The organism is Macrococcus sp. DPC7161 (assembly GCF_004117835.1).
Taxonomy (GTDB): Bacteria; Bacillota; Bacilli; order Staphylococcales; family Staphylococcaceae; genus SDSC01.
The window spans coordinates 1-57,671 of record NZ_SDSC01000003.1 but is presented as its reverse complement, the minus strand read 5'-3'; the positions used below and the strand labels follow the sequence as shown (position 1 = coordinate 57,671).

Sequence of the window (57,671 nt, the reverse complement as noted above, 5' to 3'; positions counted from 1 at the left end):
GGGCCATGTGTGAAGCAAGTAGAACAATCCGAATACAATCATTATATAAAGATTGTTACGGACTTTTTGAGCGGGAACGATCATGCAATTATTGAAGATTTAAAACAAAAAATGATGGAGCGAAGTGAAGCACTTAAATTTGAAGAAGCGAAAGAATATCGGGATTTAATTCAACATGTTGAAGCGGTAATGTTTAAACAAAAAATGATATCAAGTGATATGACAACTAAAGATATCTTTGGTTATGCTGTTGAAAAAGGTTGGATGTGTATACAAGTATTCTTTATTCGACAAGGCAATCTTATTGAACGTAAAGCAACAATGATTCCATTAATTGATGATGCTGAAAGTCATTTTTATAACTTTATTGGCCAATTTTATGACTTAAATCAAAATATCTTACCTAAAGAAGTACATATTCCGAGCCATTTAGATATTAAGATGGTGGAATCTGTAGTTGCAACCAAAGTTATTCAGCCAAAACGTGGTCAAAAAAGAGAAATGCTAGATTTAGCTGAAAAAAATGCACGCATTGCATTAAATAATAAGTTTGAATTGATTACTAAAGATGAAGCAAGAACGATTAAAGCCATTGAAGAAATAGGGAATGCGATGCAAATTCAAACACCTGTAAGAATAGAAGCATTTGATAATTCTAATATTCAAGGTGTGGATCCAGTATCTGCAATGGTTGTATTTATAGATGGTAAACCGAGTAAAAAAGACTATAGAAAATTTAAAATTAAAACAGTAAAAGGGCCAGATGATTATAAATCAATGCAAGAAGTCGTTAGAAGACGATACACAAGGGTTTTAAGAGAAGGATTACCATTACCCGATTTAATTATTGTCGATGGTGGTAAAGGTCATATGAATGTCGTAATGGATGTGCTTTATAATGAACTTGGATTAGATATACCTGTTGCTGGGTTAAAGAAAAATGATAAACACCAGACGGCTGAATTAATGTATGGAGAAGAATTTGAAATCGTACCATTAGATAAAAAGAGCCAGGCATTTTATTTACTTCAACGAATACAAGATGAAGTACATCGATTTGCAATCACATTTCATCGACAAACGCGTTCAAAAACATCTTTTAGTTCTCAATTAGATGGAATTGAAGGTGTTGGTCCAAAAAGAAAAACACAACTAATGAAACATTTTGGTTCGATTAAGCGTATTAAAGAAGCAAGCGAAAATGATTTAATCGAAGCTGGTATTCCTAAAAAACTAGCAAAAACCATTAAAGAAAACTTATCATCATAAATAAGAAAAAGTTTGTGAAAAAATCGATTTGAGAATCATTATCATATCCATTTGTTGAATAAACAATGGTACAATAGTATTGAAATCGTCATTCACAAACTTTCTTTTTTATGTTGTAAAAATTTTTAAAATAAAATGTAATCGGTTTCTTGATTTCAAACGATAAGAAGCGTAAAATTGTTGTTGTTGTTTGACGTATAAGAATTATAGGGGGGACTTACATGTCTAGTTCAGAAAAATCTTTCGCATTGCGTAGGTTACATTCATTACTTGGTGTGATTCCATTAGGTGTGTTTTTAATTCAACATTTAGTGATCAACCATTTTGCAGTGGATTCACCTGAAGCATTCGATAAAGCCAGTGATTTTATGTTTCACTTACCTTTTAAAATCGCATTAGAAACAGTAGTAATTTATTTACCAATTTTATTCCATGCGATTTATGGTATTTATATTGCATTTACAGCGAAGAATAACGTAAAAAATTACTCTACATTTAGAAACTGGATGTTCTTAATCCAACGTTTCACTGGTGTTGTAGCATTTATTTTCTTAGCAGTTCACGTTTGGCAAACACGTATTCAAGCTGCAAGAGGTATTCATATGGATTATGCTTATATGCATGATTTATTATCAAACCCATTTGTTTTTGCACTTTATATCGTAGGTATTTTAAGTGTGATTTTCCATTTTGCGAATGGATTATGGTCTTTTGCTGTAAGTTGGGGTATTACGCAATCTGAAAAATCACAAAACATCATGGCTTATGTATCTTTATTTGCATTTGTTGTAATTTCTTATATTGGAATTACTGCATTATTTGCATTTATTTAATGGAATTTAGGGGAGTGTTTATATATGGCAAACAGTAAAGTTATTGTTGTCGGCGGTGGATTAGCCGGATTAATGGCAACAATTAAAGCAGCGGAAGCCGGTACACATGTAGAATTATTTTCTTTAGTACCAGTTAAACGATCTCACTCAGTATGTGCCCAAGGGGGTATTAACGGTGCGGTTAATACAAAAGGTGAAGGCGATTCACCTTGGATTCATTTTGATGATACTGTTTACGGTGGTGACTTCTTAGCAAACCAACCACCAGTAAAAGCAATGACTGAAGCAGCACCTGGTATTATTCACTTATTAGACCGTATGGGTGTAATGTTCAACAGAACACCTGAAGGATTATTAGATTTCCGTCGTTTCGGTGGTACATTACACCACAGAACGGCATTTGCGGGTGCTACAACAGGGCAACAATTATTATATGCGTTAGATGAGCAAGTACGTAAATTTGAAGTTGAAGGTTTAGTTACAAAGTATGAAGGCTATGAATTTTTAGGTGCAGTGATTGACCATGAAGGTCGTGCACGTGGTATTGTAGCTCAAAACTTAACGACAGCTGAAATCAGTTCGTTTGCATCTGATGCAGTTATTATGGCAACAGGTGGACCTGGTATTATCTTTGGTAAATCTACAAACTCTATGATCAATACGGGTTCAGCAGCATCGATTGTTTACCAACAAGGTGCTACATATGCGAATGGTGAATTCATTCAAATTCACCCAACTGCAATTCCAGGTGATGATAAGTTACGTTTAATGAGTGAATCGGCGCGTGGTGAAGGTGGACGTGTTTGGACTTATAAAGACGGTAAACCATGGTACTTCTTAGAAGAGAAATATCCAGATTACGGTAACTTAGTACCACGTGATATTGCAACGCGTGAAATTTTCGATGTATGTGTGAATCAAAAATTAGGTATCAATGGTGAGAACATGGTATACCTTGATTTAAGTCATAAAGATGCACATGAATTAGACGTAAAATTAGGTGGTATCATCGAAATCTACGAAAAATTCACTGGTGATGATCCACGTAAAGTGCCAATGAAAATTTTCCCTGCAGTACATTATTCTATGGGTGGTATTTGGGTTGATTATGATCAAATGACAAATATCCCTGGTTTGTTTGCAGCTGGTGAATGTGATTACTCTCAACACGGTGGTAACCGTTTAGGTGCGAACTCATTATTATCTGCGATTTATGGTGGTATGGTTGCAGGACCAAATGCAATTAAATATATTAAAGAACTAGATACACACTATGAAGATATCGATCCTTCTATTTTTGAAGCGAAAGTTAAAGAAGAACAAGAAAAATTTGATGCACTACTTACGATGAAAGGTACAGAAAATGCATACAAATTACATAAAGAACTTGGCGAAATTATGACTGCAAACGTTACGGTTGTTCGTCATAATGATAAATTATTAGAAACAGATAAGAAAATTGTAGAATTAATGGAACGATACAAAAACATTGATATGGAAGATACTGCTACTTGGAGTAACCAAGCCGTATTCTTTACGCGTCAATTATGGAACATGTTAGTATTAGCGCGTGTTATGACAATCGGTGCATACAACCGAAATGAATCACGTGGTGCTCACTACAAACCAGAATTCCCAAATCGTAATGACGAAGAATGGTTAAAAACAACAATGGCACATTATGAAGGGCCAAATGCAGCTCCAAGATTTACTTATGAGCCTGTTGATGTTAGTTTAATTCCACCACGTGTTCGTGATTACTCTAAGAAATCAAAAGGGGGTAAACATTGATGGCTGAAAAAACAATCAAATTGATCATTACACGTCAAAAGGATCAAAATTCTGCGCCGTATGAAGAAACGTTTGTTATTCCATATCGTCCGAATATGAACGTGATTGCAGCATTAATGGAAATTCAACGTAACCCTATTAATGAGCGTGGAGAAAAGACGACACCAGTCACTTGGGATATGAACTGTTTAGAAGAAGTATGTGGTGCATGTTCTATGGTTGTTAATGGTAAAGCGCGTCAATCTTGTTCTACAATCATTGATAAATTAGAACAACCAATTCGTTTAGCACCAATGGCAACTTTCCCGGTTATTCGTGACTTACAAGTCGATCGTTCTCGTATGTTTGATAACTTAAAACGTGTAAAAGCATGGGTTCCTATTGATGGTACTTATGATTTAGGACCTGGGCCACGTATGCCTGAGAAAAAACGCCAAACAGCATATGAATTATCTAAATGTATGACATGTGGTGTATGTTTAGAAGTATGTCCAAACGTGAATAAAAATTCTAAATTTATGGGTGCTCAACCAATTTCTCAAGTTCGTTTATTCAACTTACATCCAACAGGAAGTATGAACAAGGATGAAAGATTACACGCATTAATGGAAGAGGGCGGTTTAGCTGAGTGTGGTAACTCACAAAACTGCGTGAGAAGTTGTCCAAAAGGGATTCCTTTAACGACTTCAATCGCGGCGATGAACCGTGCAGCAACTTTCCAAATGTTTAAATCATTTTTTGGTTCAGACTATCAAGTGGATTAATAGTTTTAAGAAAGTAAGCTTTGTCTTACTTTCTTTTTTTGTTGTTTTTTTGATAAAATATAATTTAAATAAATGAATGTTGGGAGTCTTGATTTTGGATAAAGATATAAAAATGATAGAATTTGAACTCCGTCGTTTGGCAGATATCACTAAAAATATTGGGAGACAAGTGCTCAAAGAATATGATATTTCAGAAACGCAATTTATTGCCATACAATGGATTAATGAGACGGAAAAAATGACAATTGGTGATTTGGCTTTAAAAATGAATTTAGCAAATTCTTCAACATCTGAACTCATCGATCAGCTTACTCAAAAAGGGTATTGTCAACGTGAAAAAGATGATAAAGACAAAAGAAAAGTAATCCTTAAGTTAACAAATAAAAGTATTGAACTGATTGAAGCAGTTATACAAAAAAGACAAATATTTTTACAAAATTTATTGCAAAAAAGTGATATAGACATGCAAATTTTGAAGTCGCAAATTCATAATTTGTATATAAACACAGACGAAGGTGAAGATATTGAGTAGACCAATAGGTGTAATTGATTCAGGTGTGGGCGGTTTAACAGTTGCTAAAGAGATTATGAGACAATTGCCAAATGAATCGATTTGTTATTTAGGTGACGTGGCGAGATGTCCATATGGTCCACGTGATGGTGAAGAAGTAAAGCGATTTACCATACAACTCGCTAAATTTTTAGTACAAAAAAATATTAAAATGCTTGTCATTGCTTGTAACACAGCAACAGCGGTGGCATTAAAGCCATTACAATCGATGTTACAAATTCCTGTAATTGGTGTCATTGAACCAGGAGCTAGAACTGCAATTATGACAACAAAAAATCAAGAAGTAATGATTTTAGGTACTGAAGGTACAATAAAGTCAGAAGCTTATCGAAAAATGATTAAATCCATCAATCCAAAAATTGATGTAACAGGTATCAGTTGTCCAGGATTTGTTCCATTAGTTGAACAAATAAGATATAAAGATCCAACCATTTCAAATATTATTATTCATCAAACTTTAAAAAATTGGAGACATCATCCAGCAGATACTGTCATATTAGGATGTACACATTATCCATTGTTACAAGATTATATTGAAAAATATTTTAACGGCGAAAAGAAAGTGATCTCTTCAGGTTTAGAAACTGCAAGGGAAGTCAGTGCATTATTAACTTTTTCGCAAGGACATGCAGCAGCTAATGATGCAGTTCATCATGAATTTTATGTTAATGGGCCAAGTGATCGATTTAAACGTATCGCTTCTGAATGGCTGAATCAAGACATAGAAGTACATTCAATTCAATTGGAGGAAATATAATGGAAATCGTTATTGCTACAGGAAATCAAGGAAAGATTAATGATTTTAAACATATTTTTAAAAATCATGAAGTTGTAGGGATCAAATCGTTGTTAGATGATTTTGATGTAGATGAAACAGGGACTACTTTTGAAGAAAATGCTAAATTAAAGTCAGAAACAGCGATGAAGCTATTAAATAAAGTGGTCATCAGTGATGACTCTGGATTAGAAGTAGATGCGTTAAATAATGCGCCAGGTGTTTATTCAGCCAGATATTCAGGTGAAAATGCCACGGACTTATCGAATTTAAATAAAGTATTAGATGAAATGAAAAATGAAACAAACAGGAAAGCACGATTTGTATGCGTCATTTCAGTAAGTAGACCTGGCTTTGAACCTGTTACTTTTCGAGGTGAAGTTGAAGGAGAGTTGTTACATGAGCCACGAGGTGAAAATGGATTTGGTTATGATCCGATATTCTATGTACCTGAATTAAATAAAACAACGGCTGAACTTTCTGGAAGTGAAAAAGCAGCCATCAGTCATCGTGGTGCGGCCATTCAAAAAATGTTAGATTCACAAATATTAAAGTAGGTGAAATCATGAAGATTGTTGTAGTGAGTGATAACCATGGGAATAAAAATCATTTGATAGACATCATTTCAATGCATCCTGATGCAGATCAATGTATCCATCTAGGAGATTCAGAATTTCAGTTTCATGATTCTGTTTTAAAGCCATTTATAAAAGTGGGTGGCAACTGTGATTTTGATATGAATTATCCGAAAGAGGCAGTTATTGAAACGCCTTTTGGCCAATGTTTTTTTACTCATGGCCATTTCTATTCAGTCAATCGAAATCGCGATAATTTAGCGCAAAAAGCAATCGAAAAAAATTGTAATATTGCGTTATATGGTCATACACATATTATGAATGTGGAATTGATTGATGGTGTTTGGTGTATAAACCCTGGCTCTATTAGTCAATCGAGAGATCACAATGAAGAAACGTATGCAATTTTGACACTTGAACAAAATGCTAAAGTAACTTATTACAATCAAAATCATATAAAAGTTGAAGAAATTTCTTTAGAAATTTAATCTTTATTTACCTTTTTAGTGTAATAACTCAATAAAACGTTGTATTTTCAATAATATTATTGAATAACAGGTTGACGAATTGCCTAAGACTTGATTATAATTAATCTTGTCTTTAATTGAGTCCTGGTAGCTCAGCTGGATAGAGCAACGGCCTTCTAAGCCGTCGGTCGGGGGTTCGAATCCCTCCCAGGACGTCATTTAAGCGTTATCCAATTGGATAACGCTTTTTTTATTTTAATGATTCAAATACTTTTGTCATATCTTCTTCAAATATGATAGCATTACGATGATTTGAATTTAATTTAGATTTATTGATGATTACAAAATGTTGTCCTCTAAAATATTGAATGAAACTTGCAGCGGGATAAACAGAAAGGCTTGTCCCTGCGACAATGAGTAGTTCGGCTTCAGAGATTGCTTTTACGGCATTTTCAATGGTTTCTTGGTTAAGAGGCTCTTCATACATTACAATATCAGGTCTTACAATGCCATTGTCTACTGGACATCTTGGAATACCATCATGATCTTTATTTAAATCCTTTAAATCATAATACTTGCCGCATGTCATACAGTAATTGTTTTGAACATTCCCATGAAGTTCAAAAACTTGAGTCGACCCTGCTTTTTGATGTAATCCATCGATGTTTTGTGTGACTATTTTGACGTCTTTACCCATATTTTCTAATTGTTTTAGGTAATGATGAGTAATGTTAGGTGTTGCATTCTCGTATACTAATTTATCAAAATGAAACTCAAAATAATCTTTTGGGTAATTGATAAAAAATGAATGAGAAATGATTGTCTCAGGTGATACATTGCAATTGGATGGTTGGTGAAAGATGCCATTTGCAGAACGGAAATCTGGAATGCCTGAAGCTGTGGATACACCTGCACCACCGAAAAATACGATTTTATGGCTAGATTGAATTGCTTTTTTGAGTTGATCTAGATTTTGCATAATGTCACTCCTTTTTATCAGTTTATCATGTGCAATGATGATTTCAATATCGTGATAAAATATTGGATAAGCTATTATTAATACTATCGTTTGAAGAAATGAACATAATCATATAAAATTTAATCAAACATCAAAGGAGATATAATTATGAATAAATATGACGAACAAATTATCGTTGTCGATCGAGAAACAATTTTTAGTACAGAAAAAAATGCATTTAATGGGTTTATTAGTATAGAAGATCAACGTGCATTAGAAATCTATGAAACATTGTCAAAATATACAGTAAAGCGTCGCGGTGACATGGAAGAGGATCCAAGTTATAAACAACTTATCTCATATTGTATATTAGAAAACGAGCATGATGAAATTTTAGTTTATGAACGTTTATCTGGTGGCGGAGAAGCAAGATTACATGGATTGAGTTCAATAGGTATTGGTGGACACATGAATGAATTAGGTGAAGCAACCATCGAAAATGTATTATTAGAAAATGCTAAACGAGAACTAGAAGAAGAAGTAGGTTTGGAAAATATTAATTTAAATCAATTAAGCTTAATTGGATTTATCAATGATGATGGTAATGAAGTGGGACGTGTACATATTGGTTTAGTATTTAAATTAAAAGTGCAATCAAAGGATGTGGAAGTTAAAGAAACAGACACATTAAAAATAGATTGGCACCAGAGCAGTACTTTACTTCAAAATGCTACTTACGAATCATGGTCACAATTAATCATTGAGCAATTATTTGCTGTAGGTCACTAATGTCTGAAATTATTATTTTTCCGAAGCTTCAAAATAAGTTGCACAAAGAAATTATTGATTCAATGCAACGAGGTGACTATGAATCGGCGTATGATTTATTCAATACATATGAAAAGCATTTTGAAATGGATGAAGGTTTGTCTTTATTAAGGCTAGAATGTTTATTGCAAACCAATAGCTATTTAGAATTAAGAGAAGAATCTAGCATCCTATTGAATCAAGGTCATCAAGCTTATAACGAAATTATTGTATATTTGATTAAAAGTTTGATAAAGCTTAAACAATTCCAAACGGTAATGGAATTAGTAGATAGTTTACGTGGAGAACAAGTACCACATCAGTTGATTATGCAATTAAATGTTTTATACGACGAAGCTAAATCTAAACTTATTGAGAAAAAAGCAATCAATCAACAATTCGTTATTGACTTTATGTCTTATCCAATTGATAAACAAAAAAATATATTGATGACTTTGATACAAGAAGAAGATTTTAAATATCAAATGAGTTTTATTCATATCATTTCTTTGGAGGTTCATCCTGAAGTTCAAACATTGATTTTGATGTATTTAAAGTTAAGTGGTTATCAACATTCGTTAATGTTGAATAAGCTTAAAATTAAACAAAAAATAGAGGTTTCATCTGTTGAATTTGTTCAACATCATCCTTTTAATCAAGTGATAAATGGTGTGATTGATGTGATTGAAAATCAACAACCTTCAATTGTGGAAACGATTGTTGCGCTTTTAACAATGCATCACTTTATTTTGTATCCATTCCATGAATTATATTTCCAAAAGCACCTTAATGATTTGAATGATATTGAACAATTGAAGTACCATTACTTATATTTTATACAAGAAATAACAGGAGTAAGTGGTCTTTTTGAACAAAACACTTTTCTTATGGATGAAGATATGTTACAAAAGATAAGACAACTCAGTGAAGTAACTGTTTGATTTTATCTGAATTATGTTATAATTAAAGAGTTGAAAATTTATAGAATTATTGTGGAGGGTATCACATGTCAGCAAAATGGGAAAAACAAGAAGGTAATATTGGAGTATTAACAATCACTGTTCCAGAAGAAGAAGTTAAAGCTGGATTAGATAAAGCTTTCAAAAAAGTAGTTAAACAAGTAAACGTACCAGGTTTCCGTAAAGGTAAAATGCCTCGTCCATTATTTGAACAACGTTTTGGTGTTGAAGCATTATACCAAGATGCATTAGATTTCATCTTACCAGATGCTTATGCTAATGCAGTTGAAGAAACAGGTATTAAACCAGTGGATCGTCCAGAAATCGATATCGAGCAAATGGAAAAAGGTAAAGAATTAATCTTTACTGCTAAAGTTGTTGTTGAACCTGAAGTAGCTTTAGGTGACTACAAAGGTTTAGAAGTTGAAGCTCAAGATACAGAATTAAAAGAAGAAGAATTACAAGCTGCAATCGATGCTGATTTAGCACGTAAAGCTGAATTAGTAATCAAAGAAGACGGCGAAGTTGTTGAAGGCGACGTTGTTAACTTAGACTTCGATGGTTATGTAAATGACGAGCAATTTGAAGGTGGAAAAGCTGAAGGATACGATTTAGAAATCGGTTCAGGTCAATTTATTCCAGGCTTCGAAGAGCAATTAGTTGGTACTAAAGTTGGAGAAGAAAAAGACGTTAACGTTAAATTCCCAGAAGAATACCACGCTGAAGAATTAGCAGGTAAAGATGCTGTATTCAAAGTGAAAATCAACGAAATCAAAACTAAAGAAGTACCTGAGTTAAACGACGAATTAGTAAAAGAATTAGATGAGTCAGTTTCAACTGTTGATGAGTATAAAGAAAAATACCGTAAAGATTTAGCTGAACAAAAGAAATTACAAGCTGAAAATGAAATGAAAGAAACTTTAATCAACTTAGCAACTGAAAATGCGACTGTTGAAATTCCTGAAGCGATGATCAACACTGAATTAGATCGCATGATGCAAGAATTCGAACAACGTATTGCGCAACAAGGATTAAACTTAGAGTTGTATTACCAATTCTCTGGTCAGTCTGAAGAGCAATTAAAAGCATCAATGAAAGAAGATGCTGAAAAACGTGTTAAAACAAACTTAACGTTAGCTGCTATTGCAACTGCAGAAAACATTGAAATTTCAGATGAAGATGTTGAAGCTGAATTAACTAAAATGAGTGAACAATTTGGTTTATCTGTAGATGATATTCGTCAAGCTTTAGGAAATGCTGAAGTATTAAAAGATGACTTACGTATTCAAAAAGCAATTGATGTATTAGTTGATAACGCTAAAACGAAATAATCTATTGTAACGATAAGTAACATAATACAACAAAGAATCTGTAGTGATTGCTGCAGATTCTTTATTTTATTTCAATCAGTTGCAATCACCAGTAAACTTTAGTATATTTTTTTAAGAATAGGGGTGTAACCATGTATAACTATAATGATCAAGATGAGAATTTAAAATGTTCTTTCTGTGGGAAAGATCAAGACCAAGTGAAAAAATTAGTCGCTGGTAGTGGCGTATATATATGTAATGAATGTATTGAATTATGTTCTGAAATTGTACAAGAAGAACTTAAAACAGAAACGGCAGAAATTACTGAAGTACCAAAACCACAAGAAATGTTGGATTTATTGAATGCTTATGTTATTGGCCAAACGAAAGCAAAAAAGGCTTTAGCTGTAGCAGTGTATAATCACTACAAACGTATTATGAATCCAGCTGTTAGTAATGAAGATGATGTAGAACTTCAAAAGAGTAACATTGCTTTAATTGGTCCAACTGGTTCAGGTAAAACTTTACTTGCTCAAACATTAGCACGCTCTTTAAACGTACCATTTGCTATTGCAGATGCAACAAGCTTAACTGAAGCGGGTTATGTTGGTGAAGATGTTGAAAATATTCTATTACGTTTAATACAAGCCGCTGACTTTGACATTGATAAAGCTGAAAAAGGCATTATATATGTTGATGAAATCGATAAAATTGCACGTAAGTCAGAAAATACTTCAATTACACGTGATGTAAGTGGTGAAGGTGTACAACAAGCCTTATTAAAAATTCTTGAAGGTACTGTCGCAAGTGTGCCACCACAAGGCGGAAGAAAACATCCAAACCAAGAATTCATTCAAATTGATACAACAAACATATTATTCATTTTAGGCGGTGCCTTTGATGGTATTGATGAAGTCATCAAACGTCGTTTAGGTGAAAAAGTCATTGGCTTCAGTGGTACATCTGATAAAAATGTTGATGATGCTTCATTACTTTCACAAATTAAACCAGAAGATTTACAAAGTTACGGCTTAATCCCTGAGTTTATCGGTCGTATTCCGGTTGTAGCTAATTTAGAACAACTTGACGTAGAAGCTTTAAAGAATATTTTAGTTAAACCTAAAAATGCACTTGTTAAGCAATTCAAGAAAATTCTTGAAATTGATGGCGTCCAATTAGACTTTACAGATGAAGCATTAACTGCTATTAGTGAATTAGCAATCGAAAGAAAGACTGGTGCACGTGGTCTACGTTCTATCATTGAAGAAAGCATGATGGATGTTATGTTTGATATCCCATCAGAAGATCGTGTAAAACGTGTTGTCATTACGGAAAATACAATTCGTAACCAAACAGCACCAGAACTTTATGATGAAAATGAACAATTGATTAATGAAGATAAAACGTCTGCATAATATAATAATTTGATAATTAGAACAATTAAACGTACAAACGAATTCGTTTGTACGTTTTTATATTTCGTGTATAATTATATGATGTATAAAATTAAGGAGGCCACCATGAATATTAATCCAAATAACGTAGAAATTTTAATCAGTGCGGTGAGGCCAGAACAATATCCTGAAACAGGATTAAAAGAAGTAGCGCTTGCAGGACGTTCAAATGTAGGTAAATCATCATTTATTAATACGATGATTGGTAGAAAAAGTATGGCAAGAATTTCATCAAAGCCAGGAAAGACTCAAACACTTAATTTCTTTAATATTGATAATCAGCTTGTATTTGTAGATGTTCCTGGCTATGGTTATGCAAAAGTTTCTAAATCAGAGCGTGAGCGTTGGGGGAAGATGATTGAAACTTATATTACGACACGTGAGACGTTGGCATGTGTTATACACCTTGTGGACATTAGACATAATCCAACTGAAGACGATAGATTAATGTATGATTTTTTAAAGCATTATGATATTCCGACGATAGTCATTGCTACAAAAGAAGATAAAATACCTAAAGGTAAAGTACAAAAGCACTTAAAAATTATTCGACAAGACTTAGATATGGATAAAAATGATACATTGATCAGTTATTCAAGTTTATCGAAAGATAAAAATGATATGATTTTTAATGCAATCGAAAAGTATTTATAGCATGTGATTAAAACGCTTTGATCTTTTGAAATGATATAAGCGCTTTGTATTTAAATGATTAGTAATGTTTGATATAATTAAGGGAATGTAAATTATGGGGGCGAAATCATGCATATTGTTGTTGTGAGTGTGAATCACAAAACAGCTGACGTTAGTTTAAGAGAGCAATTAACATTTGCAGAAGATACTTTAACTAATGCATATAATGCGCTGATTAATCAAAAATCAGTATTAGAATGTGTTATTTTATCAACATGTAACCGTACAGAAATATACGCTGTTGTTGATCAAGTACATACTGGTCGATATTATGTGAAATCATTTATGGCTGAATGGTTTAATGTAGATATTGAAACCGTGAAATCAGTGACTGACGTAGAAGTAGGAAATGATGCGATATTGCATTTATTTAATGTTGTAACTGGCCTTGATTCTATTGTATTAGGTGAAACACAAATTTTAGGACAAGTTCGAGACAATTTCTTACTTGCGCAATCTGAAGGCACTACAGGTACAGTGTTTAACAAATTATTTAAAATGGCCGTTAGTTTAGCTAAAAATGCACATACACAGACAGATATTTCATCAAATGCAGTTTCAGTTTCGTATGCTGCTGTTGAACTATCAAAGAAAGTGTTAGGAACTTTAGAACAAAAGAATATTTTAATTGTCGGTGCAGGTGAAATGGCTGAACTTGCTTTAGAAAATTTAGCAGGTACTGGTGCAAAAAGCATTACTGTGATTAACCGAACTTTAGAAAAAGCACAATCCCTTGCTGATAAATATAAAGGTACTTATCAAGATATGTCATTATTACAAGAAGCTTTAGTAACAAGTGATATTGTAATTACTTCTACATCAGCGAGAGATTTCATTATTACTGAACCAATGATGCAAGAAGTTATGAAATCAAGACAAAATGCACCTATCGTATTAATTGATATTGCTGTGCCAAGAGATATTGATCCAGCTGTAAATGATATTGATATGGTCTTTAATTATGATGTCGATGACTTAAAAGGATTAGTAGATGCTAATTTAGCAGAACGAGAGAAAGCAGCTAATGTGATTCGCAATATGATTGATAGTGAATTAGTGAGTTTCTTAGAATGGGTAAATATGTTAGGCGTTGTACCAGTGATTAGTGCTTTACGTGAAAAAGCGCTTCGCATTCAAGAAACAACAATGGAAAGTATCGATCGTAAAATGCCAGATTTATCAGAAAGAGATCGTAAAGTGATTTCTAAACATATGAAGAGTGTGATCAATCAATTATTAAAAGATCCAATAGCTGGGGCAAAAGAAATTAGTGGCCATCCAGATCGAGAAGCTTCATTACAATTCTTCCAAGAGATATTTAATATTACAAATGAAGTTGAAAGTATTAAACAAAAGGAACCAATTATACATCGTTCAGAAAGTAGTTTCAATTTTGACCTCAAAAGGTGATTGAATGAATGAATTACTATTAATGCGATTACATGAAGCAATACTTATGATTTATATGATAAGTATTGCTTGTTATTTCTTTGACTTTGTTTTGAAATCTAAGCAAGTTAAAAAATTTGGGACATACTTATTGTTGTGTGTATTTGGATTACAAACACTATCTATCATCTTATTTATTGTTGTTACAAAAAGATTCCCAATAGAGACGCTATCAGAAGGATTTTTCTTTTTTACTTGGCTGATTGTTTTAATTTCATTACTATCAATTAAATATATTCAAACTGAGTTTTTAGTATTTTTAATGAATATCATCGGATTTGTATTTATGACGATACATACTTTTCAACCTGTTCAAATGACAAGTGGCACAAAAATTACACATATGATGAATGAATTGTTAATGATTCATGTCACTTTAGCAATCAGTGCATACGTGCTATTTTTAGTGAGCGCGATTCATAGTGTGTTGTATTTGTTACAAATGCATTATTTAAAAAAGAAACAATTTAATCATAAGTTTTTTAGGTTATCAGATTTAAATGCAATCGAAACAAGAGTGCAATGGTTTATGATGGTTGGATTTTTATTGTTACTTATTTCTTTGATTCTTGGTATCTATTGGGGACATATCATTGTAGGTCGTCAAATCTGGTATGATTATAAAGTACTTGGTTCAATATTATTATTAGGACTTTATGGTAGTTTAATCTATATACATCGCCAATCAAAAGTGAAAAGAAATATTTATATGGAATTTAATATTACCATCTTTTTATTATTATTAATTAATTATTTGTTGGTCTCTAAAGTTTCTGGTTTCCATCAATTATTTTATTAGGAGGCAATTATGCGTAAAGTTATTGTCGGTTCAAGAAGAAGCCAATTAGCATTAACACAAAGTGGTCAATTTATTGATTTATTAAAAGAAAAAAATCCTGGTTTAGAAGTTGAAATTAAAGAAATTGTCACTAAAGGTGATCAAATAGTAAATGTTCAATTATCTAAAGTGGGTGGAAAAGGTCTTTTTGTTAAAGAAATTGAACAAGCTTTATATGATCAAACCATTGATTTTGCGATTCATTCGTTAAAGGATGTTCCGAGTGTATTACCTGAAGGGTTAACTGTAGGGTGCATCCCAAGACGTGAAGATCCAAGAGATGCTTTTATCTCAAAAAATAATGTTCCAATTGACCAATTAAAGCCAGGTGCGATTGTTGGTACAAGTTCATTAAGAAGAGGCGCTCAAATTTTAAGTGCATATCCCCATTTAGAAATTAAATGGATTCGTGGAAATATTGATACACGATTAGAAAAATTAAAAAACGAAGATTATGATGCAATTATTTTAGCCGCAGCTGGCTTAAATCGTATGGGTTGGGACAAATCAATCGTCACTGAATATTTAAATCCTGAATTAATGTTACCAGCGATTGGTCAAGGTGCATTAGGGATAGAATGTAGAAGTGATGATGAAGAAATCAAAACATTGTTAAGCACTGTACATGATGAAGAAACAGCCTTATGCGTTGAAGCTGAACGTACTTTCTTGAACTTAATGGATGGTTCTTGCCAAGTACCTATCGGTGGCTATGCGACGATGAACAACGGTGAAATCACATTTACTGGATTGATAATGTCACCTGATGGAAAAGAAAAATATCATTATACCGTCGTTGGTAATGATCCAGTAGCATTAGGTAAACAAGTTGCAGAAAAAATGCAAAATAGTGGTGCAAAATCAATTATAGAAGCATTAAATAATTCAAACGAATAAAATACATCAAAAAGGGTGTTAAAAATGAAGCCAGTTGTATTGATGACAGACAGTAGACCATATCAACATGAATGTTTAGAAATTAAACATTTACCTTTGATAAAGATTCACTATTTGAATCCGCGTATACCTCAGTCACATTATGACTGGCTTATTTTTACAAGTAAAAATGCTGTGCAGTTGTTTTTTGAACATTTTCAAGATAAGGTAACCTTTGATCATATAGCGGTTATTGGAGAGAAGACTGCAGAAGTGATAAAGAAATTGGGGTATAGAGTGGATTATATGCCAAGTAAATATCAACAAGAATGTTTCATTGATGAAATGGGGACAAGATTTCATAATAAAACGGTTTTACTTCCAGTTTCTAAACTTGCTAGACCAAAGTTATACGATGCACTGAATGCAAGTGCGCATCTCACTAAAATTGATTTATATACGTCAGTGCCAGATGACGTAAATGTGGATGCTTTATATCATCTTTTATCAAATAATAAAGCTGATGCTGTAACTTTTATGAGTCCTTCAGCAGTTGATGCATATTTCCAAAAATATCGTGCAATACGAAGTGCAAAAGTAGTGGCAATTGGTCAAATTACATCCAAAGCTTTACAAAAATATGAACAATCGCATACTGTTGCCAAGAAGGAAACAAAAAATGATATGATAAATATGATTTTAAATTTTTACAAAGGGTGATTATTTTGAATTTTGACAGACATAGAAGATTAAGAAGTTCAGTAAATATGCGTAATATGGTGAGGGAAACAAGTTTGCATAAACGTGATTTAATCTACCCAATCTTTGTGGTAGAACGTGATGATGTAAAAAAAGAAATTCCTTCAATGCCTGGTATTTACCAATTAAGTTTAAATATTATGGATGAAGAAGTTCATGAAGCATACCGATTAGGTATTCGTGCAGTCATTTTATTTGGAATCCCAAATCATAAAGATGCATGTGGAACAGGTGCATATGATGATGAAGGCATCATTCAAAAAGCAACAAGAAAAGTAAAAGCATTATATCCAGATATGTTAGTACTTGCGGATACATGTTTATGTGAATATACAGATCATGGCCATTGTGGTGTATTAGATGATCACACACATGATGTAATTAATGATGAAACGTTACCATTATTAGTACAAACGGCAGTTTCTCAAGCGAAAGCAGGTGCAGATATCATTGCACCAAGTAATATGATGGATGGGTTTGTAGCAGAAATTCGTAAAGGTTTAGATGAAGCTGGGTTTGTGAACATTCCAATTATGAGTTACGGTATTAAATATGCGTCAGCCTTTTATGGACCATTTAGAGATGCGGCAGAATCAGCGCCAAGTCATGGAGATAGAAAGACTTATCAAATGGATCCTGCTAACCGTCTAGAAGCAATGCTAGAGTTAGAAAGTGATTTAAAAGAAGGCTGTGACATGATGATTGTTAAGCCGGCATTATCATATTTAGATATTATTCGTGATGTACGAAACAATTCAAATGTACCAATCGTTGCATACAATGTAAGTGGTGAATACTCAATGACAAAAGCTGCTGCATTAAATGGTTGGGTTGATGAAGAAAGAATTGTAATGGAACAAATGTTATCGATGAAACGTGCTGGAGCAGATATGATCATTACTTATTTTGCAAAAGATATTTGTAAATATTTAGATGAAGGAGATTATTAATGACTTACAATCAATCAAAACAAGCATTCAGTGAAGCGGTTAATTTAATGCCTGGTGGTGTTAATAGCCCTGTACGTGCTTTTAAAAGCGTAGATATGGATCCTATCTTTATGGATCACGGTAAAGGCTCTAAAATTTATGACATTGATGGTAATGAATATATTGATTACGTATTAAGTTGGGGACCATTAATTTTAGGTCATGCTGATGAGAAAGTTACAGATGAACTTCAAAAAGCAATCATGAAAGGTTCAAGCTTTGGGGCACCTACAACATTAGAAAATGAAATGGCGAAATTAGTAATTGAACGCGTACCATCAGTAGAAATGGTTCGTATGGTTTCAAGTGGTACAGAAGCTACTTTGGCTGCGCTACGATTAGCACGTGGTTATACAGGAAAAAATAAAATATTAAAATTTATTGGTTGTTACCATGGTCATAGTGATTCATTATTAATTAAGGCAGGTTCTGGTGTTGCAACATTAGGTTTACCAGATTCACCTGGTGTTCCTAAAGGCACAGCAGAAAATACAATTACTGTACATTACAACGATTTAGATGCAGTGCAACTTGCTTTTGAAAAATATGGCGATGACATCGCATGTGTTATTTGTGAGCCAGTTGCAGGAAATATGGGTGTAGTTCCACCGGTAGAAGGTTTCTTACAAGGATTAAGAGACATTACGACACAATACGGTGCATTATTAATCTTTGATGAAGTAATGACTGGATTTAGGGTAGATTATCACTGTGCGCAAGGTTATTTCGGTGTAACACCCGATTTAACTTGTTTAGGTAAAGTAATCGGTGGTGGATTACCAGTTGGTGCTTTTGGTGGTAAACGTGAAATTATGGAACAAATCGCACCTGCAGGTAGCATTTATCAAGCAGGTACGTTAAGTGGGAATCCATTAGCGATGACAGGTGGCTACTATACTTTGAGTCAGTTAACACCAGAAAGTTATCAATATTTCAATCAATTAGGCGATCAATTAGAAGCAGGTTTATTAGAAGTATTTAATCGTCATCAAGTACCAATTTCAATTAACCGTGCGGGTAGTATGATCGGATATTTCTTAAATGATAATAAAGTAACGAACTTTGAAATCGCATCAAAATCTGATTTAAAATTATTTGCTAAAATGTATAAAGAAATGGCCAATAACGGCGTATTTTTACCTCCATCGCAATTTGAAGGTATGTTCTTATCAACTAAGCATACGAAGGAAGACATTGATGCTACTTTAAATGCATTTGATATGGCACTCAAAAAAGTAAAATAAAATAATCAAGCATACATCGTGAAAAAATGTATGCTTTTTATTATGCTTAAAGTAACAAGTTTTGGAGTTGTTAATATGGCGTTTATATTATTATTTGGATTAAGTTTGGTATTTAGTCTTTTATTAAGTAGTTTACATTTGTTGTTACCATGGCTATTTGGTCCGATGATTGCAGCTGTTGTTTTAAAGAAATATACATCGTTAAATTACAAATGGCCTAAATGGTTAAGTGATATCGGTTTATATATATTAGGTGCCCAAATTGGTGTTTCATTTACAAAAACGATATTAAATGATATTAAAAATGATTGGTTCAATATTATCATTTTAAGTTTAATGGTTATTGGTTGTGCGGTGGGCATTGCGTTTATTTTTAAAAGAATTGTTAAATGTTCGACTGAAACAGCATTACTTGCTTCTATTCCTGGTGCATTAAACCAAATGATCGTGATGGCAGAAGAAAATAAATCAGCAAACGTATTAGTAGTCACATTAGCTCAAACGAGCCGTTTAGTATTTGTGATTTTATTTGTGCCGCTTATTTCGTCGTTTGTGCATCAAACAAGTAGTAATAATATAAAATATATCAATCATGTGCAAGATGTATTTCATGTATTGAATATTTGGCAAATGCTTTTCATTGTATTGTGTATGTTTATTGCGATTTTTATTTTTAAGAAATTGCATTTTCCAGTGCCTGATATGCTAGGTCCTATTTTTGTAATGTTGGTTTGGAATTTAATGACCGGACTTAATTTTACTGTACCGATGCCTTTAATTAATATGGCGCAATTATTATTTGGTGTTCGTATAGGATTACAAATGTATGACTTATCTAATCAAATCAATAAGCAATTATTTATCGGTATTTTTATTCAAAATATGTTATTGATTATTGCGACATATTTAATTTGTATGTTGATGAATATATGGACAGATCATGCATTTAACGATTTATTTTTAAGTGCTGCACCAGGTGGTATGGCACAAATCATCATCGTTGGTCTTGAAACACATGCAAATGTTGCAATGATTTCAAGTTATCATATCTTTAGAATATTTTTTATTTTGCTTGTCATTTCCCCATTGATTTCTTGGTACCTAGTATATCGAGCAAAGGGAACTCATTGACAGTTAAATCATAATCTTATACAATATATCTAACTTCATATTCCTACAGGAGGAGTAGTTTAACACTTATTTTTAGAGAGTGCATGTTGGTGAGAATTGCACAATAATGTTGAATGAAGGTAGCCTGATTTAACGTATGCTGAGTTGAGTAAGCATACACGTGTAAGAGCGTTAATCTTTTAAGTGCAGTACATCGTACTGAATTTAGGTGGTACCACGGTCATCCCGTCCTATGCATTAGGACGGGATTTTTTTGTAGGGATAAATGAACATTATACTGGAGGTAATTCGATGGAAACAAAATACAATCCACAGCAAGTTGAACAAGGACGCTATCAAGAATGGGTAGATAAAGAAATCTTTAAAGCAGAAAGTAATAGTGATAAAAAGCCATTTACAATTGTAATTCCACCTCCGAATGTCACAGGTAAATTGCATATTGGTCATGCTTGGGATACAACTTTACAAGATATTATTACACGTATGAAACGTATGCAAGGATATAATACGTTATATTTACCAGGAATGGACCATGCGGGCATTGCAACACAAGCAAAAGTAGAAGCAAAATTACGTGAAGAAGGTATTAGCCGTCATGATATTGGTCGTAAAAAGTTTTTAGAACACACGATGGAATGGAAAGAAGAATATGCTGGATTCATTCGTGAACAATGGGCAAAATTAGGTCTAGGGTTAGACTATTCACGTGAACGTTTCACTTTAGACGAAGGTTTAAGTGATGCGGTTAAAGAAGTTTTCGTAAAAATGTACGAAAAAGGCTTAATTTATCGTGGTGAACGTATTATTAACTGGGACCCTGCCGCACGTACAGCATTAAGTGATATTGAAGTTATTCACGAAGAGGTTGAAGGGGCATTTTATCATATCAATTATCCATTAGTAGATGGTTCAGGTTTTATTGAAATTGCGACGACAAGACCTGAAACAATGCTTGGTGATACGGCTGTTGTTGTGCATCCGGAAGATGAGCGATATAAAGATATGATTGGTAAAAATGTTATTTTACCGATTATGAACCGTGAAATTCCTGTTTTAGCAGATGAATATGTTGAAATGGACTTTGGAACTGGTGCAATGAAAGTAACACCTGCACATGATCCAAATGACTTTGAAATCGGAAATCGACACCAATTAGAACGTATTAATGTAATGAATACAGATGGTTCAATTAATGCACTTGGTGGCAAATATGAGGGTATGGACCGCTTTGAATGTCGTAAACAATTAATTGAAGACTTAAAACAAAGTGGAGACCTCGTCAAAATTGAAAAACACGTTCACCAAGTAGGTCATTCAGAACGTAGTGGCGCTGTAGTTGAGCCTTATTTATCAACACAATGGTTCGTTAAAATGGCACCACTTGCTGAACAAGCGTTAAACAACCAAAAAACGGATGGACGTATTGAATTTGTACCTAACCGTTTTGAAGGCACATTTAATCGTTGGATGGAAGGCATTCATGACTGGTGTATTTCTCGACAATTATGGTGGGGACACCAAATTCCAGCTTGGTACCATAATACGACTGGTGAAGTATATGTGGGTAAAGAAGCACCTGCAGATATTGAAAATTGGACACAAGATGAAGATGTATTAGATACATGGTTCTCAAGTGCATTATGGCCATTTTCAACTTTAGGTTGGCCAGATGTAGAATCAATTGATTATAAATCGTTCTATCCAACAAATGTTTTAGTAACGGGCTATGATATTATTTTCTTCTGGGTTGCACGTATGATTTTCCAAGGTTTAGAATTCACAGGTAAACGCCCATTTGATGATGTATTGATTCATGGATTAGTTCGTGCAGAAGATGGTCGAAAAATGAGTAAATCATTAGGTAATGGTGTTGATCCAATGGATGTCATTGATCAATATGGTGCGGACAGCTTACGTTATTTCTTAGCAACAGGTTCTTCACCTGGACAAGATTTACGTTACTCAACAGAAAAAGTTGAAGCGGCATGGAACTTTATTAATAAAATTTGGAATGCTTCACGATTTAGTTTAATGAATATTGGTGATGATTTTAAAGCGAGTGACATAGATTTAACTGGTAAAAAATCTTTAGCTGATGAATGGATCTTAACGCGCTTAAATGAAACGATTGAAGATGTGACGCGTTTAGCAGATAAATATGAATTCGGTGAAGTCGGTCGTGTATTATATAACTTTATTTGGGATGAATTCTGTGATTGGTATATCGAGATGAGTAAGATTCCAATGAACGGTGACGATGAAGCTGCTAAAAATATGACACGTTCTATCTTAGCTTATACTTTAGATTCAATCATGCGTATGTTACATCCATTTATGCCGTTCGTTACTGAAAGTATTTGGCAAAACTTACCGGTTGAAGGAGACTCAATTGTTACAGCAAGTTGGCCAGTTGTTCGACCAGAATTATCAAACGCGCAATCGAAACGCGATATGGAACAATTGATGGAAATTATTCGTGCGGTACGTAATACACGTAATGAAGTCAACACACCGATGAGTAAACAAATTCCAATGATGATTCAAACGAATGATGAAGCAACATCAAACCGTTTAGAAACTGAACGTGTATTTATTGAGAAATTCTGTAATCCAAGTGAATTACAAATTGCAACCAATGTAGAAATTCCTGATAAAGTAATGACAACAGCCGTTACAGGTGGATTAGTTGTATTACCATTAGAAGGTTTAATTGATATGGAAAAAGAAAAAGCAAGATTAGAAAAAGAACTTGCAAAATGGCAATCAGAATTAGATCGTGTAAATAAAAAATTAAGCAATGAAAAGTTTGTTGCGAAAGCACCTGAAAAGGTAATAAATGAAGAAAAAGAAAAACAAAAATTATACACTGAAAAATATAACAGTGTAAAATCAAGAATTGAATCGATGTAAGGTGATTTATGGACTATTTAGAGAGTTTATATTGGATACACGAACGCTATAAATTTGGGATTAAACCTGGTATTAAAAGAATGGAATGGATGTTGGAGCGACTAGGTAATCCTGAAAAGAATATTAAAGGCATCCATGTTGTTGGTACAAATGGCAAAGGCTCTACAGTGAGTTATTTAAAAAATGCCTTAATTAAAAATGGTTATGAAGTAGGAACTTTCACATCACCATACATAGAAACGTTTAACGAACGTATTAGTTTAAACGGATTTCCTATTACGGATGATGAAATCGTAAAATTGGTCGAAATTGTGAAACCAGTAAGTGAAGCTTTAGATGAAGAAACAGATTTAGGTGTTGCAACTGAATTTGAAATCATTACAATGATGATGTTTGTTTATTTTGGCCAAATAAGATCTGTCGATTTTGTAATAATTGAAGCAGGATTAGGTGCAGAAAATGATTCAACAAATGTTTTTCAGCCAATCATGACAATATTAACAAGTATTGGATTAGATCATACGAACATTTTAGGCGATACTTACACAGATATTGCAAAAGAGAAATCAGGTGTCATTAAACCGGCAGTACCACTTGTTTATGCAGTAAAAAATGAAGAAGCAAAAGCATATATTAATGCAGTTGTTGAAGAAAAACATGCGAAAGGTATTAAACTTGGCCGAGATTTTTATGTTGTTTCGAATGGCAAAGATTTTACATTACGATATAAAAACTACGAGCTTGAAAATATTGAATTAAAAATGATTGGTAAACATCAACAAGAGAATGCATCAATTGCTATTGTTACATTACTAGAAATGTTTGATCGTGGCATGATTACAATAGATTTTAATAAAATGATTCAAGCAATCGAAGATACAACTTGGACTGGACGTATAGAAAAAGTTCAAGATGAACCATTAATTATTTTAGATGGGGCACATAACCAAGAATCTATAGATGTTTTGGTAGACACAATGAAAATGTATTACCCAGATAGAAAAATCGATGTGCTATTCTCAGCAATAGATGGTAAACCAATAGGAAAAATGTTGAATCGATTAGAAAGTATTGCAAATACATTTTATGTAACGACATTTGATTTTCCTAAGGCATTACCGATGGATACCATTTATGAATCGGTAGAGCACGCGAATAAAGTGAAAGTTAAGGATTACGATACATTTATTAAATCTTTTGACGGTGATTTATTATTAATCACAGGTAGCTTATATTTTATTAGTGCAGTCAAAGAAAAAATGAGGAAATAATAATATCAATGGCAAAGATTCATAATATGTGCACATTATGAATCAATAAATGATAAAAAGGAGCGAAATTTTTAAATTTCGCTTCTTTTTTATGATTTTTTATCAAATTTTGCATTTTTACAAAGTGCATTTGTTTATTTAAGATATGCAAAAGGAGGTGAAATGATATGATTTATTGATTTTTATCATAGGAGCCAGTTTAGGTTCTTTTATGCAATGTATCACTGAGAACAAATTATATTTATTAAGAAGAAGTCAATGTGAACATTGTGGGCATCAATTAAATTGGTATGAGCTGATTCCTATATTTTCGTATTTATTTTTACGAGGGAAATGCAGTTTGTGTAAAAAGCAAATCCCGCTTAAGCATTTTATTGTTGAATGCATATTTGGTGGTGTGTTTGTCCTCGTCATTCACAATACTACCAATCATCTTTTGGTGATTCATTTATTAATGATTTCTTTTATCCTACCTTTAAGTATTTATGATATAGAACATTATCAAATTCCAAATAAAATATTGATAATTATGATGGTGTGTCTATGTATTGTTATATATAGTCAGTATTTTTATGTATTCCCATTTTATAATCAAGAACCATTTTTTCAATTTTCAAGTACAATTGCATTTATGAAAATTAGTATTATTTTATTACTGCACCTTTTTTATTTTCTTACTAAAAGTATTGGTTATGGTGACATAAAACTTTTAAGTATTTTAAGCGTTGGTCTAGATCCAGCCTTCTTTATTGCAATGTTTTTAATGATGTATATCGTTGGTGGTTTATGTGCCATTATATTTTTATGTTACAAATCAGAAATCAAAAAAATCCCTTTTGTCCCTTTTATTTTTGCAGGCTATATTTTGGTTGTTTTATTATATGACGAAATTCATATTATCTTTTTAGGAGGATTTTATTAATGTTAGAGCTAGAACTCGCAATTGATCAACCAAGAGAAAAGTTACTTCATTTAGGCAGTCATGTACTAACTAATCAAGAGTTAATTTCGATTCTTTTAAATACAGGTACTAAAACGATGAATGTAATGCATTTAAGTAATCATTTATTATCAAAAGTCAATTCAATTCATGAGCTGAGAGATCTTACGTTAGAAGAGTTGATGAGTATCAATGGTATTGGTGAAAAGAAAGCAGCTACGATTCTTGCGGTGATGGAATTGGCTAAACGTATGCATACTCATACTGTTCATGAACAAATAAAAGTCACTTCACCTGAATGCGTCGCAAAATATTTAATGGAAAAAATGCGATATTATCCTCAAGAACATTTTGTTGTATTATTATTAAATACTAAAAATATCATATTTCATGAACATACTGCTTTTATAGGTTCATTAAATGCATCGATTATTCATCCTAGAGAAATATTTCGTGAAGCAGTTAAAAGAAGTGCTGCAAGTTTAATTTGTGTACATAATCATCCTTCAGGTTCTCCGGAGCCTAGCTATGAAGATATTGAAGCCACTAAAAGACTGGTTGAATGTGGTCAATTATTTGGTATTGATGTATTAGATCATATTATTATCGGTGATGGTACATTCGTAAGTTTGAAAGAATCGGGTGTATTGTAATGGGATTAGATATGTATTTTTATGTTGAAGATAAAATGACTAAAACTGAAATCATGTTTGCATATTATCGTAAATTTAACGCTTTGTATGGCTATTTTTGTAATAAATATACGATGGATAACCCAGGCAGAGCAATTGTTAATTTTGAAGATTTAGAAGAGCTTTATCGATTATGTCAAATGATATTAAAGCAAGAAAAACATCCAAGTGAATGTTTACCAATTATGTTTGGGCCATTTTTTGGTTCATATGATTATGGTGATATTTATCAAAGTTATATCCTACAGTTACATTATGATTTAATTCGTTTAATGGAAATTGACTTACTCAAATATAATATATATTTTTACGCAGATTATTAGAATAATAATGGGATTAAAAATAGGCTATTTTTGTACCATTGATTTAGAGTGTGACATAGATAATGTCCACTCTTTTTTTAATTTTCTAAAAATTTAACATATTATTAATTAAATAGGGTAAACGGTATGAAAGGGGGAAAGTAGATGTTAAAAAAATTAAAAATGCCACATACGTATTTATTATTATTAATGATTGTATGTATTGCGATGCTGATGAGTTATGTAATACCTGCAGGAAAATTTGATAGAGAAAAAGTTGATGGTAGAGAACAAGTAATTAATGGTACTTATCATGCTGTTAGCCAACACCCTGTGTTGCCACAAGAAGTATTTAGGGCAGTCCCACAAGGCCTTGTTGAAGGTGCTGATATCATCTTCTATATTTTTATTGTAGGTGGTGCTTTTGGCATTATTCATAGAACCGATGCAATTACAACAGGTGTCAATTCTTTAATGAAACGAGTAGGAAATAACGGTAGATGGTTGATTCCAATTTCAATGACTATTTTTAGTATTTTAGGATTTTCTATTGGTTTAAGTGAAGAAACGATTATTTTTGTACCTATAGGCATTGCACTTGCGACAGCATTAGGTTACGACCGAATCGTTGGTGCGAGTATGATAGCACTTGGTGCAGGTATCGGATTTTTAGGTGGGATGATTAATCCGTTTACTGTCGGAATCGGTCAAAAAATTGCTGAAGTACCTCTATTTTCGGGATGGGGATTTAGAACGATTATATATCTACTTGTTTTATTAGCTGGTATTTTGTATGTGATGAGATATGCAAAAATGGTTAAAAAACATCCTGAAAAAAGCTTGGTTTATGATGTAGATGTAGAAGCAAATAGCACGATGGATGATGATGTATTAAATACAAAATATGATTCGTTTAGAAAAAGACATGCATTTATTTTAATTTTACTTACTTTAACGATCTTAATAAATGTTTACGGTATTTTTAAGTATCAATGGTTTTTAAGTGAAATGAGTGCGAACTTTTTAGTGATGGGCATCATAGCCGGATTAATAGGTGGATTAGGCATTAACGGTACGTTTGATGCCATGTTAGAAGGGATGAAAGATATTTTATTTGGAGCAATGATTGTAGGTTTTGCAAAAGCAATCGTTGTCGTATTGTCTCAAGGTATGATTATCGATACCATTGTGTATTGGATGACTGATATGATTGATCACTTACCAAAAGGATTTGCTGTTGCTGCAATGTTTATCAGCCAGTTATTATTAAATTTCTTTATTCCATCTGGTAGTGGACAAGCGATGACAACTATGCCAATTATGGTACCGATTAGTGATTTACTAGATGTAAATCGACAAATCACCGTACTTGCATTTCAATATGGTGATGCGATTAGTAATAATATGATTCCTACAAGTGCTTCATTAATGGGATTATTAGCTGTCGCAGGTATCCCGTATCATAAGTGGTTAAAATTCGTTTGGAAGATTTCTTTCATTTGGGCAGTTATATGTTTTTCGGGAATGCTAATTTATTTATACATGCATTAAATAAAAATTTAAGTTTGTAAAATTGATGTAAATTTATATCGATTTCCGAATTATTTTGCTGAAAAGTATTGCAATATTCTAAATATTTTATTATGATGAGATGGACTATTAAAGAAAAGGAGGGAAATAATATGAAAACATTACAGTATATTTCAATGTTAGAAATGAATATTTCTCCTCCTGCGAATTCAATGATTTGATTTCAATGATTTAAAATGAATTTTTTAAATTTGATTTGAGTTTATTTGAATTGTGGGAGTATTCTCCCTTTATTTAAAGCACATGCCTTAGATATAGGTGTGTGCTTTTTATTTTGGGATTTTTTAAGGAGGATTGTATGTTAGATGTTTTATTTAAACTGAAGTGGTTCTTTAAGACCGAGAAAAAAAGATATGCTATAGCCATTTTATTGTTATTAGTTGCAAATATTGTTGAAATTGTTCCACCTTGGTTAATAGGACATACGATTGATTTAATCAATGAAAAACAATTATCTGTTGCGTTATTCTACAAAATATTAATTGGTTTTGCAGTCGTTGTTTTATTAGGTTATTGGATTAATTTTTATTGGCGTTATTTATTATTTAATGGCTCTCAAATTTTAGAAAGTTTAATGCGTAAAAAATTAATGCGCAAATTTTTAACGATGAGCCCTAGTTTTTATGAGAAAAATAGAACTGGTGATTTAATGGCAAAAGCAACAAATGATTTAAGTGCGATTAGACAGACTGTTGGATTTGGTATTTTAACATTAGTTGATAGTACAACGTATATGATTACCATCATTTTTACAATGTGTGTATTAGTCAGTTGGAAGTTAACATTTTTTGCACTTTTACCATTACCTTTATTAGCAATCATTGAACAGCGTTTAGGGAAGAAAATTCATGAACGATATACGATTAGTCAAGATGCTTTTGGGGATATGAATGATCGTGTTTTAGAATCCATTGAAGGTATTCGTGTAACGCGTGCTTTTAGTCAAGAGGAAAATATCAATCGTAACTTTGTTGATATGACGACAGATGTTGTAAACAAATTTATTCATGTAGAAAAATTAGACGCTTTATTTAAGCCTTTGACAATTATTGTTACAGCGCTAAGTTTTGTCATTGGTTTAGGTTATGGGAGTGTGCTCGTTAACCGTGGTGAGATTTCTATTGGTGGATTAATTTCATTTAATGTTTATTTGAATATGCTCGTTTGGCCGATGTTTGCAATAGGACTTTTATTTAATATCATGCAGCGTGGTAACGCATCATTAGATCGTGTAATGCAAACATTAGATGAACAAGATGTTATGGCGGATCCAATTGATCATTATGTACCGAATGACCATAATGTATCTTTTAAACAAGTAACATTTCAATATCCGATGAGTGAAACAACAAATCTTACAAATATTAATATCGAAATTCGTACTGGAGAAACATTAGGGATTGTTGGACCAACGGGTTCAGGAAAAACAACATTAATCAAACAAATATTAAAAGAATACCCAATGGGTGAAGGTCGAATTGCTATTGGTGATTTAGATGTGACGTCACTTTCAAAAGAGAAAGTGAGAAATAAAATAGGTTACGTCTCACAAGATAACATTTTATTTTCAAGAACTGTAAAAGAAAATATTAAATTCGGCTTACCGAATGCAACGGATACCGATTTGAATGAAGCATTGCGATTAGCACATTTTACTGAAGATGTAAAACGTTTACCAAATGGCTTAGAAACGCTTGTGGGTGAAAAAGGCATCGCCATTTCTGGTGGTCAAAAACAACGTATTTCTATTGCCAGAGCGATGATAAAAAATCCTGATATTCTTATATTGGATGATGCTTTATCAGCTGTCGATGCAAAGACTGAAACGAATATTATCGAAAATATTAGACAATCTAGAAGCGAGAAAACGACAATTATTACAACGCATCGCTTATCTTCTGTAATTCATGCGAATCATATCATTGTATTAAATAATGGGCATATCATAGAAGAAGGTACACATAATGAATTATTAAAATTAAAAGGTTGGTATTATGAACAATTCAATCGTCAACAATTAGGAGAGGAGGCGATATAATGTCAACGACAAAAAGGTTATATTTAGAAGCTTTAAGAGAGAAAAAATTATTTTTAATTGGGCTTTTAATGTTATTCGTAGCAGTAGTTACTGAACTTATTGGGCCGATGATTGCGATGCATATACTAGATAAATATGTAAAAAAGAGTGCCATTTTAGAAGTGAACGCGATTTTGCAATTACTTGGACTGTATATGATAGTTGCAGTCGTTTATGCAATTTTTAGTTATTATCAAACGATTTACTTTCAAACTGCAGGATCGAATGTTATTAAGAACTTAAGAATCAGTTTATTCAAACATGTTCAAAAATTACCCATTCATTACTTTGATAACTTACCTGCTGGAAAAGTAGTTGCTCGTATAACAAATGACACGCAGACAATTCTTGAGTTATTTACAGTCATGTTACCATCGTACATATCAGGGATTGTGAATATTACAGGTATTATTATTGTTATCTTTATTTTTAACTATAAAGTTGGATTATTAGCTTTAATTGTTGTACCATTATTGTTCTTTTGGTTAATGTATTATAGAAAAGTTTCTGATCAATACAACCGTATTGTTCGTGAACGAAATAGTGACATGAATGCTATGCTAAATGAAAGTATAAATGGGATGACGATTATTCAAGCATTCAATCAAGAAGAAAAAATTTATAGAGAATTTACAGACTTAAATGATGAGTATTTAAAAAATTATGAGAAAATCATCAAATTAGATTCCTACACAAGTCATAATTTAATGGGCACAATTCGATCTGTTGTATTTTTAATCATGATTTATATATTTGGGGTTAGTTATTTAGGTAAAGAGATGACGTTAACTGTAGGAATGATGTATATTCTTGTAGATTATTTAACGCGACTTTTCAATCCATTATTTAATATGGTGAATCAATTAAGCTTATTAGAACAAGCTCGTGTAAGTGCAAATCGTGTATTTGAAATGATGGATGAAACTAAAGAACCGACAGAATCAGATGCTTTTAAATCGATAAAAGGTCATGTCACTTTTAATCATGTCAATTTCGAATATAAACCGAATGAGCCAGTTTTAAAAGATATTAATATTGATGCGAACATAGGGGATACAATTGCACTAGTTGGACATACCGGTTCTGGAAAAAGCTCAATTATGAATTTATTATTTCGCTTTTATGATCCAACAGAGGGGCAAATTTTAATTGATGGTCATGACACAACAAAAATGACAAAATCATCAATGAGAAAACATATGGCTATAGTTTTACAAGATCCATATTTATATACTGGGACGATTTTATCGAATATTACATTGAATGATGAACGTGTTAGCCGTGAAGCTGCAATTGACGCTTTACATAAAGTGGGTGGAGATAGAGTATTACAATCATTGGAACAAGGTATTGATACGCCCGTTGTTGAGAAAGGTTCAACATTATCAAGTGGTCAAAAGCAATTGATTTCATTTGCAAGAGCTTTAGCATTTAATCCTAAAATATTAATTTTAGATGAAGCAACTGCAAGTATTGATTCTGAAACTGAGAGCATTATCCAAAACGCAATGGATGTTGTTAAAGAAGGTCGTACAACATTTATTATTGCGCATCGATTGTCAACGATTAAAAATGCGACTAAAATAATTGTACTGGATAAAGGTGAAATTATTGAAAGTGGTACGCATGATGAACTTATTGCGTTAGGTGGTCAATATGCAAAAATGTATCAATTACAATCAGCAAGACAATCATCAGCCATATAAAAATCAGTTTAAAAGTGTCGCTATGACTTTGCCTTTTGTTGAGGCAATTGCAAAATGGGATTTTGGTGTAGGTTATGAACTTTACAATATCGATGATGATTTAGAAGTAATGGAACGGTTTTTAGAAGGTGAATATTATGCGGTAATAAGTGATGAACAATTAATTGGGTTTTATTGTGTGGGCATTGACGCCAAAATGGATATTGAGTATCAAGATCATGCGAAAGTGATTGATTTTGGTTGTGCATTAAACCCAATTTGGATTCATCGTGGATTAGGGCAATCTTTGTTAAATCATGCATTTAATTATTTAAATCATATATATGATTTTGAAATTGTGCGCATTACGGTATGGAGTAAAAATCATAGAGGCATTCGCTTCTTTTTGAAATATGGGTTCAAAGTCGTTAGTGAACAATATGTTAATTATGACGGCAAGCGTTATAAATTTTATGTCATGCACTATTTTAGGCCAAAAGACTGATGTATTTTCTTTTCATTCGACTTATATTAATAATATCGAAAAGAAAGAAGGTATTTGATGTTTAAATTATTGAGATTGATTCGAAATTTCATCATGCTTATTGCATTATGTGTTGTCATTTATATTATTTATATGTATAACCCATTTACCAATCATTCAACAGAACAGCAAATAAATCATGAAACTTCCAATGCCCAAACTTATAATTTGGAAGATAATCAACTGTTTAAAAACATTCCAGCATCGCAAATTAAAAATGTGTTTAATTTTATGGATAAACAAGAGTTTATGTCTGTATCTGGTTTAACAAGAATGGGATATAATCAAGATTACTTGATAGGTCAAAGAGGTAATGACTTTATTTTTTATCATTTTGGCGATCAACAAGTTTTAGTATTTAAAACAGAACAAGATTTAAATGCATATATGAATACAAAAGGTGTTCAGATTCAATTGAAAGACCAAAATGCATATTAAACGGATAATATAATTTTTTTGATGCATTAAAGACAGGAAAAGAAGTCTTTGATGCATTATTTTTATTATTAAAAAAATAAGAATTTAACGGCTAAATATGTTATCGTATAACTAAGTATGAATAATAAAGTATGAGGTGTTGAGTTTGCCTAATTTTTACAAACGTAATAAATTGGTCTTTTTTTTATTTGGTATCATTATTTTTATCGTTATGATTGGTTATTCTTTAAGAGATCATCCAACGAGTAAACCCGAGAAATTTATTGGAGATTCAACCGCGATGGGACAACGTATTGTAAGTTATCCATTTTTATTTGTGTCAAATAATATTGGGAACTTAATGCATATGTGGGATGCAGTTGAGGAAAATAAAAAGTTAAAAGAAAAAGTAAAAGGATTTAGCCAAGTTGAAGCCAATAACTTTAGATTAGAAAAAGAAAACAAAGAATTAAAACAAGCACTTAAAACTGAAAGTATTGCGGATTATGATCCGGTTATTGCCACGATCATTAGTCGAAATATTAATGGATGGATGAATTCATTCATCATCAATAAAGGAAGTGCTTCAGGCATCCGTGATAATATGGCTGTCATTACAACTGAAGGTTTGGTCGGTCGCATTAGTAAAGTAAATAGTTATTCAAGCCAAGTTGAATTAATATCTTCAAGTGTAAAATCAAGTAAAATCTCTGTGACATTGCAACAAGATGGTGATGACATTTTTGGTATGATTGATCGATACGATGAAGATAAAAGTTTATTGGTTGTTTCTGATATTGAAAATAGTGTGAAAGTTAAAATAGGAACAAAAGTTGTAACGAGTGGACTTGGAGGACAATTTCCTAAAGGTGTTTTAATTGGTGAAGTAAAACGTGTTGAAAACGATGAATTTGGTTTAAGTCAAGTTGCTTATGTTGAAACAAAAGCAAATATAGGTGATGTTTCTCAAGTATATGTCGCTAAAAAAAGCCCTAAAGTAATGCAAACACAAGGAAGTGGTGAATAATGCAAATATTATTATTACCACTTGTCGCATTAATTTTGTTTTATATCGACACGATGATTAATTATTTTTTACCGCTACACCTTTTTCATGTTGACTTTTATTGGGTTTCTCACTTAGTTTTAGTTTATTTGTTGATTTTAACCGTATACAAAAATGCTAATATTGCAATGATAATCGGTGTATTATTTGGTATTATTTCTGATGTCTATTTAGGAACTGTATATGGCGTTTATACTTTTGGTTACTTAATTCTTATCTTTTTAATGAATCAATTGTTTAAAGTATTTTATAAAGATATTAAAATGATGATTGTATTATTTTTAAGCTTTATCGCAATATTTGAGCATTTTGAATACATCGTATTTCATATTTTAGGCTTTACACAAATGAACTATTTTATATTTATATTGACGTATGTACTACCATCGATGTGTATCAATTTATTAATGATTCTTCTTGTGTTTCCTTTAGTATTAAAGTTTTTGGATCGATATGTAATCGATTAAACTTTATGTTGACAAAGCTATTATAAAAATGGTATTATTTCGAAGTTGAGTAGTTTTGCTACATACAACCGCACAATATTAGGTTTAAGTGAGTAATCCACCTAATGATGGCGTGACTTAAAATTTATAGGAGGTGCAAGTATGTTTGCAATTATTGAAACTGGTGGAAAACAAGTAAAAGTTGAGCAAGGTCAAGAAATCTGGGTTGAAAAATTAAACGCAGAAGAAGGTTCAACATTCACGTTTGATCAAGTATTAATGGTTGGTGGAGAAACAGTTAAAGTTGGTACACCTGTAGTTGAAGGTGCTACTGTTACTGCTAAAGTTGAAAAACACGGCCGTGGTAAAAAAATCACTGTATTCAAATACAAACCAAAAAAGAACTACAAACGTAAACAAGGTCATCGTCAACCTTACACTAAATTAACAATCGAATCTATTAACGCTTAATGATTACGGTTGATATTGTTGTAAATGATGACGGACGTGTAACTGAATTTACAATGTCAGGACATGCAGATTCTGCTCCACATGGCCAAGATTTGGTTTGTGCTGGTGCATCAGCTGTAGTTTTTGGCAGTATGAATGCAGTGCTCGGTTTGACTGATGAGCGACCAGACATTGACTATAGTGACGATGGTGGCTATTTTAAATGTCGTGTGTTAGACTTAAACAACAATGAAGCACAACTAATTATACAAGCGATGCTTGTATCCTTGCAGACCATTGAAACAGAATATGGTCAATATATTAAACTAAACTATAAGTGAGGTGTAACTCATGTTAAAATTAAACTTACAATTCTTCGCATCGAAAAAAGGGGTAGGTTCTACAAAGAACGGACGTGACTCTGAATCTAAACGTTTAGGTGCTAAACGTGCTGATGGTCAATTCGTTACTGGTGGTTCAATTTTATACCGTCAACGCGGTACTAAAATCTATCCAGGTGAAAACGTTGGACGTGGTGGAGATGACACTTTATTCGCTAAAATCGATGGTGTTGTTAAATTCGAACGTTTCGGACGCGACAAAAAGAAAGTTTCAGTATACGCTGAAGCAAAATAATAAAGTCAATAAAGCACTGGGCAACCAGTGCTTTATTTTTTTGTCCATGTGAGATGAACAAGTGGTTAAATCATGGTATACTACTATAGGGGTGTCCTATGGAAATTGCTAAAGTATATCGACGCATTCAACATGATTTTGCAAATCAATTGCAGTTGTTAGAAGCATATAAACAATTAGGCATGACAGATAAGGTCAATTTACAAATCGACCGAATGCTATTCAATATTAGACTTGAACAACAATTTCTAAAGTTAAATGTACCGATATTAATTGGGCATTATTTAAATATTAAATTGAATGATCGTTTATTTGATTGGACTTTTGATATTGATATCCAAACAAGTGCAATTGATTTGTTAGATCAAACGATGACCAACGATTTTTTAAATGTTGTGAATCAGTATAAAAATTGTGTGGTAGATAAAAGTGAAATTGAACTTTGTCTTTACGAAAATGAAACAGCAATAGAAATGAGAATGGTATTGACAGGCGAAGATATCAAAAAAAATTTAAAAATGGATATAAGTGATGAAGGAGATGATTTCATCTCAATTCATTATCATTACTTAAAAGAGGTGTTTTAATGTTTATAGATCAGGTAAAAATAAGTTTAAAAGCAGGCGATGGTGGTAACGGCATCGTTGCATATCGTAGAGAAAAATACGTACCTTTAGGTGGACCAGCTGGTGGAGATGGTGGTAAAGGTGCATCAATTATCTTCCAAGTAGATGAAGGGTTAAGAACTTTATTAGACTTTAGATTCCAAAGAATGTTTAAAGCGGAAAAAGGTGAAAATGGTCAATCGAGTAATATGCATGGTCGTGGTGCAAAAGATTTAATTTTAAAAGTACCACCGGGCACAATTATTAAAAATGCTGAAACTGGTGAAATAATTGCTGATTTAGTAATGCATGAACAAAGTGCGACTGTCGCAAAAGGGGGTCGAGGTGGCCGTGGTAATTCACGTTTCGCTTCAGCATCTAACCCAGCGCCAGATTTTTGTGAAAATGGTGAACCTGGTGAGGAACTTGAAGTAGTATTAGAATTAAAACTGATGGCAGATGTCGGATTAGTAGGATACCCTAGTGTAGGTAAATCGACTTTATTATCGATTGTTTCAAAAGCAAAGCCGAAAATTGGGGCATATCACTTTACAACAATCAAACCAAACTTAGGTGTTGTACAAACAAAAGATAATCGTAGTTTTGTAATGGCTGATTTACCAGGTTTAATTGAAGGTGCTTCAGAAGGCGTAGGTTTAGGTCATCAATTTTTAAGACACGTTGAAAGATGTCGAGTAATCGTACATATGATTGATATGTCAAGAACGGATGGACGTGATCCATACGAGGATTATGTAACGATTAATAAAGAGTTGAAGAATTATAACGAGAAACTTGCGAAACGTCCTCAAATTATTGTTGCAAATAAAATGGACATGCCTGACAGTGAAGAAAATTTAGAAATATTTAAAGAAGAACTTGGTAGTGATGCAGAGATTATTGAACTGAGTGCAGCAACTTACCAAAATATTGACACATTATTATACAAAATAGCTGATTTATTAGAAGCAACAAAAGATATTAATTTCGATGAAGAAGATGAATCAGATGGTGTACACCGAGTAATGTACAAACATGAAAAATCTGTCGATCATTTTGAAATTACACGTGATGATGACGGTGCGTATGTTGTTTCAGGTAATGCAATAGAACGTCTATTTAAAATGACAGACTTTACACGCGACGCATCAGTGAAACGTTTTGCAAGACAAATGAGAACAATGGGTATTGATGATGCACTTCGTGAACGTGGTGCTAAAAATGGTGATACTGTACGCATTATGCGTGGCGAATTCGAATTTATTGAATAGGAATGATGGCTTTGGATACACATAAAAAGTTTTATTTAATCCGAGAAGATGTTTTACCTGAATCTGTACAAAAAACATTACGTATTAAAGAAGCATTGGAAAAGAACCCGAGTCTTTCTATTTTTGATGCAGTGAAACAATTTGATTTGTCTAGAAGTGCATATTATAAATACAAAGATACCATTTTTCCTGTTGATGAACGTAAAACGGATAAGAATATCAATGTGATGATTCAAGTGGATGATGAAGTAGGTCTTTTATCAAAAATTTTAGAAACCATCGCAAGTTTAAATGGATCTGTATTAACGATTCACCAAAGTATTCCAATTAAGGATAAAGCAACGATTACCATTAGTTTAAATATTACGCATGTACAAATCACAATTAATGAATTATTAGAACGCATAAAACAAGTTAAACATGTGAATCAAGTGAACTTATTAGGTATGAGCATTTAGGAGGATATATGTACGCTTATTTACAAGGAGAGCTAAAATTTATTTTTCCAACACATATTGTGATTGAAGTTGCTGGGATTGGTTATGAATGTTTAACGCCAAATCCTTATCGATTTCAATCACAAATGAATAAAGACGTAAAAATTGAAACACAATTAATTGTACGTGAAGACAGTCACAGCTTGTACGGTTTTAGTACATACGAAGAAAAACAAATGTTTTTAAACTTAATTAAAGTAACTGGCATTGGTCCCAAATCTGCATTAGCTATTTTGGCGACGAGTTCTCCTAATGAAATTATTAGAGCTATTGAAGCAGAAAATGAGAGTTACTTAATTAAGTTTCCTGGCATCGGTAAAAAAACAGCAAGACAAATAATTTTAGATTTAAAAGGTAAGTTAGTGATTGAAGATGAAACACATGCTCTTGATCATTTTGATATGCATGATGAAGAAGTGATTCAAGAGGCATTACTTGCTTTAGAGGCATTAGGATATTCAAAACGAGAATTACAAAAAGTCGAAAAAGTACTGATCAAGGAAAAATTGAAATCAGTAGATGAAAATGTGAAACGTGGATTCCAAATTCTCGTAGGCTAATAAAAAAGGAATGAAACGGATTGGATGATAGATTATTAAACGAAAATATAAATGGTGATGAATTCACTGATGAATTAAGTTTAAGACCAGAACGTTTAAATCAATATATAGGTCAGGATAAAATCAAACATAATTTAGATGTCTTTATTCAAGCAGCTAAATTACGAGAAGAATCACTTGATCATGTGTTACTATATGGACCACCAGGTCTTGGTAAAACAACACTAGCAAATATCATTGCAAATGAACTTGAAGTGAATATTAAAACGACATCTGGACCTACCATTGAAAGACCAGGAGATCTCGCCGCTATTTTATCAAGTTTGAGTCCAGGTGATGTTTTGTTTATCGATGAAATTCATCGATTATCACGTGTAGTTGAAGAAGTGCTTTACCCAGCGATGGAGGATTTTGTTTTAGATATTGTTGTTGGGAAAGGCGAAGAAGCAAGAAGTATTCGAATCGATTTACCACCATTTACTTTAGTTGGAGCGACAACCCGAGCGGGTAGTCTTTCTGCGCCTTTACGTGATCGATTTGGCGTACACTTGAGGCTTGATTACTATAATCAAAAAGAATTACAAGAAGTCATCAAAAGAACAGCAGATGTTTTCGAAGTACAAATCGATCAAAATTCAATTAATGAACTTGCAATGCGTAGCAGAGGTACTCCAAGGATTGCTAACCGTTTATTAAGACGCGTGCGAGATTTTGCACAAGTTAAAAATAATGGGATAATTGATTACGAGACTTCAAAATCATCATTAGATTTACTACAAGTTGATCAATATGGATTGGATCATATCGATCACAAAATATTACGTGCCATTGTTGAAAGATATAATGGGGGTCCAGTTGGGCTAGATACAATTGCAGTATCCATTGGTGAAGAACGTGTTACATTAGAAGATGTATATGAGCCTTATTTAATACAAAAAGGCTTTTTAGAAAGAACAACACGAGGTAGAAAAGCGACAGCATTAGTGTATGACCATTTCAATCTACCTTATCCAAATGAAAAGAGGCAATAAAAGTGGAAGTAAATGAGTTTGATTTTGAGTTACCAGAAAGATTAATTGCACAAACACCTTTATTAGATCGTACTTCAAGTCGTCTACTTGCATTAAATAAAGAAACAGGGGACATCCAACATCAAACCTTCAAAGATGTTGTTTCATATTTAAATCCTGGCGATACGCTTGTATTAAATGATACGAAGGTTATGCCTGCAAGATTATTTGGTGTTAAAGTGGATACAGGTGCAAAAGTAGAAATGTTAATGCTCACAGAGCATGAAGATGGTTGGGAAGTGCTTATAAAGCCTGCTAAACGTGTTCAAATTGGCACTAAAGTAAGTTTTGGTGATGGAAAAATTATTGCTGAATGTGTTAATCTGCTTGAACAAGGTGGCAGAATCATGAAGCTTGAATTTGAAGGCATATTGCAAGAACGTTTAGACGAACTTGGTTTAATGCCTTTACCACCATATATTAAAGAAACATTAGAAGATCAAGATAGATACCAAACAGTGTATGCAAGAGAAGTTGGATCAGCAGCAGCACCAACAGCAGGTTTACATTTCACTACTGAACTTTTAGATGAAATTAAGTCAAAGGGTGTAAATATTGCTTATATTACGCTTCATGTAGGACTAGGGACATTTAGACCGGTAAGTGTTGAAACTATTGAAGCACATGAAATGCATAGTGAATATTATGAAATGAGCTCAGAAACGGCTTCTTTATTAAATCAAACAAGAACTAACGGACACCGTATTATAACGGTAGGTACAACATCTACGCGTACGCTCGAAACCATTGCAGATAATGATGGAAAATTTAAAGCTGCATCTGGTTGGACGGATATTTTTATATATCCAGGTTACACATTTAGAGGAATTGATGGAATGATTACGAACTTCCATTTACCTAAATCAACTTTAGTAATGCTCGTTTCAACATTAGCAGGAAAAGAAAATATTATGAAAGCATACAACGAAGCAATTAAAGAAGAATATCGTTTCTTTAGTTTCGGAGATGCGATGTTAATTTATTAAATTTAAGGAGTTATTATGCCAGCAGTTACATATGAACACATTAAAACTTGTAAACAATCTGGAGCAAGACTTGGGATTGTACATACACCACACGGTTCATTTGAAACACCGATGTTTATGCCAGTAGGTACACAAGCAACGGTAAAGACAATGAGTCCAGAAGAATTAAAAGCAATGAATGCAAAAATTATTTTAAGTAACACATATCATTTATGGTTACGCCCAGGTAATGATATTATTCGTGAAGCGGGTGGCTTACATAAATTTATGAATTGGGATGGTCCAATATTAACAGATAGTGGCGGTTTCCAAGTATTCAGTTTAAGTGATATGCGTAAGATTGAAGAAGAAGGTGTACATTTCAGACATCATCTAAACGGTTCAAAATTATTTTTATCACCTGAAAAAGCAATGCATATTCAAAATGATTTAGGTTCAGACATTATGATGGCATTTGATGAATGTCCACCCATGCCTGCAACTTATGAATATGTAAAAGCAAGTATTGAAAGAACAAGTCGATGGGCTGAGCGTTGTTTAAAAGCGCACAATAGACCCAATGATCAAGCATTATTCGGTATTATCCAAGGTGGAGAATATGAAGATTTAAGAACACAATCTGCTAAAGATTTAATTTCAATGGATTTTCCAGGATATGCTATTGGTGGATTGTCTGTAGGAGAACCAAAACCAATCATGTATCGTATGTTAGAACATACAACACCTTTAATGCCTTTTAATAAACCAAGATATTTAATGGGTGTTGGTTCACCAGATGCTTTAATTGAAGGTGCGATTCGTGGTATTGATATGTTTGACTGCGTATTACCTACAAGAATTGCACGAAATGGTACATGTATGACTTCTAAAGGTCGTGTTGTCGTAAAAAATGCAAAATACGAAAGAGATTTTACACCACTTGATGAAAAATGTGATTGTTATACATGTAAAAATTATACGAAAGCTTACTTACGTCATTTAATTAAAGCAGATGAAACTTTCGGTATAAGATTAACAACGATTCACAATTTACATTTCTTATTAAATTTAATGGAACAAGTAAGAGAAGCAATTAGAAACGATCGTTTATTAGATTTTAAGGAAGAATTTTTTGAAGAATACGGGTTAAATGTTGAAAACCCAAAAAATTTCTAGGAGGCTATTATGGATTTTAATGCATTATTAATTAACGTTGCACCATTTTTAATTTTAGTTTTATTTATGTACTTTGCAATCATTAGACCACAACAAAAGAAAAACAAACAACAACAAGCACTACTTTCATCATTAAAAAAAGGTGATAAAGTCGTAACAATAGGTGGTTTACATGGAACTGTGAAATCAGTTGAGCCAACGACGATTACAATTTTAGTAGGTACTAAGGCAACTGAATTAACATTTGATAAACAAGCAATCCGCGCAAGAAAATAATATTTACAATATTTTTACATTTTTCATTGGTGTGCAATGGGATAACGAATTCATTTATGATATGATTATCTTATTTAGTGTATCAATTGAAGTATTATGAGGTGAAATTGTGAAAAAGAGTAGTCGTTTAGTCGTGTTGTTGCTTATTACTGTCTTAGTATTTGGTGGTATATTTACAACAGCAAAAGGAATCATGGATAAAGTCAATCTTGGCTTAGATTTACAAGGTGGATTTGAAGTACTTTATCAAGTTGAGCCACTTTCAAAAGGTGACAAAATTGATAACGATGTTGTTAAATCAACGAGTAAAACGTTAGATAACCGTGTCAATGTATTAGGTGTATCAGAACCTAAAATACAAATTGAAGATGGTCATCGTATCCGCGTACAATTACCGGGTGTAAAAGACCAAAATGAAGCACGTAATACTTTATCAACATCTGCGAATTTAACAATTCGTGATGCGAACGATAAATTATTATTATCAGGTAAAGATTTAGTACAAGGTGGTGCTAAACAAGGATTTGACCAAAATTCTAATGCACCAGTCGTTTCTTTAAAACTGAAATCAGCAAAGAAGTTTGCTAATATTACAAAGAAAATATCTAAACAAAATCCAAATGTCATGGTAATTTGGATGGACTTTGAAGAAGGTAAAGATTCATATAAAAAAGAGTTAAAGAAAGCTGAAGCTGGGAAACAACCTAAATATGTGTCAGCTGCAGGAGTTGCTGGTGAAATCAATTCAGAAAACGTTGAGATTTCAGGTGGCTTTAATGGTGAAGATGGCTTAAAACGTGCAAAAATGATTGCGGATTTATTAAATTCAGGATCATTACCTGTTAAATTAAAAGAAATTTATTCTACATCTATTGGTGCACAATTTGGACAAGATGCTTTACATGATACAATTTTTGCTTCAAGTATTGGTGTCGGTCTTATTTTCTTATTCATGTTAATTTATTATCGAATTCCAGGTGTAATAGCAGTAATTACTTTATCGATTTATATTTGGTTAACGATGCTTGCATTTAATATGATTCATGGTGTATTAACATTACCAGGTATAGCAGCCTTAGTATTAGGTGTAGGTATGGCCGTTGATGCGAATATCATCATGTATGAGCGTATTAAAGACGAATTGAAGATTGGAAGAAGTTTAAAACAAGCATTTAAAAAGGGTAATGAATCAAGTTTCTTAACCATTTTAGATGCTCAGTTAACTACAGTATTAGCAGCCTTAGTATTATTCTTCTTAGGACAAAGTAGTGTTAAAGGTTTCGCTACAATGTTATTACTGGGTATCATCATGATTTTCTTTACTAACGTATTTATTACACGTTTCTTATTAAGTTTAGTTGTACAATCTGGTTATTTTGATAAGAAATTTAATATGTTTGGAGTAAGTGAAAAACGTCGTCATAAACTTTCTGAAGGATTAGATGTACATGATTTAACTTCAAGTTGGGATAAGCTTAATTTTGTTAAATTAGCGAAACCATTATTAGGTGTATCAATCGCATCAATCATTGCAGGTGGCATTGTATTAACAATGCTAGGTTTAAATCTTGGTGTTGATTTTAGTAGTGGATCACGCGTTGATATTAAAAGTGAACAAGTGATTAAGTCTGATGTCCTTAAAAAGGATTTAGAAAAGATTAACTTAGGCTCAGAAAATATCAGCTTAAGTGGTGATAAAGGTAAGAATGCAGTTGTTTTATACAAAGACGCATTAAGTAAAAAACAAATTGAAACATTAAAAAATAATATTAAAAGTAAATATGGATTTGAACCAAATGTAAATACGGTCTCAGATGTTATTGGTAAAGAACTTGCTAAAAATGCAATTTTATCTGTAATCATCTCATCAATTGGTATTATCATTTATGTAACTTTCCGTTTTGAATGGCGAATGGGGTTAACATCTGTACTTGCATTATTACATGATGCATTTTTAATCATTGCATTTTTCAGTATTGCACGTTTAGAAGTAGATGGCACATTTATTGCTGCAGTATTAACTATAATTGGTTATTCAATTAATGATACGATTGTAACATTTGACCGTGTACGTGAGAATTTACGTAAGATTAAAGTTATCACTACATCTGAACAAATCGATAACATTGTCAATAGTTCTATAAGACAAACAATGACGCGTTCTATCAATACTGTATTAACAGTTGTTATTGTCGTTATCGCTTTATTATTATTTGGTGCTTCGAGCATCTTTAACTTCGCTTTAGCTTTATTAGTTGGTTTATTATCAGGTGTATTCAGTTCAATCTTTATTGCAGTACCTTTATGGGGCATCTTAAAGAAACAACAACTAAAAAAATCGCCTGAACATAAATTAGTTGTTTATCAAGAAAAAGAAAAAAATGACGAAAAAATTTATGTTTAATAGCGTATCAGAAAAAGAAATGGTTTTTTAGCCATTTCTTTTTTAATTGTGTATAATTTGTAAAGTGGAGGTGCTGTAGTGGTAGAATCAATTTGGCAAGTTGCAGAGTATACACCGATTGATCAAAAATTAATAAAAAAATATAAATTAACACCGATTGTAGAAAAAATATTGGGTTCTAGAGGAATTCATTCAGAAGAAGCATTAAGTAATTTCTTTGAAACATCACATTTACATGATCCATATTTAATGTATGATATGGAAAAAAGTGTAGCACGTATACATCTTGCTATTAAGAATGAAGAGCCCATATTGGTTTATGGTGATTATGATGCCGATGGTGTATCTAGTGTAACTGTGCTAGTAACTGCATTAAAACAATTAGGTGCAAATGTAGGGTGGTATATTCCTAACCGCTTTACTGAAGGATATGGACCAAATGAAGATGCTTTCTTAGAAGCAATTCACGAGGGTGTAAAATTAATTATTACAGTAGATAACGGTATTAAGGGGCATCATGAAGTTGAAGTAGCAAAAGAACACGGAGTGGATGTTATTATTACGGATCATCATGAAATAGGTGATACACTGCCAAACGCTTTTGCCATTTTACATCCCGAGCATCCAGATGGTAATTATCCATTCAAAAAATTAGCAGGTGTTGGTGTGAGTTACAAGTTAGCATGTGCTTTAACAGACAGTGAACTTGAGACGTTGCTTCCATTTGTTGCGATTGGGACAATTGCCGATTTAGTATTAATGCAAGGAGAAAATAGAGCACTTGTAAAACGTGGTTTAAAAATAATGCAAGAAAAGCCACCAATAGGTATTCAAGCTTTACTTGATGAGGCAAATTTTAAAGGTGAAATAGATGAAGAAACTATTGGATTTATTATAGGTCCACGTCTAAATGCAGTTGGAAGACTTGATGATGCAAGAATGGCTTGTGAATTATTGCAAGTTGAAGATGAAAATAGCGCAAAAATGATGGCTGAAGAAGTCAACGGATATAATGATGAACGTAAAAATATCGTTAATGAAATAACAGAAGCTGCTAAAGAAGAAGCGGATGAGAAAATAAAAAATGGCGCACGATTTTTAGTGTTAGCAAAAGAAGGTTGGCATGAAGGTGTACTAGGGATCGTTGCAAGTAAACTGGTTGAAACATATCATATGCCAGTAATGGTATTAAATATTGATTATGATCAAGATTTTGCTAAAGGATCTGCTAGAAGTGTACCTCAAATTTCTATGTATGAAGCTATAGATTCAGCACAAGAATATGTGAGTAAGTTTGGTGGTCATGATATGGCAGCAGGTTTAACATTACCTATTGATCAAGTTGAAAATCTTGAAAAAGCATTGAATCAATTTGTAGAACATAAAATGAATGACGATACTTTTGAAAAAATCATTCCAATTGATGCAATATTGAATCATGAAGATATTACAGTTAAAAATATTCAAGCACTTTCTGCATTAAAACCATTCGGAATGGGATTTAAATCACCTATTTTTGGTATGAAAGATGCAAAGATTGATAATATGAAACAAATTGGTCAAAATAATAATCACCTTAAATTAACATTAGATTCAAATTTGAATGCTTTAATGTGGTCAAAAGGTGAATTGTTTAATCAATTATCGTTAAATCATCCAGTGGATATCGCGTTCCAGTTACAACTCAATGAATGGAATAATAACATTACACCACAATTGATATTATCTGATATTAATAGTGCTTCAACACAATGGATTGACTTTCGAAATAAACATCACAAAACATTTGCATTTTTGAAAAATGAATCTGTTACATATATCATCAACGACAATCAAAAAAAATTAACAGAGAACTATTATTATTATGGTGAAAGTGTTGCAGGACATGATAAAATTGTATTTAGAGACTTACCAAATAATTTAGAGCAATTTTATAAAACGTTACAATCAATCAATGCAAGTGTGATTTATGTCATCTTTTTCAAAAAGCATTCGATTTATTTTGAAGGTATGCCAAGTATGGATAAATTTAAAATGTTATTTAAGTTTATTATGCATTATAAAACCATTAATTTAAAAGTAAATGGTATGAAATTACTTGAACGCATTGGTGTGAGTTTTGAAACATTTAATTTTATGATTGCTGTTTATGAAGAACTCAATTTAATTAAAAAATCAAATGAAACGATTGAATTAAATGAAATTCATGGTAAAGTTGATATTCTGAGTGCAAATATTTATCAAAAGCGACTAAACGCACTACAGATTGAAAAAAAATTATTATATAGTAATTTAGATGAAATCAAGCAATTGCTTGAACAATAGGAGGATATCATGGATTTAAAACAGTATATTTCTGAAGTAAAAGATTGGCCAAAACAAGGTGTAAACTTTAAAGATATTACAACATTAATGGACAATGGTGAAGCTTATGGTTATGCAACAGATCGAATTGTACAATATGCAAAAGAAAAACAAGTGGATATAGTTGTTGGACCTGAAGCGCGTGGATTTATCATTGGCTGTCCAGTAGCCTATGCGATGGGTATTGGATTTGCACCTGTACGTAAAGAAGGTAAATTACCTCGTGAAGTCATTAAATATGAATATGATTTAGAATATGGTTCAAATGTATTAACAATGCATAAAGACGCAATTAAACCAGGCCAACGCGTATTAATTACAGATGATTTATTAGCAACTGGTGGCACAATTGAAGCAACGGTTAAATTAGTAGAATCACTTGGTGGTATTGTTGCAGGTATCGCATTTATTATTGATTTAAAATATTTAAATGGTATGGAAAAATTAAAAGGATATGATGTCTTTACTTTAATTTCATACGATGAGGAATAAAAAATGAGTACTTCAGCTGAAGTACTCATTTTTTTATTCTAAACCTTATATCTAAAGCAATTTATTATGATTTGAGGTTTTATTTTTGTTAAAGTTTATAGTATCATTAAAACATTAATAGTCCGGAGGTGATACTTTGAATAATGAATATCCATATTCAAAAGATGATGTACTACAGATGACAAAACAATATTTATCAGATAAAGATTATGCATTTGTCGAAAAAAGTTATTACCTTGCCGAGAAAGCACATGATGGTCAATTTAGAAAGAACGGCCTACCATATATTATGCATCCTATACAAGTCGCTGGTATATTAGCAGAAATGAAGTTAGATGCACCAACCATTGTCGCGGGCTTTTTACATGATGTTGTTGAAGATACGCCATATACATATGAAGATTTAAAAACAATGTTTAATGAAGAAGTAGCTTATATTGTTGATGGTGTAACAAAATTAGAAAAAGTTAAATTTAAGTCAAAAGCAGAGCAACAAGCTGAAAATCACCGAAAATTATTTATTGCCATTGCAAAAGATGTGCGCGTAATTTTAGTGAAATTAGCAGATAGACTTCATAATATGCGTACTTTAAAGGCGATGCCTCATGAAAAACAAGTCAGGATTTCAAAAGAGACATTAGATATTTATGCACCTTTAGCACATCGACTAGGGATTAATACAATTAAATGGGAATTAGAAGATATTTCATTAAGATATATTGATAGCATTCAATATTTTAGAATTGTGCATTTAATGAAAAAGAAACGCAGTGAACGTGAAGCATATATTCAAAATGCGATACATAATATTCAAGAAGAAATGAAAATTACACAAATTCAAGGTGAGATTTCAGGAAGACCCAAACATATTTATAGTATTTACCGAAAAATGGTTAAACAAAAGAAACAATTTGATCAGATTTTTGATTTATTAGCGATTCGAGTAATCGTTCATAGTATTAAAGATTGTTATGCTGTGCTTGGTTTGGTTCATACATTATGGAAACCAATGCCAGGTAGATTTAAAGATTACATTGCAATGCCAAAACCTAATATGTATCAATCATTACATACGACTGTCGTAGGACCAAATGGAGATCCATTAGAAATACAAATTAGAACTTTTGAAATGCATGAAATTGCTGAACATGGGGTTGCAGCACATTGGGCTTACAAAGAAGGTAAAACCATTGTAAACCCAGATGAAGCGAAATCATTAAGCAAAATGAGTTGGATGTCAGAAATTGAGGAAACGAATTCTACATCTCCAGATGCTGAAAGTTTTATGGAATCTTTAAAATACGATTTACACTCTGACAAAGTTTATGTATTTACACCAGAAAGTGATGTTGTAGAATTACCTTATGGAGCAGGTCCAATTGATTTTGCTTATGCTGTACATAGTGAGGTTGGCAATAAGATGATTGGTGCGAAGGTAAATGGTAAAATTGTGCCAATCGATTATACGTTATCAACAGGTGACATCATTGAAATCAGAACAAGCAAACATTCCTATGGACCTAGTCGTGACTGGTTAAAAATTGTTAAGTCATCAAGCGCGAAAAGTAAAATTAAAAGTTTCTTTAAAAAGCAAGATCGATCATCAAACATTGAAAAAGGTAAATTTATGATTGAAGCTGAAATTAAAGAAGCGAATTTAAATGTAGATGAAATTTTAGTTGACGAAAATATTCAAGCAGTGCTTGAAAAATTTCATTTACAAAATATTGATGATGTATATGCGGCAATTGGTTTTGGTGGTTTAACAACATCAAATGTTTTAAATAAACTTACAGAAAAAATGCGTATCAAAGAAAAAGAATTAAAATTAAATCAAGTCCAAGAAGTGAGTAAATCACTTAATGTAAAAAAACATATTCAAACTGAATCAGGTGTATATGTTGAAGGTATGGACAATATGCTGATCAAATTATCAAAATGTTGTAATCCGATTCCTGGAGATGAAATTACAGGATATATTACGAAAGGTCACGGCGTGAAAGTCCACCGTATAGATTGCCCAAATATCAAAAATGAACAAGAGCGTTTAATAGATGTTGAATGGGTTGAAAGTACTTCTCAAAACAAAGTGTATCAAGTGGATTTAGAAATTACGGCATACGATAGATTAGGACTTTTAAATGAAGTGCTACAAGCAGTAAATGCTACAAAAGTTGCGCTTGTACAAGTTTCTGGAAGAGCAGATATTGATAAAAATGCAAAAATTAATATTAGCATCATGGTTAAAAACGTTAATGATTTATTTAGAGTAGTTGATAAAATTAAGCAACTAGGAGATATATATACAGTCTCTAGAATTTGGAATTGAGGTGTCTTATGAGAGTTGTAGTCCAACGTGTAAAAGAAGCATCTGTCACGGCAGAAGATTATTATGAATCTATTCAAAAAGGTCTTGTATTACTTGTCGGCATTTATGAATATACAACACAACAAGATATCCATGCGATGGCAAAAAAATTGGTTGCTGCAAGAATTTTTGAAGATGATCAACAAAAAATGAATTTATCCATTAAAGATGTCGGTGGTAGTATTTTATCTATTTCTCAATTCACATTATGTGCCGATGTTAAAAAAGGCAATCGACCAAGTTTCACTTCAGCAATGCAACCTCAAAAAGCAAATCAATTATATGAAATGTTTAATGATGCATTAATAAATGAAGGATTGGTCGTTAAGCCAGGTGTGTTTGGTGCAGATATGGACATCCAATTAATCAATGATGGTCCCGTTACGATTATTTATGATTCAAATGAAGGACGTATTCAATGAAAAAAATAGATTTAAGGCCATTACAACGCTCTAGAAAATTAAGAATTATGATTTATGTCATTTTGACAATTATCGTTGTTACGAGTTTATTTTTATTCACGACAAAAAAAGATAAACCCACTTCATTATCAATGATAGAGAACGGTGAATTAAGAACAGGACCTGCGGCCTATTATCCTGTCATTTTTAAAGTTAAAAAGGGCGATGCTTTTGATATTATCCGTAATGAAGGCAAATGGTATTATATAAAAAGTGAAGATAAAAAAGGTTGGATTGCAGGTTGGCACACAAACTTGAATATTAAGCCAGATGTTGTTAATGCGAATAATCCTTTTAAAGGTAAAACCATAATCATTGATCCTGGTCATGGTGGAGAAGATCAAGGCGCTTCTAGTCCTAGTGGTACAAAGGAAAAAGACATTACACTTGCAACAGGCTTGATGCTTCGAGATAAGCTTGAGTCGGCAGGTACTAATGTCATTATGACTAGAAAAACAGATGAATATGTTAGACTAGGAGAACGTAAAGGTAAAGCAGATGCATTTATTAGTATACATTTTGATGCTTTAGCTGAGAAAGAACCACATGGATTGACGGTTTATTATTACAGTGAAAAACAAAAGCCATTAGCTGATACGTTACATATGGCCATTAAGAAAAAAGCCTTGTTATCTGACAGAGGTGTGAGACAAGAAAATTATCAAGTAATTAGGCAAACAAAAAGACCAGCTGTCTTATTAGAATTAGGATATATTAGTAATGCAACAGATGAAGATATGATGAAGCAAAAAGCTTATCAACAAATCGTTACGACCGGTATTGTTGATGGTTTAAGAAATTACTTTTTGTATTAACTTGACTTTAGGACGTTAACTTAGTAGTATAAAGACATTACAAATCAATAATAAACCGTTTGAACCTATCAGGATTTGATATATTTTTGAATAGAGATGCTTACATATGGTGAAAGTAAGTGAGATATATGGAATTAAGAACAATAGGTAAGGTTGTTTTATGAAAAGTAAAACCGTTCACATGCGTTAAATGTTTGAGAGGATAATCATAGATTATCAATTAGGGTGGCAACACGGAATATTCGTCCCTTATGCGAGAGCATAAGGGGCTTTTTATATTTTAGGAGGGAAATTTATGATTAATATACCAAGAGGAACACAAGATATATTACCAAGTGAATCACCGAAATGGCGTTATATTGAAAATCGCTTACACGAAATCAGTCGCCAATTTAATTATAAAGAGATTAGAACACCGATATTTGAATCGACAGATTTATTTGCAAGAGGTGTAGGTGACACAACAGATATCGTACAAAAAGAAATGTACACATTTAAGGATAAAGGTGATCGTAGCATTACATTAAGACCTGAAGGTACAGCTGCTGTAGTAAGAAGTTACATTGAAAATAAAATGCATGGCGATGCGAATCAACCAATTAAACTTTATTACAATGGGCCAATGTTCCGCTATGAAAGAAAACAAAAAGGCCGTTATCGTCAATTTGTTCAATATGGTGTTGAAGCGATTGGGGCAGAAAATCCAGCAATGGATGCTGAAGTCATTCATATGCTTTACACGATTTATCGTTCATTCGGTTTAAAACATATTAAGTTACATATCAATTCAATCGGTGATATGGAAAGTCGCCAAGATTATAAACAAGCACTGATTAAGCATTTCGAACCAGTTATCGATACATTTTGTTCGGATTGTCAAAACCGACTTCATATAAATCCGATGCGTATTTTAGATTGTAAAGTGGATGCTGATAAAGAAGCAGTAAAGAATGCGCCTAAAATAACAGAATACTTAAATAATTACTCAAAAAATTATTACGAAGAAGTGAAGCGTTATTTAGATATTTTAGGAGTACCGTATGTTGAAGATACGAATTTAGTTCGTGGATTAGATTATTATACGCATACTGCTTTTGAAATGATGAGTGAAGCTGAAGGGTTTGGGGCGATTACGACATTATGTGGTGGTGGCAGATATAACGGATTATTAGAAATGTTAGATGGGCCAAAAGAGACTGGAATTGGTTTTGCATTAAGTATTGAACGTTTATTACTTGCGTTAGAAGCAGAAGGTATTGAATTACCAATTGAAGAAAGCGTTGATTTATTTATTGTAACAATGCCAGAAACTTTAGAAGCGACAGTTCAACTTGTAGCGAAATTAAGAACTGAAGGTTTGTCAGTTGATATGGATTATTTGAACCGTAAAATTAAAGGTCAAATGAAACAAGCGGATCGAATTCAAGCAAAATATACTTTTGTATATGGTGAAAATGAATTACAAAGTGGCATGATTAAATTAAAAGAAATGACATCAGGAGAAGTTAAAGAAATTTCAATAGATGAAATTGTAACTTCAATTAAATAGGAGGCTATTATGAATAAACGTACAACATATTGTGGATTAGTAACAGAATCATATATTGGACAAGAAGTCGTATTAAAAGGTTGGGTACAAAAAAGACGTGATTTAGGTGGATTAATTTTCATTGATTTACGTGACCGTGAAGGTGTCGTTCAAATCGTATTTAACCCAGAGTTCTCAAGTGAAGCGTTAGAAATTGCAGAACAAGTGCGTTCTGAATATGTTTTAGAAGTAAAAGGTAAAGTAACTGAACGTGACGCAGCGGTTGTTAATGATAAAATTAAAACAGGTAAAGTAGAAGTACAAGTTTCAGAAGTGACGATTATTAATAAATCTGAAACACCACCGTTTCAAATTGAATCAGAGACAGATGCTTCTGAAGATGTACGTTTAAAATATCGCTATTTAGACTTACGTCGTCCAGCACTTGCAAACACGTTTAAAATGCGTCATCAAATTACAAGAGCTGTACGTAATTATTTAGATGAAACTGGCTTTTACGAAGTTGAAACACCAGTGTTAACAAAATCTACGCCTGAAGGGGCGCGTGATTATTTAGTTCCATCAAGGGTACATGATGGAGAATTTTATGCATTACCACAATCGCCACAAATTTTTAAACAGTTATTAATGCTTGGTGGATTTGATAAATATTATCAAATCGTGAAATGTTTCCGCGATGAAGACTTAAGAGCGGATCGTCAACCTGAATTCACACAAATCGATATTGAGATGAGCTTTGTGGATCAAGAAGACGTCATTACAATGAATGAAGGTATGATCCAACGTATCATGAAAGACGTTAAAGGTATTGATGTGCAATTACCTTTCCCAAGAATGACTTATGAAGAAGCAATGCGTGATTATGGTATTGATAAACCAGATACACGTTTTGATATGAAATTAAAAACTTTAAATGCATTAGCTGAAAAAATGGACTTTAAAGTATTTAAAGATGCTGTTAATAACGGTGGTGCTGTTAAAGCTATTGTCGTAAAAGGTACAGCAGATAAGTACTCAAGAAAAGATATTGATGCATTACAAGAATTTGCAAAAATTTATGGCGCTAAAGGATTAGCATGGGTTAAAGTAGTTGAAGATGGATTAAATGGTCCAATCGCTAAATTCTTTGATGAAACAACAACTGAATTATTAATGCAATTGACTGAGGCACAAGACAAAGATTTAATTTTATTTGTTGCAGATAAATTATCAGTTGTAAATGCGAGCTTAGCGAACTTAAGAAATAAATTAGGTAAAGATTTAGGACTAATCGATGAAAATCAATTTAATTTCTTATGGGTAACTGATTGGCCATTATTTGAATATGATGAAGAAGCGGGTCGATACTTTGCTGCGCATCATCCATTTACAGCACCGAAAAAAGAACATGTTGAATTATTACAAACGGATAAAGATAAAGTACAAGCAAATGCATACGATATCGTGTTAAATGGTTTTGAATTAGGTGGAGGATCTATCCGTATTCATGACCAAGAAATGCAAGCTAAAATGTTTGAAGCATTAGGATTTACAAAAGAAGAAGCAGAAGCACAATTTGGCTTCTTAATGAATGCATTTAAATATGGTGCACCACCACATGGCGGTATTGCATTAGGATTAGACCGTTTAGTAATGTTATTGTCAGGACGTAGTAATTTACGAGATGTCATTGCATTCCCTAAAACAGCATCAGCAACATGTTTATTAACAGATGCACCAAGCCCAGTTGATCAAATGCAATTAGATGAATTAAGCTTAAAATTAAATTTAAAAAATTCTGACAAATAATCATTTATAAGTACTTAATGCTTGATTATTTCATATAATATGATATTATATAGTCATAAGTTAGGTGTCTGAAGGGTTCGATACTTGTTTTTATATTTTGACCTAACACTTTCGATCAGGGAGCTTAATAGGTTTTCTTACGTCGCACACGCCTCTATAGGAGGACTTGCTAAATAAGAAACAGGGCACCCACCTGTTTATAGCAGGCCAAAATGATCAACAAATAGTAACGGCTCAAATTGGATACTACTTAGCGAGGAACTTTTGTTCCTCGTTTTTTTAATGTAGCAAAATAATTCAATATCTGTCATAATGTTGAGTGAAATAGTAGGAATAAAAGAAGTTAGGAGAACAATATGAAACATCAATTTTCTAGAAATGAACTTGCCTATGGTAAAGAGGGCCTTGACTTATTAAACGGTAAAACAGTAGCAGTCCTAGGTGTTGGAGGCGTTGGTAGTTTTGCAGCAGAAGCACTTGCAAGAACCAATATCGGCCACATTATTTTAATTGATAAAGATGATGTAGATATTACCAATGTGAATCGTCAGTTACATGCACTAACAACCACAGTTGGTCAGTCAAAAGTCACATTAATGGAAGAACGTATCAAATTAATTAATCCTGAATGTAAAGTCACACCGTTACATATGTTTTATACTGATGAAACATATGAACAAATCTTTGAATATCCAATTGATTATGTTATTGATGCAAGTGATACCATTATGTATAAAATACATTTAATGAAAGAATGTTTAAAGCGAAATATTAAGATCATTTCAAGTATGGGTGCTGCGAATAAAACGGACCCTACACGCTTTAAAATTGTGGATATCTCAAAAACACATACCGATCCAATGGCAAAGGTTATTCGAACTAAACTAAAAAAAGAACGCATTACAAAAGGAATTCCCGTTGTATTTTCTGACGAAAGCCCAATTGTTATTAGGGATGATGTGAAAAACTATGTCGGAAACCCTGATGCAGAGATCCGTAAAGCACAAATGCCACCGAGTTCAAATGCTTTTGTACCAAGTGTAGTGGGTTTAATATGTGCTAGTTATGTAATCAATGATATTTTGAAAGATATTCCTGTAACAAGAGTTAATGATAAAGGTAATCAATAATAATTTATAATGTAATTAATTGAGAGTGGGGCAGACATGCATCACTCTTTTTGTATAATTACACATATTCTTAAAATTTCCTTAAAATAAGTGGATATCTATGTAAAAGTACTGGTTTATCGTTTATCATTAGGAATGAATACGTATTAAAAGGAGGGCTACAATGACAGAGCAAAAAGCAATGCTACAAATTAATGATTTACATAAAAAAATCGGCAAACATGAAATCATTAAAGGATTGAGTTTAGAAGTCAATAAAGGTGAAGTGTTTGGGTTTTTAGGACCTAACGGTGCTGGTAAAACAACGACGATTAGAATGATGGTTGGTTTAACAACACCTACATCAGGCCAAATTTTGATTGGTGGAGAAGCACTTTCAAATAATAGAAAGCATGTTTTAAAAAAAATAGGTGCCATCGTAGAGAATCCTGAAATGTATCCATTCTTATCAGGATTAGATAACTTAAAACATTATGCGAGAATGCAACCCAATATTACAAAAGAGGATATTGATCGTGTTGTAAAATTAGTTGGATTAGAACATAGAATAAAAGACAAAGTGAAAAAGTATTCTTTAGGAATGAGACAAAGATTAGGATTAGCACAAGCGTTATTACATAAGCCTGAATTATTAATATTAGATGAGCCTACAAATGGACTTGATCCTGCAGGTATTCGTGAAATTCGAGATTATATTAGAAATTTAGCAAAAGAAGAAGGTTTGTCTGTCATTGTATCTAGCCATTTATTAAGTGAAATGGAATTAATGTGTGATCGAATTGGGATTATAAAAGACGGGGAAATGATTCGTATTGAAAATGTACATGAACAAAACAATCAGAATTTAATTATGTCATATGATGTAAATCCTATAGAAAAAGCAGAGCAGTGGTTTAAAACGAATGGTTACGAATATAATATTCAAGACAATCAAATTAAAGTGAAAATCAATAAAGAAGATGTACCAATTACAGTTCAAGCATTGGTTGCAGCGTCGGTATCGATTTATAGCATCAATGAAGAACGATCAAGTCTTGAGGACAGATTTTTAAATATCACTGGAGGTGTGTCTCATGATTAAATTGGTACATAATGAAATGATTAAATATTTTTACCGATTCGGTACGATTGTTATGAGTGCCATTATTTTAGGACTCATTTTGTTGAATCTTTTTTTAACAAATTCATTTGGGTATAGTGATGATTTATTAGAGCATTCATACGATGCAAAGACTTGGAAAACTGAAGTTAAAAAAGACATTACAGATATTCAAAAAAAATTAGCGGATATACAAGGTAAGCACAAAGAAAAAGCGGATGACGTTAAAAAATTCCAGAAACAACAAGCATATCAAAATCGTTTGGAAATGCTGAATCAATATCTAAAAAAAGACATACAACCACCAAGTAATAAACATTTCTTTGGTGCAATGAGTGAAGTTGGAGGTTTTATTGGATTAAGTTTAATCATGGTTGTAGTTATAACAAGTGCCATGATGAGTAGAGAATTTCAGCAAGGTACAATTAAGTTACTTTTAATTCGTCCTAAATCAAGAACTGCAATCTTTATTTCAAAATGGATTGCTGCTGTTTGTATTGCATTTTTATTTACATTGATAACCTATGTATTAAAAGCAGCTGTTGCTTTATTTACAACAAAAATGGATCCTACAAATCAATTTGTTTATCAAATGATGGGTGAGCATAAAGTTAAAGCTGTATCATTTTGGCCGTTTTTAGGTCAATTATTTATCAATGATTTCATATTAATGGCGATTTTCGCTACGATTGCATTTGTATTATCTGTAATACTTAGAAATACTGCATTAAGTTTAGGTATTACTTTGGGATTACAATTTTTTAGTCAATTGATTGTGTCGTTTATTAGTGCTAAAACCAACTTAGTAAAATATATTTGGCCAGCCAACTGGAATTTGAATCAATATGTAGAACTTGCTAGTGTAAAGCCTGATGATGATATGACATTAATGTATAGTTCAATATACAATGTGATTGCAATTATAATTATAATTGTGATTGGTTTAGTGATATTTAATAAGAGAGATGTGGCAAATTAGAAAAATAGTACTTAAAAAAGCTGAGACTGAAGTGCACCCCTAAAGTTGAACCTTAAAATTCAACTTTAGGGGTGTTTATTTTGAATAAAAAGCATGAACTTGATTTTAAATTAAGACTTATTAAAGAATATAAAGATGGAAATAATGGCTATGATTCATTAGGTAGAAAATATGATATTCAATCTTCAGTAATAAGAACATGGGTTTATCAATTTGATACCTTCGGTATTGATGGTCTGATTTCTGGTATGACAAGAAAAAAAT

At 32.5% G+C, this 57,671-nt stretch carries 56 protein-coding genes, 1 tRNA gene, 1 other RNA gene and 2 other annotated features (1 of these 60 running past the window's edge); of the genes, 57 read left to right on the top strand and 1 reads right to left on the bottom strand.

What is annotated here, in order from left to right; genetic code table 11:
* The 9 genes from uvrC to ER639_RS05655 all read left to right on the top strand — a co-directional run.
* On the top strand, positions 1-1,269 hold the 3' portion of the coding sequence (gene uvrC / locus ER639_RS05695; RefSeq protein WP_129064806.1) for an excinuclease ABC subunit UvrC. 513 nt of this gene lie to the left of the window's left edge; 1,269 of the gene's 1,782 nt are visible here — the last part of the coding sequence; the start codon falls outside the window, past its left edge; its stop codon occupies positions 1,267-1,269.
* Between the two features lie 221 nt (positions 1,270-1,490).
* On the top strand, positions 1,491-2,102 hold the full coding sequence (locus tag ER639_RS05690; RefSeq protein ID WP_129064805.1) for a succinate dehydrogenase cytochrome b558 subunit: 612 nt from the start codon (positions 1,491-1,493) through the stop codon (positions 2,100-2,102).
* A 24-nt stretch (positions 2,103-2,126) separates the two neighbouring features.
* Positions 2,127-3,893, top strand: a complete 1,767-nt coding sequence (sdhA, locus tag ER639_RS05685; RefSeq protein ID WP_129064804.1) for a succinate dehydrogenase flavoprotein subunit — start codon at positions 2,127-2,129, stop codon at positions 3,891-3,893.
* Entirely contained in the window at positions 3,893-4,657 is a 765-nt protein-coding gene (gene sdhB, locus ER639_RS05680) for a succinate dehydrogenase iron-sulfur subunit (protein ID WP_129064803.1), read from the top strand. The genes sdhA and sdhB overlap by 1 nt, the downstream gene beginning before the upstream one ends.
* 94 nt (positions 4,658-4,751) lie before the next feature.
* On the top strand, positions 4,752-5,189 hold the full coding sequence (locus ER639_RS05675) for a MarR family winged helix-turn-helix transcriptional regulator (RefSeq protein WP_164993367.1): 438 nt from the start codon (positions 4,752-4,754) through the stop codon (positions 5,187-5,189).
* Positions 5,182-5,985, top strand: coding sequence for a glutamate racemase (gene racE, locus ER639_RS05670; protein ID WP_129064801.1), 804 nt, complete (start codon positions 5,182-5,184; stop codon positions 5,983-5,985). The genes ER639_RS05675 and racE overlap by 8 nt, the downstream gene beginning before the upstream one ends.
* A complete protein-coding gene (locus tag ER639_RS05665; protein ID WP_129065010.1) occupies positions 5,982-6,560 on the top strand; it encodes an XTP/dITP diphosphatase in 579 nt (192 codons plus the stop codon). The genes racE and ER639_RS05665 overlap by 4 nt, the downstream gene beginning before the upstream one ends.
* Positions 6,561-6,568: 8 nt before the next feature.
* A complete protein-coding gene (locus ER639_RS05660) occupies positions 6,569-7,066 on the top strand; it encodes a metallophosphoesterase family protein (RefSeq protein ID WP_240664000.1) in 498 nt (165 codons plus the stop codon).
* A gap of 120 nt (positions 7,067-7,186) precedes the next feature.
* Positions 7,187-7,260, top strand: a tRNA-Arg gene (locus tag ER639_RS05655).
* Between the two features lie 35 nt (positions 7,261-7,295).
* Here ER639_RS05655 and ER639_RS05650 read toward each other — a convergent pair.
* Positions 7,296-8,024, bottom strand: coding sequence for an NAD-dependent protein deacylase (locus tag ER639_RS05650; RefSeq protein ID WP_205757698.1), 729 nt, complete (start codon positions 8,022-8,024; stop codon positions 7,296-7,298).
* Between the two features lie 147 nt (positions 8,025-8,171).
* Between ER639_RS05650 and ER639_RS05645 the strand changes: the two genes are divergently transcribed.
* The 48 genes from ER639_RS05645 to ER639_RS05410 all read left to right on the top strand — a co-directional run.
* Positions 8,172-8,792, top strand: a complete 621-nt coding sequence (locus ER639_RS05645) for an NUDIX domain-containing protein (RefSeq protein ID WP_129064798.1) — start codon at positions 8,172-8,174, stop codon at positions 8,790-8,792.
* Positions 8,792-9,751: a hypothetical protein gene (locus ER639_RS05640; protein WP_129064797.1), complete on the top strand. Its 960-nt coding sequence runs from the start codon at positions 8,792-8,794 to the stop codon at positions 9,749-9,751. The genes ER639_RS05645 and ER639_RS05640 overlap by 1 nt, the downstream gene beginning before the upstream one ends.
* Positions 9,752-9,816: 65 nt before the next feature.
* On the top strand, positions 9,817-11,100 hold the full coding sequence (tig, locus tag ER639_RS05635) for a trigger factor (RefSeq protein ID WP_129064796.1): 1,284 nt from the start codon (positions 9,817-9,819) through the stop codon (positions 11,098-11,100).
* A gap of 131 nt (positions 11,101-11,231) precedes the next feature.
* Positions 11,232-12,494 (top strand): ATP-dependent Clp protease ATP-binding subunit ClpX, encoded by a 1,263-nt coding sequence (gene clpX / locus ER639_RS05630; RefSeq protein ID WP_129064795.1) that lies wholly within the window; start codon positions 11,232-11,234, stop codon positions 12,492-12,494.
* Between the two features lie 105 nt (positions 12,495-12,599).
* Positions 12,600-13,187 (top strand): ribosome biogenesis GTP-binding protein YihA/YsxC, encoded by a 588-nt coding sequence (gene yihA / locus ER639_RS05625; RefSeq protein ID WP_129064794.1) that lies wholly within the window; start codon positions 12,600-12,602, stop codon positions 13,185-13,187.
* A 108-nt stretch (positions 13,188-13,295) separates the two neighbouring features.
* Positions 13,296-14,636 (top strand): glutamyl-tRNA reductase, encoded by a 1,341-nt coding sequence (gene hemA / locus ER639_RS05620; RefSeq protein ID WP_129064793.1) that lies wholly within the window; start codon positions 13,296-13,298, stop codon positions 14,634-14,636.
* A gap of 4 nt (positions 14,637-14,640) precedes the next feature.
* Positions 14,641-15,474 (top strand): cytochrome c biogenesis protein CcsA, encoded by an 834-nt coding sequence (gene ccsA, locus ER639_RS05615; RefSeq protein WP_129064792.1) that lies wholly within the window; start codon positions 14,641-14,643, stop codon positions 15,472-15,474.
* 9 nt (positions 15,475-15,483) lie between these two features.
* Positions 15,484-16,410, top strand: a complete 927-nt coding sequence (hemC, locus tag ER639_RS05610; RefSeq protein WP_129064791.1) for a hydroxymethylbilane synthase — start codon at positions 15,484-15,486, stop codon at positions 16,408-16,410.
* Between the two features lie 24 nt (positions 16,411-16,434).
* Positions 16,435-17,109: a uroporphyrinogen-III synthase gene (locus ER639_RS05605; protein WP_129064790.1), complete on the top strand. Its 675-nt coding sequence runs from the start codon at positions 16,435-16,437 to the stop codon at positions 17,107-17,109.
* A gap of 5 nt (positions 17,110-17,114) precedes the next feature.
* Positions 17,115-18,098 carry a porphobilinogen synthase gene (hemB, locus tag ER639_RS05600; protein ID WP_129064789.1) on the top strand — a complete coding sequence of 328 codons (984 nt, stop codon included), beginning with the start codon at positions 17,115-17,117 and terminating at the stop codon, positions 18,096-18,098.
* Positions 18,098-19,381, top strand: a complete 1,284-nt coding sequence (gene hemL / locus ER639_RS05595) for a glutamate-1-semialdehyde 2,1-aminomutase (RefSeq protein WP_129064788.1) — start codon at positions 18,098-18,100, stop codon at positions 19,379-19,381. Before hemB ends, hemL begins: the two co-directional genes overlap by 1 nt.
* A gap of 75 nt (positions 19,382-19,456) precedes the next feature.
* On the top strand, positions 19,457-20,512 hold the full coding sequence (locus ER639_RS05590; protein ID WP_164993366.1) for an AbrB family transcriptional regulator: 1,056 nt from the start codon (positions 19,457-19,459) through the stop codon (positions 20,510-20,512).
* 32 nt (positions 20,513-20,544) lie between these two features.
* Positions 20,545-20,748 (top strand) — a binding site (T-box leader).
* A 55-nt stretch (positions 20,749-20,803) separates the two neighbouring features.
* Positions 20,804-23,422 (top strand): valine--tRNA ligase, encoded by a 2,619-nt coding sequence (locus ER639_RS05585; protein WP_129064786.1) that lies wholly within the window; start codon positions 20,804-20,806, stop codon positions 23,420-23,422.
* 8 nt (positions 23,423-23,430) lie between these two features.
* Entirely contained in the window at positions 23,431-24,693 is a 1,263-nt protein-coding gene (locus ER639_RS05580; protein WP_129064785.1) for a bifunctional folylpolyglutamate synthase/dihydrofolate synthase, read from the top strand.
* 175 nt (positions 24,694-24,868) lie between these two features.
* Positions 24,869-25,615, top strand: coding sequence for a prepilin peptidase (locus tag ER639_RS05575; protein WP_129064784.1), 747 nt, complete (start codon positions 24,869-24,871; stop codon positions 25,613-25,615).
* Positions 25,615-26,286 carry a RadC family protein gene (radC, locus tag ER639_RS05570; protein ID WP_129064783.1) on the top strand — a complete coding sequence of 224 codons (672 nt, stop codon included), beginning with the start codon at positions 25,615-25,617 and terminating at the stop codon, positions 26,284-26,286. The genes ER639_RS05575 and radC overlap by 1 nt, the downstream gene beginning before the upstream one ends.
* Positions 26,286-26,648: a hypothetical protein gene (locus tag ER639_RS05565; RefSeq protein WP_129064782.1), complete on the top strand. Its 363-nt coding sequence runs from the start codon at positions 26,286-26,288 to the stop codon at positions 26,646-26,648. The genes radC and ER639_RS05565 overlap by 1 nt, the downstream gene beginning before the upstream one ends.
* Before the next feature lie 144 nt (positions 26,649-26,792).
* Positions 26,793-28,178 carry a YfcC family protein gene (locus tag ER639_RS05560; RefSeq protein ID WP_129064781.1) on the top strand — a complete coding sequence of 462 codons (1,386 nt, stop codon included), beginning with the start codon at positions 26,793-26,795 and terminating at the stop codon, positions 28,176-28,178.
* 337 nt (positions 28,179-28,515) lie between these two features.
* Positions 28,516-30,255 (top strand): ABC transporter ATP-binding protein, encoded by a 1,740-nt coding sequence (locus tag ER639_RS05555; protein ID WP_129064780.1) that lies wholly within the window; start codon positions 28,516-28,518, stop codon positions 30,253-30,255.
* On the top strand, positions 30,255-32,000 hold the full coding sequence (locus tag ER639_RS05550; protein WP_129064779.1) for an ABC transporter ATP-binding protein: 1,746 nt from the start codon (positions 30,255-30,257) through the stop codon (positions 31,998-32,000). Before ER639_RS05555 ends, ER639_RS05550 begins: the two co-directional genes overlap by 1 nt.
* A complete protein-coding gene (locus ER639_RS05545) occupies positions 31,951-32,484 on the top strand; it encodes a GNAT family N-acetyltransferase (RefSeq protein WP_129064778.1) in 534 nt (177 codons plus the stop codon). Before ER639_RS05550 ends, ER639_RS05545 begins: the two co-directional genes overlap by 50 nt.
* A gap of 57 nt (positions 32,485-32,541) precedes the next feature.
* Positions 32,542-32,961 (top strand): DUF4930 family protein, encoded by a 420-nt coding sequence (locus tag ER639_RS05540; RefSeq protein WP_205757697.1) that lies wholly within the window; start codon positions 32,542-32,544, stop codon positions 32,959-32,961.
* 136 nt (positions 32,962-33,097) lie between these two features.
* Complete coding sequence (mreC, locus tag ER639_RS05535; RefSeq protein WP_240663999.1) at positions 33,098-33,967, top strand: rod shape-determining protein MreC; 870 nt, start codon at positions 33,098-33,100, stop codon at positions 33,965-33,967.
* Complete coding sequence (gene mreD / locus ER639_RS05530) at positions 33,967-34,473, top strand: rod shape-determining protein MreD (protein WP_129064776.1); 507 nt, start codon at positions 33,967-33,969, stop codon at positions 34,471-34,473. Before mreC ends, mreD begins: the two co-directional genes overlap by 1 nt.
* 56 nt (positions 34,474-34,529) lie before the next feature.
* Positions 34,530-34,601, top strand: a sequence feature (ribosomal protein L21 leader region).
* A gap of 13 nt (positions 34,602-34,614) precedes the next feature.
* Positions 34,615-34,923: a 50S ribosomal protein L21 gene (gene rplU, locus ER639_RS05525; protein ID WP_129064775.1), complete on the top strand. Its 309-nt coding sequence runs from the start codon at positions 34,615-34,617 to the stop codon at positions 34,921-34,923.
* A complete protein-coding gene (locus ER639_RS05520; protein WP_129064774.1) occupies positions 34,923-35,243 on the top strand; it encodes a ribosomal-processing cysteine protease Prp in 321 nt (106 codons plus the stop codon). The genes rplU and ER639_RS05520 overlap by 1 nt, the downstream gene beginning before the upstream one ends.
* Before the next feature lie 10 nt (positions 35,244-35,253).
* Entirely contained in the window at positions 35,254-35,538 is a 285-nt protein-coding gene (rpmA, locus tag ER639_RS05515) for a 50S ribosomal protein L27 (protein WP_129064773.1), read from the top strand.
* 98 nt (positions 35,539-35,636) lie between these two features.
* Positions 35,637-36,125 carry a Spo0B domain-containing protein gene (locus tag ER639_RS05510; protein WP_129064772.1) on the top strand — a complete coding sequence of 163 codons (489 nt, stop codon included), beginning with the start codon at positions 35,637-35,639 and terminating at the stop codon, positions 36,123-36,125.
* Entirely contained in the window at positions 36,125-37,414 is a 1,290-nt protein-coding gene (gene obgE / locus ER639_RS05505) for a GTPase ObgE (RefSeq protein WP_129064771.1), read from the top strand. The genes ER639_RS05510 and obgE overlap by 1 nt, the downstream gene beginning before the upstream one ends.
* A 5-nt stretch (positions 37,415-37,419) precedes the next feature.
* Complete coding sequence (locus tag ER639_RS05500) at positions 37,420-37,872, top strand: ACT domain-containing protein (protein ID WP_129064770.1); 453 nt, start codon at positions 37,420-37,422, stop codon at positions 37,870-37,872.
* An 8-nt stretch (positions 37,873-37,880) separates the two neighbouring features.
* On the top strand, positions 37,881-38,471 hold the full coding sequence (gene ruvA, locus ER639_RS05495; protein ID WP_129064769.1) for a Holliday junction branch migration protein RuvA: 591 nt from the start codon (positions 37,881-37,883) through the stop codon (positions 38,469-38,471).
* Positions 38,472-38,491: 20 nt separating this feature from the next.
* On the top strand, positions 38,492-39,502 hold the full coding sequence (ruvB, locus tag ER639_RS05490) for a Holliday junction branch migration DNA helicase RuvB (protein WP_129064768.1): 1,011 nt from the start codon (positions 38,492-38,494) through the stop codon (positions 39,500-39,502).
* Positions 39,503-39,504: 2 nt separating this feature from the next.
* The gene (queA, locus tag ER639_RS05485) at positions 39,505-40,527 is read left to right on the top strand and encodes a tRNA preQ1(34) S-adenosylmethionine ribosyltransferase-isomerase QueA (protein WP_129064767.1); all 1,023 of its coding nucleotides are present in this window, start codon (positions 39,505-39,507) and stop codon (positions 40,525-40,527) included.
* Positions 40,528-40,542: 15 nt separating this feature from the next.
* Positions 40,543-41,682 (top strand): tRNA guanosine(34) transglycosylase Tgt, encoded by a 1,140-nt coding sequence (gene tgt / locus ER639_RS05480; RefSeq protein ID WP_129064766.1) that lies wholly within the window; start codon positions 40,543-40,545, stop codon positions 41,680-41,682.
* A 9-nt stretch (positions 41,683-41,691) separates the two neighbouring features.
* Positions 41,692-41,958: a preprotein translocase subunit YajC gene (yajC, locus tag ER639_RS05475; protein WP_129064765.1), complete on the top strand. Its 267-nt coding sequence runs from the start codon at positions 41,692-41,694 to the stop codon at positions 41,956-41,958.
* 109 nt (positions 41,959-42,067) lie between these two features.
* Positions 42,068-44,362 carry a protein translocase subunit SecDF gene (secDF, locus tag ER639_RS05470; RefSeq protein WP_129064764.1) on the top strand — a complete coding sequence of 765 codons (2,295 nt, stop codon included), beginning with the start codon at positions 42,068-42,070 and terminating at the stop codon, positions 44,360-44,362.
* A gap of 78 nt (positions 44,363-44,440) precedes the next feature.
* Positions 44,441-46,687 carry a single-stranded-DNA-specific exonuclease RecJ gene (gene recJ, locus ER639_RS05465; protein ID WP_129064763.1) on the top strand — a complete coding sequence of 749 codons (2,247 nt, stop codon included), beginning with the start codon at positions 44,441-44,443 and terminating at the stop codon, positions 46,685-46,687.
* A gap of 9 nt (positions 46,688-46,696) precedes the next feature.
* Positions 46,697-47,218 (top strand): adenine phosphoribosyltransferase, encoded by a 522-nt coding sequence (locus ER639_RS05460; protein ID WP_129064762.1) that lies wholly within the window; start codon positions 46,697-46,699, stop codon positions 47,216-47,218.
* A 136-nt stretch (positions 47,219-47,354) separates the two neighbouring features.
* Positions 47,355-49,547 (top strand): RelA/SpoT family protein, encoded by a 2,193-nt coding sequence (locus ER639_RS05455; RefSeq protein WP_129064761.1) that lies wholly within the window; start codon positions 47,355-47,357, stop codon positions 49,545-49,547.
* 8 nt (positions 49,548-49,555) lie between these two features.
* The gene (gene dtd, locus ER639_RS05450) at positions 49,556-50,008 is read left to right on the top strand and encodes a D-aminoacyl-tRNA deacylase (protein WP_129064760.1); all 453 of its coding nucleotides are present in this window, start codon (positions 49,556-49,558) and stop codon (positions 50,006-50,008) included.
* Positions 50,005-50,862, top strand: a complete 858-nt coding sequence (locus ER639_RS05445) for an N-acetylmuramoyl-L-alanine amidase family protein (RefSeq protein ID WP_129064759.1) — start codon at positions 50,005-50,007, stop codon at positions 50,860-50,862. The genes dtd and ER639_RS05445 overlap by 4 nt, the downstream gene beginning before the upstream one ends.
* Positions 50,863-51,157: 295 nt before the next feature.
* A complete protein-coding gene (hisS, locus tag ER639_RS05440; RefSeq protein WP_129064758.1) occupies positions 51,158-52,411 on the top strand; it encodes a histidine--tRNA ligase in 1,254 nt (417 codons plus the stop codon).
* 9 nt (positions 52,412-52,420) lie between these two features.
* Positions 52,421-54,199, top strand: a complete 1,779-nt coding sequence (aspS, locus tag ER639_RS05435) for an aspartate--tRNA ligase (RefSeq protein ID WP_129064757.1) — start codon at positions 52,421-52,423, stop codon at positions 54,197-54,199.
* A gap of 62 nt (positions 54,200-54,261) precedes the next feature.
* Positions 54,262-54,449: non-coding RNA, 6S RNA (gene ssrS, locus ER639_RS05430), on the top strand.
* Between the two features lie 106 nt (positions 54,450-54,555).
* On the top strand, positions 54,556-55,329 hold the full coding sequence (locus ER639_RS05425) for a tRNA threonylcarbamoyladenosine dehydratase (RefSeq protein ID WP_129064756.1): 774 nt from the start codon (positions 54,556-54,558) through the stop codon (positions 55,327-55,329).
* A 163-nt stretch (positions 55,330-55,492) separates the two neighbouring features.
* Entirely contained in the window at positions 55,493-56,410 is a 918-nt protein-coding gene (locus ER639_RS05420; protein ID WP_129064755.1) for an ABC transporter ATP-binding protein, read from the top strand.
* Positions 56,403-57,407, top strand: a complete 1,005-nt coding sequence (locus ER639_RS05415; RefSeq protein ID WP_129064754.1) for an ABC transporter permease — start codon at positions 56,403-56,405, stop codon at positions 57,405-57,407. The genes ER639_RS05420 and ER639_RS05415 overlap by 8 nt, the downstream gene beginning before the upstream one ends.
* A 71-nt stretch (positions 57,408-57,478) precedes the next feature.
* On the top strand, positions 57,479-57,671 hold a 193-nt coding region (locus tag ER639_RS05410), incomplete at its 3' end, for a helix-turn-helix domain-containing protein (RefSeq protein ID WP_164993301.1).

Excerpts from the sequence above, each read along its gene's own strand:
- rpmA (WP_129064773.1), top strand. The coding sequence starts at position 35,254 with ATGTTAAAATTAAACTTACAATTCTTCGCATCGAAAAAAGGGGTAGGT.
- ER639_RS05555 (WP_129064780.1), top strand. The coding sequence starts at position 28,516 with ATGTTAGATGTTTTATTTAAACTGAAGTGGTTCTTTAAGACCGAGAAA.
- ER639_RS05690 (WP_129064805.1), top strand. The coding sequence starts at position 1,491 with ATGTCTAGTTCAGAAAAATCTTTCGCATTGCGTAGGTTACATTCATTA.
- aspS (WP_129064757.1), top strand. The coding sequence starts at position 52,421 with ATGAATAAACGTACAACATATTGTGGATTAGTAACAGAATCATATATT.
- ER639_RS05420 (WP_129064755.1), top strand. The coding sequence starts at position 55,493 with ATGACAGAGCAAAAAGCAATGCTACAAATTAATGATTTACATAAAAAA.
- ruvA (WP_129064769.1), top strand. The coding sequence starts at position 37,881 with ATGTACGCTTATTTACAAGGAGAGCTAAAATTTATTTTTCCAACACAT.
- ER639_RS05500 (WP_129064770.1), top strand. The coding sequence starts at position 37,420 with ATGGCTTTGGATACACATAAAAAGTTTTATTTAATCCGAGAAGATGTT.
- hemL (WP_129064788.1), top strand. The coding sequence starts at position 18,098 with ATGACTTACAATCAATCAAAACAAGCATTCAGTGAAGCGGTTAATTTA.
- ER639_RS05510 (WP_129064772.1), top strand. The coding sequence starts at position 35,637 with ATGGAAATTGCTAAAGTATATCGACGCATTCAACATGATTTTGCAAAT.
- ER639_RS05415 (WP_129064754.1), top strand. The coding sequence starts at position 56,403 with ATGATTAAATTGGTACATAATGAAATGATTAAATATTTTTACCGATTC.
- clpX (WP_129064795.1), top strand. The coding sequence starts at position 11,232 with ATGTATAACTATAATGATCAAGATGAGAATTTAAAATGTTCTTTCTGT.
- ER639_RS05550 (WP_129064779.1), top strand. The coding sequence starts at position 30,255 with ATGTCAACGACAAAAAGGTTATATTTAGAAGCTTTAAGAGAGAAAAAA.
- ER639_RS05650 (WP_205757698.1), bottom strand. The coding sequence starts at position 8,024 with ATGCAAAATCTAGATCAACTCAAAAAAGCAATTCAATCTAGCCATAAA.
- sdhA (WP_129064804.1), top strand. The coding sequence starts at position 2,127 with ATGGCAAACAGTAAAGTTATTGTTGTCGGCGGTGGATTAGCCGGATTA.
- ER639_RS05605 (WP_129064790.1), top strand. The coding sequence starts at position 16,435 with ATGAAGCCAGTTGTATTGATGACAGACAGTAGACCATATCAACATGAA.
- hisS (WP_129064758.1), top strand. The coding sequence starts at position 51,158 with ATGATTAATATACCAAGAGGAACACAAGATATATTACCAAGTGAATCA.
- sdhB (WP_129064803.1), top strand. The coding sequence starts at position 3,893 with ATGGCTGAAAAAACAATCAAATTGATCATTACACGTCAAAAGGATCAA.
- hemA (WP_129064793.1), top strand. The coding sequence starts at position 13,296 with ATGCATATTGTTGTTGTGAGTGTGAATCACAAAACAGCTGACGTTAGT.
- ER639_RS05645 (WP_129064798.1), top strand. The coding sequence starts at position 8,172 with ATGAATAAATATGACGAACAAATTATCGTTGTCGATCGAGAAACAATT.
- ER639_RS05545 (WP_129064778.1), top strand. The coding sequence starts at position 31,951 with ATGCAAAAATGTATCAATTACAATCAGCAAGACAATCATCAGCCATAT.
- yajC (WP_129064765.1), top strand. The coding sequence starts at position 41,692 with ATGGATTTTAATGCATTATTAATTAACGTTGCACCATTTTTAATTTTA.
- ER639_RS05520 (WP_129064774.1), top strand. The coding sequence starts at position 34,923 with ATGATTACGGTTGATATTGTTGTAAATGATGACGGACGTGTAACTGAA.
- tig (WP_129064796.1), top strand. The coding sequence starts at position 9,817 with ATGTCAGCAAAATGGGAAAAACAAGAAGGTAATATTGGAGTATTAACA.
- dtd (WP_129064760.1), top strand. The coding sequence starts at position 49,556 with ATGAGAGTTGTAGTCCAACGTGTAAAAGAAGCATCTGTCACGGCAGAA.
- ER639_RS05580 (WP_129064785.1), top strand. The coding sequence starts at position 23,431 with ATGGACTATTTAGAGAGTTTATATTGGATACACGAACGCTATAAATTT.
- tgt (WP_129064766.1), top strand. The coding sequence starts at position 40,543 with ATGCCAGCAGTTACATATGAACACATTAAAACTTGTAAACAATCTGGA.
- radC (WP_129064783.1), top strand. The coding sequence starts at position 25,615 with ATGTTAGAGCTAGAACTCGCAATTGATCAACCAAGAGAAAAGTTACTT.
- ER639_RS05660 (WP_240664000.1), top strand. The coding sequence starts at position 6,569 with ATGAAGATTGTTGTAGTGAGTGATAACCATGGGAATAAAAATCATTTG.
- ER639_RS05640 (WP_129064797.1), top strand. The coding sequence starts at position 8,792 with ATGTCTGAAATTATTATTTTTCCGAAGCTTCAAAATAAGTTGCACAAA.
- obgE (WP_129064771.1), top strand. The coding sequence starts at position 36,125 with ATGTTTATAGATCAGGTAAAAATAAGTTTAAAAGCAGGCGATGGTGGT.
- ER639_RS05460 (WP_129064762.1), top strand. The coding sequence starts at position 46,697 with ATGGATTTAAAACAGTATATTTCTGAAGTAAAAGATTGGCCAAAACAA.
- ER639_RS05425 (WP_129064756.1), top strand. The coding sequence starts at position 54,556 with ATGAAACATCAATTTTCTAGAAATGAACTTGCCTATGGTAAAGAGGGC.
- ccsA (WP_129064792.1), top strand. The coding sequence starts at position 14,641 with ATGAATGAATTACTATTAATGCGATTACATGAAGCAATACTTATGATT.
- ER639_RS05585 (WP_129064786.1), top strand. The coding sequence starts at position 20,804 with ATGGAAACAAAATACAATCCACAGCAAGTTGAACAAGGACGCTATCAA.
- ER639_RS05565 (WP_129064782.1), top strand. The coding sequence starts at position 26,286 with ATGGGATTAGATATGTATTTTTATGTTGAAGATAAAATGACTAAAACT.
- ER639_RS05590 (WP_164993366.1), top strand. The coding sequence starts at position 19,457 with ATGGCGTTTATATTATTATTTGGATTAAGTTTGGTATTTAGTCTTTTA.
- yihA (WP_129064794.1), top strand. The coding sequence starts at position 12,600 with ATGAATATTAATCCAAATAACGTAGAAATTTTAATCAGTGCGGTGAGG.
- ER639_RS05445 (WP_129064759.1), top strand. The coding sequence starts at position 50,005 with ATGAAAAAAATAGATTTAAGGCCATTACAACGCTCTAGAAAATTAAGA.
- ER639_RS05560 (WP_129064781.1), top strand. The coding sequence starts at position 26,793 with ATGTTAAAAAAATTAAAAATGCCACATACGTATTTATTATTATTAATG.
- rplU (WP_129064775.1), top strand. The coding sequence starts at position 34,615 with ATGTTTGCAATTATTGAAACTGGTGGAAAACAAGTAAAAGTTGAGCAA.
- hemC (WP_129064791.1), top strand. The coding sequence starts at position 15,484 with ATGCGTAAAGTTATTGTCGGTTCAAGAAGAAGCCAATTAGCATTAACA.
- mreD (WP_129064776.1), top strand. The coding sequence starts at position 33,967 with ATGCAAATATTATTATTACCACTTGTCGCATTAATTTTGTTTTATATC.
- ER639_RS05540 (WP_205757697.1), top strand. The coding sequence starts at position 32,542 with ATGTTTAAATTATTGAGATTGATTCGAAATTTCATCATGCTTATTGCA.